Genomic DNA, 57,671 nt, shown 5'->3' with positions numbered 1-57,671 from the left:
TCCGCTTTCATGCGGTCGAGCGCCGACGGGGCGGCCGACGCGCTGGCACTGTCCGGTGACGCGGATCGCGCGGACCGCAGCGCATCGGCCACCTGCTGCGTCCATTCCGGAAAGATCATCCGCACGCTGCCGAACTGCTCGCCGCCTTCCGCCGCCGGATTCCATCGATAGACGATCGTGCCGCCGCGAATGAATGGCGAATACAGGTGCTCGGGCGTTTGCGGCAGCGGCCGCCGGTTGATCGGCAGCCAGGCGAGCGTCAGCCAGTCGTAGCGGCCGGTGGCGGGCACGGACGGGCTCGAACTTGCGACGACCTGCCACGTGCCGCGATTCGCATAGCGGCGCCGCGCGTCGGGCACCGCGACGGTCTGGCCTTTCGCGGTGTCGAAGTACGTCGTGCCGGTCACGTTCGTGCCGCTGTCCGCGGCCGGCGTGAGGGTGGAGATGACCCACGACGCGCCGTCCGCCGAACGGTAGTCGGACGGCTTCAGCGTCGCGACGTCGTGCACCATGCGCGTTTCCGCCGCGACGGGGCTCGGCGGGACATCGGCGGGCGTGGCGAGGATGCTTGCCATGGGATTTCCTCGGATTCGGGTGCGCATCGTCGAGCGGGGACGACGTGCGGCGCGCGGTTTGTTTTATGTCACTGTAGAACGTTGCCGCCGGAAACGGAACCGGCGAAGCGGTGCAACCCGCTCACGGGTTCCGCCGCTTCGGCTTACCATGCGCATCCTGAGCCAACGACGCACACCGGGTGGGAGCGCACATGACCGACACGACAGCCATCACCGAACACTGGACACAGGTCGCCGACCAATGGATCGGCTGGGCCGGCAAGCCGGGGCACGATGCGTTCTGGAAGTATCGCGCGGGGCTCGCGGCGTATCTCGGCCGCGACACCGGCCGCGCGCTGGAGATCGGCTGCGGCGAAGGCCGTGTGAGCCGCGAGCTGAAGGCGCTCGGCTACGATGTGACCGCGAGCGACGTGGTGCCCGCGATGCTCGACGCCGCGCGTCACGCGGATTCCGCGCATCGCTACGAGCTGGCCGACGCGGCGTCGCTGCCGTTCGACGCGGCCAGCTTCGATCTGGTGATGGCGTACAACGTGCTGATGGATCTCGACGACATGCAGCGCGTGTTGATCGAGGCGCGTCGCGTGCTGAAGCCAGGCGGGACGCTGTTCATCTCGCTCGTGCATCCGTTCCGCGATCGCGGCGGCTTCGCGGGGCCGCAACCCGATGCGCCGTTCGTGCTGACGGGCAGCTATTTCGGGCGCGAGCACTTCGATGGCGTGGAAACGCGCGACGGGCTGTCGATGCACTTCGCGGGGTGGTCGCTGCCGTTGCAGGCGTACATGGAAGCGCTGGAAGCGGCCGGGTTCGCGATCGTGTCGCTGCGCGAGCCGCCGCCCGATCACGCGGATACGGACCAGTTGAAGCAGTGGGCGCGCGTGCCGCTGTTTCTGTGGATCAAGGCGCGGCCGGTGGGTTGAACGTGTCGCCCCGAGGATCCAAAGATCGAGCGAAAGGATGATCTTGTATCCCGGGGGCGACCAGGTTTGCCGAGGCGGCTGTTCCCGGGAGGGGCATGGCGTCCAATCGGGCGGGGCAATCCGTGAGACGGCGCTTGCCCACGTTTCTTCGTGCACCTCAGCGCGACAGCTCCTTCCGGTAGAGCACGGCTCCCGGCTTTGCCGCGACGGTGTCATAGAGCCGCATTGCCGTGTGATTCGTCTCGTGTGTCTGCCAGTACACGCGTTCGGCGCGGTGGGCGCGCGCGGCGTCGTACACGGCTTCGATCAGTGCGCGGCCGACGCCCTTGCCACGCTCGCTGTCGAGCGTGAACAGGTCCTGCAGGTAGCAGGTCGGCCCGATGTGCGTCGTGCTGCGGTGATAGAGGAAATGCACGAGCCCGACGAGCCGGCCGTCGCGCTCGGCGACGCGCGCATGCACGGGTTCGTAGCCGTCGAAGAAGCGCGACCAGGTGAGCTGCGTGACGGCCAGCGGCAGCGCGGTACTGTCGAAGCGGCCGTAGAAGCGGTTATAGCCGTCCCACAGGGGCAGCCACTGGTCGTAGTCGTCTTCCGTGACCGCGCGTACGGTCAGTCCGGTGTCGTTGGCGTTCATGTTGGCGGACCTGTCGATGAGAAGGGCGCGCGCCGCCGATCCGGCCGGCGCGTCGCAGGGCTCTACGATAGGAAGTTCGCGGCCCCATGGGTAGGCCCATGACGACGGCATTTCCTGGTGCCACGATCCGCACAATTCTCACGACGCCGGCCGTCAGCCAGAACCTGCGGTGATCACGCCGGCTGCGCCTGGGGCTGTCGGGTTCAGCCCGCGCGCATCCCTGGCTGTGGGCTTTCTTTTGCGCGCCACCGCCGCCACGGCATTTCTTTCATTCTGTTAGACTTTTTCGCCCATCGCTGCCATCCGGGCTGCGCCGTGCCCGGTTCATCCCGCCATGAACGAAACCCGTGCGTCGCATCCGATCACCGAGGTCCTGCAGGCCTACTGGAAGGCCGATCGCCTGATGTTGCTGACGGTCGTCGCGGTCGTCGTCCTGTCGAGCGCGAGCGCGGTTGCCGCGCCCTATCTGTTCTCGCGCCTGATCGACGCGCTGTCGCACCGCGGCGTGCTCCACGCGCTGATCCCGGGCTTCGTGCTCTACGCGGTGCTGCTGGGCCTCTCCAGCGCGCTGCAACGCGTGGTGCAGTACCTGGCGTTCATGAGCTCGGAGAATCTGGGCTTCATCACCAGCACGCGTTTTTTCGAGCGCATCCTGAAGAAGACCACGGCGTTCTTCGTCGAGCACAATCCCGCGGAAATCCAGAACGCCAACGAGCGTGGCAGCCGGGCGCTGTCGGTGCTCGTGCAACTGGGGCTGATGGATCTGATCCCCGGCACGCTGCAGATCGTGCTGACGCTCGTCACGCTCGGCGCACTGATCAATCTCGAGGTCGTGGCCATTACCGCCGCTTACGGTGCGGCCGCGGTGACGATCGCGATCGTTGCCGCGCGGCGCTCGCGCGCGTTCCTCGACCGCGCGATCGAGGCCGGGCAGGAGAACGCGCGTTTCGTCGGCGGCGCGATCAACGCGATGGAGACGCTCCGGCATTTCGGCAGCCATCGCTGGATGAGCGAACGTTTCTCGGAGAAAGCGCGCGTCGAGCGCGACAGCTGGCGCGCGTACGTGCTGCAGCACGTCGGCTATCTCGCGCTGCTGGGCCTCGGCCTCGCGATCCAGTTCTCGGTGACGTTCTGGCTGCTGCTGCCGCGCCATGCGGCGGGTGAGTTGTCGATCGGCGACATCGTGCTGTTCAACACGTTGCTGTTGCAGTTGAACCTGCCGTTCGAAATGATCGCGCGCGCCGTCGACGAGTGCGCCCGCTCCCGCGCAGCGCTCGTACCGTTCGCCGCGCTGTGGACGGCGCCCGAGGAGCGGCAGGTGTCGCACGCGTCGGCGTTCGCGCCGCAGGACGGGCGCATCGTGTTCGATCGCGTCGCCTATGCGTACGACAACGGTCGCGGCGTGACCGATGTCGACTTCGTCGCCGAACGTGGTGCGATCACGTTCCTCGTCGGCGAAACCGGCGCGGGGAAATCCACCGTCTTCAAGCTCGCGCTGAAGTCGATCGAGCCGACCGGCGGGCGCATTCTGGTCGACGGCGTCGATCTCGCGGCGATCGATCGCGCCGACTGGTACGGTGCGGTCGCCGTCGTGCCGCAGGATGTAGTGCTGTTGAACGAAAGCCTGGAAGACAACATCCTGCTCGGCCGGCCGCGCGATGCGCAGCGCCTGCGCGAAGCGGCAGCGAAGGCGACGATCCTGACGTTCATCGAGCGTTTGCCGGACGGCTTCCGCACCACGGTGGGCGAGCGCGGGTTGAAGCTGTCCGGCGGCGAGCGCCAGCGCATCGCGATTGCCCGCGCGCTGTACGGCGATCCGACCGTGCTGTTTCTCGATGAAGCGAGTTCCGCGCTCGACGAAGCCACCGAGCGCGACATCATGGAGCACGTGCGACTGCTGGCCCGCGACGTCACGGTCGTCGCGATCACGCACCGGCGCTCGGTCATCGGGCCGGACGACAAGGTCGTGCGGCTCGGCGATACGCGCGTGCCGGCGTAGGGCCGCACGGCCACGTTCGCAGGTTTTGCAGGCCGCCGCCCTTACCCGCGCAGCGGCGGATTGAGTTGCGCGAACGCCTGCTGGCGGCGATACGGGAAGTACGGATAAGGCGCTTCCACCGCGCTTGCCGCGTCGAGCTTCGCGACCTGCGCATCGGTCAGTGCCCAGCCGACCGCACCGAGGTTCTGCCGCAGTTGCTCCTCGTTGCGCGCGCCGATGATCACCGACGACACGGTCGGGCGCTGCAGCAGCCAGTTCAGCGCGATCTGCGGCACGGTCTTGCCGGTTTCCTCGGCGATCGCGTCGAGTGCGTCGACCACGTCGTACAGGCGCGCGTCGTCGACCGGCGGCCCGTAGCTGGCCGTTTCATGCAGGCGGCTGCCTTCGGGCAGCGGCGCGTTGCGCCGGATCTTGCCGGTGAGCCGGCCCCAGCCGAGCGGGCTCCAGACGAGCGCGCCGAGCCCCTGGTCGGCGCCGAGCGGCATCAGGTCCCACTCGTAGTCGCGACCGACGAGCGAGTAGTAGACCTGGTTCGCCACGTAACGCGACCAACCATGCTGATCGGCCACGGCCAGCGATTTCATGATCTGCCACCCCGCGAAGTTCGACACGCCGATGTAGCGCAGCTTGCCCGCGCGCACGAGATCGTCGAGCGTCGACATCACTTCCTCGACCGGCGTGCCCGCATCGAACGCGTGGAGTTGCAGCAGGTCGATGTAGTCGGTGTCGAGGCGGCGCAGTGCGTCGTCGACGGCGCGGACCAGCCGCGCGCGCGACGTGCCCGCGTCGTTCGGGCCGCTGCCGGTCGGCAGGCCCGTCTTCGTCGAGATCAGCACCTGGTCGCGACGCCCCTTGAGCGCGGCGCCGAGCACGCGCTCGGATTCGCCGTCCGAATACACGTCGGCCGTGTCGAACAGGTTCACCCCCGCTTCGACGCAGATGTCGATCAGGCGGCGCGCTTCGTCGACGCCCGTGTTGCCCCATGCGCTGAACAGCGGGCCGGTGCCGCCGAACGTGCCGGCGCCGAAGCTCAGGACGGGAACCTTGAGGCCGGAGCGGCCGAGGGTGCGGTATTCCATGGCGGGTTTCCTTTGGATGTTCGAGGTGCCGAGTGGGGCCGCGAGGCCAGTGTTGGCACACTGTATCGCTTGCGGATATTTCGGATAATTGGGCAGACTTCGAAAATATCGTTCGGAAGAGGCGAATAATGCTGCTCGACAATCTCGCGCTGTTCCTGCGCATCGTGGAGAAGGGCGGACTGGCCGCAGCGGGCCGTGAGTTCGGGCTGTCGCCGGCCACCGTGTCCGAGCGTCTGACGGCGCTCGAGCGCCACTACGGCGCGGCGCTGCTCACGCGCACGACGCGCGCGATCAGCCTGACCGACGAAGGCCGCACGCTCGTCGACGGCGCGCGGCGCCTGCTGGCCGAGGCCGACGAACTGGAAAGCCGCGTGCGGCTCGGCGTGCAGACCCTGTCGGGGCCGGTGCGCCTGAGCGCGCCGGCCGATCTCGGCCGCGAGCGCGTGGTGCCGGTCGTCGACGCGTTCCTGGCCGAGCATCCGGGCGTCACGGTCGACCTGCATCTCGGCGACGGTTACGTCGATGTCGTCGGGCAAGGGCTCGATTTCGCGATCCGCCGAGGGGTGCTCGCCGACAGTTCGCTGCGCAGCCGCTCGCTCGGCCGTGCGCGGCGCGTGGTGTGCGCGTCGCCCGCGTATCTCGCGGCGCACGGCACGCCGCAGCATCCGGACGATCTCGCCGCGCACGACTGCATCGTGATGCGCTTCGGGTCGGACCTGTATGCCGAATGGCCGTTCAGCATCGATGGCGAACCCCGGCGCGTGACGGTGCGCGGCCGGCGTGTGGCCAACGACGGCGCGCTCGTACGCGCGTGGTGCGTCGCGGGGCACGGCGTCGCGCTGAAGTCGCTGGTCGACGTCGAGCAGGATCTGGCGTCCGGCGCGCTCGTCGAAGTCCTGCGCGCGTTCTCGCCGGGCGACGTCGACTTGCAGATCGTCTATCCGGGCAACGCCGTGCAGCCACGGCGCGTGCGTGCGCTGATCGACAGGTTGGCGCAGGTGCTGGGAGGCGCGTAAAGGAACTGGCGGGGTTCATGCGATCCGGCGAGCGTTGCGGCAGTGTGTCTTGCCACGATCGCATCGAAGGCCGACGTGACGATCGGGCGTGCGACGTCGTGGGTTGAAACCCGTGTTCGATCGATTGCACACATTTCGTCATTTAGCTAATATTCGAAACGTTAATCGAGCTCCGCATTCTCATGGACGACGTCACCCGCATCAGCGCACTGGCCAACGAAAGCCGCCTGGCCGTGATGCGCTGGCTCAAACAGCCGCGCAAGCATTTCCCGCCGCAGCCACACGGCGATTTCGACGAACTCGGCGTGTGCTGCACGTACATCACCGAGAAGCTCGGCATCGCGCCGGCCACGACCACGCGCCACATGCGCATCCTCGCGGATGCCGGGCTCGTGTGCGCGACCCGCGTCGGCAAGTTCACGTACTACAAGCGGATCGACGGCGCGCTGCAGCAGCTCGGCCACGATCTCTCGCAACTCTGACTCCTACCGAGGCAACCGACATGGACGAACTTGCATTGCTGGCCGACGCCGACCGGCGCGCGCACGCGTATCTGGCCGCGACGAACGAGCGGCGCGCGTTTCCCGATGCGGCCGCATTGGCCGGTCTTGCGGCGTTCGACGAGCCGCTGCCCGATACGGGCCATCCGGCCGACGACGTGCTGCGCCTGCTCGACGAACGCGGTACGCCCGCAACCGTCGCGTCGAACGGCCCGAACTACTTCGGCTTCGTGATCGGCGCCGCGCTACCGGCCGCGGCGGCGGCCGAGCGGCTGATGCTCGCGTGGGACCAGTGCGCGTCGTCGTATGCGAATTCGCCGGTGGCCGCGACGATCGAGCGCCAGGCCGCGCGCTGGGTCGTCGACGTGCTCGGGTTGCCCGAAGGCAGCGCGGTCGGTTTCGGCACGAGTGCGACGGCGTGCACGCTCGTCGCGCTGGTGGCCGCGCGGCGCGCGCTGCTCGCGCGCAAGGGCTGGGACGTCGACGAGGACGGCCTGATCGGCGCGCCCGAAGTGAAGGTCGTGATCTCCGAGCTTGCCCACATCACGGTGAAGAAGGCGCTGCGCGTGCTCGGTTTCGGGATGAAGCGCCTCGTCGTCGCGCCGGTCGACGCGCACGGCCGCATCGATCCGGCGGAGCTGCCGCCGCTCGACGACATGACGATCCTCTGTGTGCAGGCCGGTGAAGTGAACACCGGCGAGTTCGATCCGTTCGCGGCGCTGATTCCGCCCGCGAAGGCGGCCGGCGCGTGGGTGCACGTCGACGGCGCGTTCGGCCTGTGGGCCCGCGCATCGTCGAAGCGCGCGCTGACGGACGGCATCGAAGGCGCGGACAGCTGGACGACCGACGGCCACAAGTGGCTCAACACGCCGTACGACGGCGCGATGGTGATCTGCCGCGATGCGGACGCGCTCGCGACCGCGATGAACAGCGACGCCGTCTACCTGAGCGGCGCGCAGGACGCGCAGAAGAACCTGAACCTCGAATTCTCGCGGCGCGCGCGCGGCATTCCCGTGTGGGCCGCGCTGCGTTCGCTCGGCCGTGCCGGCGTGGCGACGATGGTCGAGCGGCATTGTGCGCAGGCGGCGCGGGTCGCGGACGGCCTGCGTGCCGCCGGCTACGACGTGCTGAACCGCGTCGTGTTGAACCAGGTACTGGTGCGCGCCGGCACCGACGATGAAACGGCGGCGATCCGCGAGGCCGCGCAGGCGTCGGGAGAAGTATGGTTCGGCGCGACGGTGTGGCAGGGGCGGCCGGCGTTCCGGATCAGCGTGTCGTCGTGGCGTACCGAAGACGCGCACATCGATCGTCTCGTGGCATTGCTGACGCAACTGCGCGGCGTGCACGTGCGCTGAGCGGCGGCGGTGCGGCGCACGGAGATTCACTCACGCGCGCCGCGCTCCCCGCAAAAGCGCCGCATCCCTCGCCTCGTCAGCGCACCGCGTCGGGAAACGCGTGCATCGAGAACTCGAACGCGGCTTCCGCCAGTGCCTCGATCTCCGTCTCGCCACCTTCCAGATGACCGTCGATCCACAGCATCGCGAAGCCGTGCACGAAGCTGCGCACGCCGACGCTGAACGCGCGGATCTGCTGCTCGTCGATGGTGGATCCCACCATCCTGCGGATCGCCTGCGTCGTCACCTCGCTGTTCTCGCGCCGGGCCTGGACGAGTTCGGCATCGTCCCGGTGCTGGACCGCAAAGCCGCCGTACATGAGCCGGAACAACTCGGCATGCGTGTGCGCGAACTTCACGTGGGCCAGCCCGCCGGCCCGAAACGCGTCGCGCGCCGACGTACCGCGTGAAATTTCCGCGGCAAACGCGTCGATCTGCACTTGGGTCAGGCGCCGGAAGCCTTCGACCACCAGCGCGACCAGCAACGCCTCCTTGTTGACGAAGTGGCGATAGACGGCCGAATCCGACACGCCCAGCTGCGTCGCCAGATGACGCACGCTCAACTCCCGCCCGTTCGCGTGCTCGAGCGCGGCAAAGGCCAGATCCAGCACGGCCTGCCGCAGGTTGCCGTGGTGGTAGCCCGCTTTCTGATTCCCGGGGTTTCTACTCATTTGACAGTGTTCAATGTCACGTTCGACAATGTTTGCAACTCAAACATTGTCGGTTCTGGCGATGCCCGCCCTTGATTCGTTGACGAAGGATATCTGGACTGCATCGGTCCCTCATTCTTTCATGGGGCTGCATGTCGGTACGCGCATGACGGTCGTCCGGCTATCGTCGGGCAGCCTGCTGCTGCATTCGCCGGTGCCGCTGGATGGCGGGTTGCGCGCGGAAATCGATGCGCTCGGCGAGGTCGGCCACATCGTCTGCCCGAACCTGTTTCATCACCTCTACGCGGCCGGCGCGGTCGCCGCGTATCCGCGCGCGCTGCTGCACGGCCCGGCCGCGCTGCAGCGCAAGCGCAAGGATCTGCGCTTCGACGCGGTGCTGACGGACGTGCCGCATCCGGCGTGGCAGGGCGACTTCGAACTGCTGACGATCGAAGGCTGCCTGCTGCGCGAGACGGTCTTCTATCACCCGGCCAGCCGGACGCTGATTGCCTGCGATCTCGTCGAGAACTTTCACGCGTCGCCGCACTGGTTGACGCGGCACTACCTGCGCCTGGGCGGCGTGCTCGGGCAGGTCGGCTGGCATCCGTTGCTGCGCGTGGTCTATCGGGACCGGCGCGTGGCCCGCGCATGCGTCGACCGGCTGCTGGAATGGCCGTTCGAACGCGTGGCGCTCGCGCACGGCGACCCGCTGACCGAGCATGCGCACGACGCGGTGCGGCAGGGCATGGCGTGGCTTTGAATCCACCGATAACGACGCAGGATCAGGGAGAGACGGGATGGCAGGATCGAATGACATCGGGCACCCGGCGGCGCAGGCTGCCGCCGTCGCGGCGCGTGCCGGCGACGTGCCGGGCGGCCGCCTGCGCACGTGGGCCATCGTGGTGTTCGTGGCGTTTGCCATCGTCACCGTCCTCTACGCGCTGACGGCCATCGCGACCGGGCAAGCGAATGTCGGCGCGGTATCGGGCGATGCGCTGCTGCATGCGCGCGAACAGCTTCGCGCGATGTCGATCGCCGGCGCCGATCCCGGCTGGGGGCAGGTGTTCGGCACCGACGATCCGTTCATCTGGATCGCGGCCAGGCTGACGTCGGCGCGGCTCATGTTCGGCGAGAACGGCTTCTACGACACCGTGCTGTATTACGCGCGGATGCCGAAGGCGAACATCGTCATCCTGTCGCTGCACAACATCATGGGCGGCACGTGCATGCTGCTGGGCGCGCTGCAGTTCTGGCCGGCGCTGCGCCGCAACTATCCGCGCTGGCATCGCACGGCCGGCGTGGTCTACATGGTCTCGTCGCAGCTCGCGATGATCGGCGCGATGACCTACATGGTGCGCACGCCGGTCGCGATGATGTACGACACGCTGACGTTCGCGACCGGCCTCTGGTTTCTCGCGCTGGGCGTCACGGGCTCGCTGTGGATGTCGATCCATCACCTGATCCGCCGCGAGATCGCCCAGCATCAGGCCTATATGGCGATCAACTACGGTTTCCTGCTCACGGCGCCGTTTACGCGCATCGACTGGATCTGGGCCGCGATGGTCTATCCGGACGTCAACCAGAACACGTCCAATTTCTCGGCGGTCGCCGTGCTGATCGCGCAATGCATGCTCTTCGGCTACCTGCTGCTGTGCATGAATCGCTGGTTCCAGAAGACTCGCCCGGCCACGGGCCGCACCGGCCCGGTGTTCCCGGCCGCGTTGACGGAGGCCGTTGCCAACGCGGGGGTCGCGGTGCTGTCGGTGCTGAGCATCGCCGCGCTGGCCGCCGTCGTGGATCACTACCTGGTGACGCCGGGCCTCGACCAATTCCAGGGCGGCAAGGACTGGATTCCGGCCGGCCTCGCCGCGTTCCAGGGCAGCGTGCTGCGGGCGGCGCCCGGTTCTCGCTGGCTCTATGCCGTCAGTGCGATCGGTGTGTGCGCGCTCGCGCCGTTCCTGCTGCGCGCCGCGTTCATCGGGAAGCCGCAGCCCGCGCGGATGATGCGGCACGCGGCCGCGACCGGCGTGCTGACTGCCGCAAACGGCGCCGTGTTGCTGTACTGGGGGCAATTGCTGGGCGGCCCGACCGCGATCACGTCGTCCGGCGGGACGCCGTTCCAGATGAACGGTGCATTCGAACTGTTCTTCGCGGTGCTGCTGCTGTGGGGTGTGATGCGTGAGCGCCATGCACTCGTCAAGGAGTGGAGCCTGTTCGCCATTCTCTGTGTGCTGGCGCTACCGAGTTTCTATGCGCTCGTGCCGCTGGTCGGGTGGATCTATCTTCAGATCGGCATGCCGGATCTGCAGCACTACGTCGAGATCACCAGCGTCTATCGCGTGGCGATCAGCGTCGGCCTGATCCTCGCGATGCTGGCGGGCTCGCTTTACGCCGTCTACGGCAGCGCGACGCAGGAGAAATTCGCGCGCTAGTTGCGCTCGCTTGTTCGCGCGGAGCAGAGGCGATGGGCGGGCAACGGGGCGGTGCGTGCGGATGACGACGGACCGCCTGTCGTTTTTCCGTCGAACCGCGCCCCTTGCCCACAGGAAAATATCGGACAATGGCCGGCACGCGCGCCGTGCCGGCCTGGGTGGCTCGCTCGATCGAAGCATGACGCCAACGAGAGAACCCCCATGTCGACCCATTCCCCCCGTGAACTGTTGAAGGCCGCCGATATCGCGAAGATGGAACCGACGCGCGCGGTGCATTCGCTGAATCCCAATGCCGTTCGTCTCAAGCGACAACTCAGCGATCTGACCGGCCTGACGCAATTCGGTGTTCACCTGCTCACGCTGATGCCCGGTCACGAATCGGCCGAGTATCACCGTCACCTGTACGAAGAAGAGTTCGTGTACGTGCTGTCCGGTACGGGCGCGGTCACGATCGGCGAACGCACCGATGCAATCGGGCCCGGCGATTTTCTGGGCTTTCCGCGCGGCGGTGAAGCCCATACGGTGCAGAACACCGGCGATACGCCGCTGGAGCTGCTCGTTGGCGGGCAACGTCTCGAACACGACGTCTGCGAATACCCGCGAGTCGGCAAGCGGCTCTATGTCGCGGGCGAGCTCGAGGATTATGTCGATCTGCCGAAGCAGGCCTGACCCGGCCCGCTTGCGCTCGCTCGACGACTCGCCCCGGACGGGGCCTGCGGCAGAAATGTCCGAAACGGGTCGATTTTTCTCGGAGCGGTGCCTGGTGGCAAGAGCCCGTTCATCGCACGGCTCGACCGCACGTTCGATCCGGCCAACCGGCCGACCTTCCTCAACAACCAGGGCATTTCAGGCCTGACCGGCCGCAGCGCCCCGTTCTTCGCGGGGAGCGAGCCGGCGAACCATTTGCCGTATCTGCACGACGTAGCGGGCATGCCGTCGAAGACGCAGGACCGCGTGTGCACGGTGATGGACGACATGGATGCGCTGACGCCGACTGCCGGCCACTCCAGCTTCACCGATGCAATCCCGGCGGCGGTTGCCGCCCCGTTCGTGTCAACGGGGTTCGTCGCGCTTATGATGCGGGAACGCCACCGACAGGGTTCCCCGATATGGACGCGCCGCTCCCGCCGATCTCTGCCCCGATTCCCGAAACGGAACCTGAAACCGAAGCCGTTGCCGAGCCGCGCGCGTCGCGCCTGCATCGGCCGGTCGCGCTCGTCACCGGATCGACGTCGGGGATCGGCGCGGCGATCGCGCGCCGCCTGGCGGCGGACGGCTATGCGGTGATCCTGCATTCGCGCAGCTCGGCCGACGTAGGGCGCGCGATGGCGCGCGAACTTGGCGCGGTCTATGTGCAGGCCGATCTCGCCGACGATGCCGAACGCGTGCGGCTGATCCGCGACGCACTGGCCGTGCACGGGCGGCTCGACGTGCTGGTCAACAACGCGGGCGTCAGCCGCGTGATTCCGCACGACGATCTCGCCGCGGCGACCCCTGACGTGTGGCAAGAGATGCACGAGATCAACGTGATCGCGCCGTTCCGGCTCGTCGCCGAGGCGGAGGCCGCGCTGCGCGAGGCGGCGTCGCACGGGCGGGCCGGGTGCGTGGTGAACGTCAGCTCGCATGCGGGCGTGCGGCCGAAGGGCGCATCGATCCCGTATGCGGCGGCGAAAGCCGCGCTCAATCACACGACGCGGCTGCTCGCGCGCACGCTCGCGCCGGCGATTCGCGTCAATGCGGTCGCGCCGGGGCTCGTCGATACGCCGCTCACGGCCGACTGGACAGACGCGCAGCAGCTCTGGCGCGAGCGTGCGCCGATGCGCCGTGCGGCGACGCCGGACGACATCGCGCAGACGGTCGCGATGCTCGTCGCGTCCGATTACGTGACGGGCGAGATCGTGATGCTCGACGGGGGAATGAACCTGACGTGATGCAGCGATTCAATGATGCGGTGATGCGGTGAAGCGGTGAAGCGGTGAAGCGGTGAAGCGGTGAAGCGGTGAAGCGGTGAAGCGGTGCAGCGGTGCAGCGGTGAAGCAGTGAAGCGGCCGCGCACCCGCGCGCAGTTGTCACGCGTAATTACCGCGACCGCTTGCTTGCCGGACTGCGCGATCAGCCGAGGCGCGATCGCAGTTGCGCGAGCGCCTGATCGTGCGTGCGCTCGAACTTCAGCGGCGTGACCGCGACATACCCTTCGCCGAGCGCGACCGTTTCCGAATCCGCATCGTCGTCGCGCGGCGCGCGCGAGAGCTTCAGCCAGTGGTATTCGAAGTCGCGCGGGTCGCGCCCCGACACGATCTCGACGCCCTGCAGCGTGCCGGCACCCTGGTTCGTCACCTTCAGCCCTCGCACTTCGTCGGCGGGCCGCGGCGGGAAATTCACGTTCAGGCACGCGTCGCTGTCCCAGCCGGCGGCAACGAGCCGGCGAATGACGTCCGGTGCATGCGCGAGTGCGGTAGCCCACGGCACCGCGTTGCGATCGATGAAGGCCTGGCTCAGCGCGATGGCCGGGACGCCGACCAGCATGCTCGTCATCGCGGCACCCACCGTGCCGGAAAACACCGTTTCGGTGCCGAGGTTCCCGCCGCGATTCACGCCGGACAGCACGATGTCGGGCCGCGCGTCCTTCATCAGATGGCTGATCGCGATCGCGACGCAATCGCCGGGCGTGCCACGCACCGCGAAGCGGCGTTCGCCCTTGCGATGCACGCGCAGCGGGTCGTGCAGGCTCAGCGAATGCGACGTGCCGCTCTGGTCTTCCGCCGGCGCGACGATCCACACTTCGCGTGCCAGTTGAGTGGCGACCTGTTCGAGCACGTCAAGGCCGGGGGCGTCGAATCCGTCGTCGTTGGTGAGCAGGACACGGTCGAACAGCGGGCGGGTTTCTTGCATCGGGACGATCCTCGCGGAGATGGGTAATGAGCGGGAAGTACAGCGTGGCGCAAGCCACAAGGCTAGCATTCCCGCGTGAGGATCGTCGTGTCGCGCGCTCGGCGCGGAGGTGAAAACGGGCGCATCGCGCGCCCGTTGATCGGTGTTCGTGCCGCGGCGTGCGCGGCGGGTCGGAACCGCTCAGCCGAGCAGGTGCCGCAACAGGCCGGCCGATACGACGCCGACGATGACGGTCGGCAGGATCGACAGGCGCGTCGCGGCAATCAGCGTGACGGCGAGCGCGAGCAGGTCGGCCGGGCGCGTCGACACGAAGGCCGGCGCGATCACCGAGATCAGCACGCAGCCCGGCACGTTCTCCATCACCGACGCCATCCGCGGGCTCAGCGTGCGGTTGCGCAGCAGCACGTAGCCGAGGATGCGCGACAGATAGGTGGTCGACGCCATCAGCACGATCGTCGCGACCGTGCTGAAATCCGGGAAATCAGGCATCGCGCGGCTCCCACAGCAGCGCGGCGATCAGCCCCGCGCAGGCGCCGGCCGCGACGTACCACGCGCCGGGCACGGCCAGGTGCGTGGCCGCCGCGACGACGAGGCTCACGAACCACGGGCGGCTCGCACGCATCCCTTTCCACATCCCGCGCAGCAGCACCAGGAACACGGCGGTGAATGCCATGTCGAAGCCGTACTGCTCGACGTTGCCGATCGTCGGGCCGACTGCCGCGCCGAGCGTGGTCATCGAGATCCACGTCAGGTAGAGCCCCACGCAGATGCCCGCGTAATAGGGCACGCTGATGTGCGTGGCCGAGCGCGCCCGGGCGTCGGCGAGCGACATCGCCCAGCTTTCGTCGCACATGAAGAACAGTGCGAACAACGCGCGGCGGCGCGGCAGGCGGCGGATATACGGCTCGAATGCGGCGCCCATCAGGATGTGGCGCGAATTCACGAGGAACGACATCGCGACGATCAGCGCGATGTGCGGCGGCGACGTCCACAGATGAATCGCCGCGAATTCGGAGCCGCCGCCGAAGTTCATGCCGGTCATCATCGGCACTTCGAACAGGCTCAGCCCTTTCTGCGCGGCCTGCGCGCCCAGCACGAGCGCGAACGGCACGAAACCCAGCATGACGGGCAGCGCCGCGCGCAAACCGCGACCCATCTCGGCGACATAGGCGGGCTTGTCGCGAAGCCCTGACGACGTTGAAACGCTACTGCTCATTACTCCTCCTTCGGGGGAGGAATTGTCTGCTTTTTTGACTCGAATCGGGTTGCGTTGTGGCCAGATTTTTCTCAGAATTTGGCATTGAACGCGTGATACGCGATTTTTTTGGAATTGAATGCCAATGAAACTTGACGCCATCGACCGCCGGATCCTGAGCGCGCTCCAGCGCGACGGCCGCATGCAGAACGTGGAGCTCGCGCACGAGGTCGGGCTGTCGCCGTCGCCGTGCCTGCGGCGCGTGCGGCTCCTCGAGGAAGCCGGCGTGATCGAGAAATACGTGGCCGTGCTGAATCCCGCGAAAGTCGGCAAGGGGCTGACGATCTTCACGCGCGTGTGGCTGAAGGGGCAGGACGCGGAATCGGTGAACCGCTTCGCCGAGGCCGTCCAGCAGATGCCGGAAGTCGTCGAATGCCACCTGATGGCCGGCGACTGCGATTTCCTGCTGCGTGTCGTCGCGGCCGACATCGACGACTACCGGCGCTTCCAGATGGAATACCTCACGCGCATTCCGGGCGTGCTGAGCGTGAAGACCGACATTCCGATGCAGAAGGTCAAGCTCACGTCGGCGCTGCCGACCTAGCGTGACGCGGGTGCATGGCCACGCGACGACGGGTCGACGAACGGTCACGGCGCGGTGACAATCGTCCGATAGACTGACGAATCACGCCGCTTCGAACCGGTTGCCTGCATTGTTGTGCGACGTTCGATGCGCAAGCAACTAACGGTCAATGTCGCCGCGATCGGGCGGGCGGCGCTGCGCGCCGGGTCATGCGCGGATGCGTTTCTTCTTGTCGGGCCATTCATGCAGCCAATCAACACTCCGTGGAATTCGCTGGAAATCGTCAAGCTCGTGCTGGGCGTGCTGACGCCGTTGTCGGTCGCGTGTCTCGGCTGGCTCGTCGCGCGCCGGCTGAAGCGGCTCGAACTCGTGCAGTGGACCAACCAGCGATTGATCGAAAAGCGGCTCGCGCTGTACGACGCGGTTGCGCCGCAGCTCAATGCGCTGCTGTGCTTCTACACGTGGATCGGTTACTGGAAGGACATCTCGCCGGACGACGTGATCCGCGCGAAGCGCGACCTCGACCGCACGTTCCACATCTACCGCTACCTGTTCGACGACGACGTGTATGACGCGTATCACACGTACATCCACGCGCTGTTCGACATGCATACGGGCCCGGGCCGCGATGCACGGATCCGCTCGCTGATCCAGGCACCCGACGGCGATCGCAGCGTACACGGCTCGTATGAGTGGAAACCGGTGTGGTCCGACCGTTTCGCGACCGCGAATGTCGTGCCGAAGGACGACGTGCTGCGGCACTACACGCAGTTGATGGAGCGGCTGCGCGTGGCGCTGGGCGCGACGCGCTGAAGGCAGCGCGGCCGCCGCGCACCGGTATCGAAATCCGCTACCCGGCGGCGCGGATCCCCGCCCTCGCGCAACAAGCGGATGCTGCGCGCGGCTGCTGCTGACATGCTCGCGCCATATCCACTCGCGCGAGGTCAATATGGTTGTCGATACCGGCTGCCAGCCGCTCATGATCCGCTCGCCCGAAGCGGGCCGGCGGCATCTCTTCTCCGTGGGTTCTCACGGTCCGCATCACATGCCGCTGCCGGTCGAGCCGGAGATCGGCGACATCGTCTTCATCCGCGTGACCGTGCGGCCGTTTCTCGAAGTGGCGAGCGCGACGCGCTCGTGGACGAATCACGTCGGGATCGTGGTCGGCGAGCGCGGCGGCGAGCCGCTGATCGCGGAGAGCACGTTTCCGCTATCGCGCGTCACGACGATGTCGCGGTTTCTCGCGCGCTCCGATCGCGGCGCGTGCGTGATCGCGCGGCTGAAGCAGCCGCTCGATGCCGCGCAGCGGCGCCGGCTCGTGGACGCGGCAATGCGCCGGATCGGCGTGGTCTACGACACGGGGTTCAATCTCGCGTCGCGCCGGCAGTTCTGCTCGCGGTTCGTGCGTGAAGTCGTGCGCGATGCGACGCGGATCGTGCTCGGCGACGTCGAGACCTTCGACATGCTGCTGCGCCGGAATCCCGACCATCCGCTCGGCTTCTGGAAGATCTGGTACTTCGGCCGGATTCCGTGGCGCCGCCGCACGGTGACGCCGGCGAGTTTGCTCGATAGCGGGGCGTTGCGGGTGGTGGCGGATACGCGCGCTTGTGACGCAGGGGATGACGGAGTGGGAATCGGTGACGCCTCTGCCTGCCGACGCGGTGGAATGTAGCGCTTCGATGCGTCGGCTTACGGGAGGTTCAGGCGAACGAGATCACGAGCTTTTTACCGCAAGCCGCCGCATATTTGCGCAACGTATCGATGGACGGTGAATGCTGGCCCGTTGCGAGCGCACGCTCAAGTCGTGTTATGGCCGGTGCCTTCGTGCCCATCCGCTCCGCCACATCGGCTTGAGACAGCCCGGCCTCTCGTCGGGCAGCCAGCATTGCGTCGAGCAGTGCGAATTCCTCGCGGTTCAGTCGTTCGTATTCAGCGCGCACCTCGGGGTCGGTCAATGCACGCTCGCGCAGTTCCTTATACGTTGCCATCACGAACCTCCTTCAGTCGACGGCGCGCCGTTTCCAGTTCCTTCTGTGGCGTCTTTTGCGTCTTCTTCACAAAACAATGAAGCATGACGATACGCCTCTCGACGATTGCGCAATAAAACACTCGGGCAATACCTTCCGCGCCCTTCAATCGCATTTCGTACAGTCCGTTTCCCATCGATTGCGTGTGGGGTTCGCCCAGGTTCGGGCCGTACTGTTCCATGCGGTCAACGAGCGCATAGAACCGGGCGATGAGTGTCTTGGGTAACGCGGCCACTCCCTCCTCGACACGCTCATTGAAGAACCGTATTTCGTACGCATTGGTCAGCATAGTAACAAATATGTTATGTTGATGCAAGAACCGTGGCCAGCCGCGACTGCAGATGAGGGCGGCTGGTCAGACGTGCAGGAGGGTTGGAGTCGCCGTTACGTAGGCTGGGGGCTTCGGCGAGGATGTGCGAGCCCGACTGTTCTCAGGCAATCCGGAGTCGGCAAGGTGCGCAATTCGTTGCCGGCGCGCGCGACGCGCGATGGAAGAGTGGTGGTGTTAGCTCCGTCCCGCCACCGCCAACCGCGCCGCCAGCCCCACGAACACCGACCCGAGCAGATACTGCGGCAGCTTCGACGGGCGGCGGCGCGCGCCGATCCGCTGGCTCAGCCGGCTCGCGGACAGGATGACCGCGCCGTTCACGACGATACCGATCAGGTTCAGCACCGTCGCGAGCACGAGAATCTGCACGGCGATCGAACCGTGCCCGGGCCGCACGAACTGAGGAAACAGCGCGAGCACGAATAGCGCCATCTTCGGATTCAGCAGGTTCGTCGTCAGCCCCTGGCGGAAGATCGTCGCGGTCGAGTGGCGACGCTGCGACGCGACGGGCGACAGTGCGGTCGCATCCGAACGGAACGTCTTCCACGCGAGATACAGCAGATAGGCGGCGCCCGCGAAGCGCACGGCGTCATAGGCGAGCGGCACCGCGACGAAGAGCTGCGACAGCCCGAGCGCGGCCGCCAGCGCGTGGCAGTAGGTGCCGGCCTGGATGCCCGCGAGCGTCGCGAAACCTGCGCGCCGGCCCTGGCTCACGCTGCGGGACGCGATCAGCAGCATGTCGGGGCCCGGCGTGGCGGTCAGCGCGAGACACGCGCCGGAAAACAGCGCGAGCGTGGAGAGGTCGATCATGGGAGTCCCTTTCGTGGATGCAGCGTAAAAGGGAGGTCAGTTTAGGAGGGCGCGCGAGGCCGGTCAATCGAACGAACGGACGATGATCTGGCAGGCCGTCGAGGCCGATCGCCAACGCACGTGCGCTGCCCTTGGCACCTCGACAATGCTCGATATCGCGTCAACGGTACACACCGATGCAGCGCCTTGTGCGGACGATCGCCGCACGGCTCAAGGCTTGCGGCAGGCCACCTGATAATCGATCACGGTGTTCGCCGACGGCTTGTCCGGCTCGCCGCCGACCGTCGTCACGCCGAGCACGCCGGCCGCGCTCCGGTAGCGCAGCGCGCAATAGCCCATGCCGGTACCCGAACACGCTTCGGCTTCGATGATGCCGTGCTTCGCGAGCGTCGCCGCGCCGTCCGTCGCATCCGGTTTCTCGCGCGGACGCAGCGGTTGCCAGCCTTTCGCGATCAGGATCCGGCGCGCGACGTCGAGCGGTTTGCCGTACACGTTCGGCACGACCGCGCGGCCCTGGCAGTAAGCGCTTTCAGCCGCTACCCGGGTCAGGCGCAGGCCGCCGTTCTCTTCGTGCAACTCGCCGACGGGCGCCGCCGGGCCGTCGCCGCCCCAGATCAGCAGCGCGCCGTTTTCCAGCCGGTCGGCCATGCCGAACTGCCAGCCCGCCTTGCGCGCCGTGTAGCCGAGCGCGACGAGCGTCGTGCCGTCGAACACGCCGACGTTGCCGTTGCGCGCGAAACAGATCGCGCTCGTGCCGGCACTGAATCCGCTCGCGAACGTGACGACCGTGTAGCGGCCGAGCGGCGCCTCGGACGTCACGATCCAGTCGCGCTTCGCGACTTCGCGGCCGGCCGCGGTGGTGGTCTTCGCGCGGTATTGCGTGCAGAACGAGTCGAGCGAGCCGTTCTCCGGCGAGTGCGGCAGCACGCCGAGCGGTACCAGCGACGCACCGGCGATATTGGAGGCCGTCCGCAGCGGATCGGCCGAGGCCGTGCCGCCGAGCGCGGCACACGCAACGGCCGCGATCGACACGATCGAAGCCAGACGGCGGGCAAACGGCAACGCAATGAAACGGGACACGCAGGCTGTCTCCGGGGAAAGGGATACGGGCGCGATGATCGCGGGTTTTCGCCCGCGTGTCACGGTCGCGCGCACTGGCCGGCAGCGCGCCTGTGTGCCGCCGGCGATTCAGCCCTTCGCGACGACGTCGATTCGCAGCGCTTCGCCGCCGTCGACGATCGCCAGCAGGCGATCGACGTTCGGATGCGCGCCCGGGCGGTTGCGTGCGTCGGCCGTATGTTCGGCGAACACCGCGAGGCCGTGCTCGGCGGCTTTCGCGTCGAGCGTGCCGAATGCCTGCTTCAGGTAGTGGTACACCGCGAGCGAGCCTTGCTTGCCCGGCTGATTCTCGATGGTCGCGACCACGTCGCCGTTCGCGCCGACGAGATCGATGCGCGCGACGCCGTCGATGGCCGGCAGTTGAGCGAGGTTGTCCTTGAATACTGGGGTCGGTTGAATCACTGAAAACACTCCGTCGGTTCGGTCAGGGGCCAATGAGCATGGCCGGCCGTATCTTATCCGATCGGCCTCTGCGCACCGGCCGGTACGCCCGCGTCACGCGAGCGCTCGATGTCGGGGCTGCGATAGGCACGCTCGGGAATCTCGGCGAGCCGCGACGCGTGCACCTGATGCGGCGCGAGGCCGTAGAACTTCTGAAAACTCATGATCAGCGGCGACCACTTGTCCGGATCGATGCGGTCCGGCTCACCGTCCATCAGCAGGTCGGGATGCACGTGCACGCGCTGGATGCGCACCTCGAACACGCGGATAAGACCGCGCACGTCAGGCGCTTCTTCACCGATCCCGTGCGTGGCCGCGACGACCGCTTCCATGTGCACCGGGCATTCGAGCGCACGTGGCGGCGCAACGGTTTGCGAGGCAACTTCGGTGAGCCCGGCCGTGCCGAACTTGTCGGGTTCGTACACGTAGCCCCGTGTGAGCTTCCTTTCGGGTACCGGATACGTGCCGGTCGTGCGCGCGATGCGGTCGACCGCGTGCGCCTGCGCCGACGATGGCAGGTTCAGCACGCATTCACCGGTGCGCAGCAGGTTGCGGGTGGTCTGCGAACCGGTGCCAATGCCGATCACGCCGCGCCAGCCGAGCCAGAACGCGGACGAGATCGGCGCGAGATTGGCGGTGCCGTCCTCGTTCAGCGTGCTGACCAGCACGACGGGCGTGCCGAAATAGAGGATGTTCGGTTCGGTGACGCAATGCGGAGCGTTCATGATCGGTGCCTTCGTTGAGGGATCAGTCCGCATGCTGATCCTGTCGCGGTGGCGCGGCGCTCCGAATCTTGTCGTGTCATTCCGGACGGTGTGCGGAGACGGCATTTGCGCCGGGCAGGACCGCCCGGCACCGCGCGCGCTTTTCCGCTACAGTAGGAGATCGCAGGCCGCACCTGCCGCATCGCAAGGGCGCGCGCAGCCCTGCTCCGCCAACACACACGAGGGCCCGATGGATACCGAGCAACGCTACACCGCCAGCGCGCCGACGCGCGCGGAAGTCGACGCACTGGGCGGCGCAACCGTCATCGAATTCGGCGCGAACTGGTGCGGGATCTGCGCGGGTGCGCAGCCGGCGATCGTGGCGTCGTTTTCCGCGCATCCCGCCGTGCGCCACCTGAAGATCGAGGATGGCCCGGGCCGCCCGCTCGGCCGCTCGTTCGGCGTGAAGCTGTGGCCGACGCTGGTGTTCTTGCGCGACGGTGTCGAAGTCGCGCGCGTCGTGCGCCCCGCCGACGCGAAGCAGATCGAAGCCGACGGCTTCGCCGCGCTGGCCTGAGGTCACGGCGATGCAACAGGCGATCACGCACATCGGCATCGACACGCGCGGCAGCGGCCTCGTCGAATTCACGTCGCAGGTGCGCGCATTCGTCGACCAGCAGGCGATCGGCACCGGCCTGCTCACCGTGTTCTGCCGCCATACGTCGGCGTCGCTGCTGATCCAGGAGAATGCGGATCCGTCGGTGCAGCGCGATCTCGAACGCTACTTCGCGACGCTCGCGCCCGAGGATGCCACGCGCTACGAGCACGACACGGAAGGCACCGACGACATGCCGGCGCACCTGCGCACGGCGCTCACGCAGGTGCAACTGTCGATCCCGGTCGAGCACGGGCGCATGGTGCTCGGCACATGGCAGGGGATTTACCTGTTCGAGCATCGCCGCGCGCCGCACCGGCGCGATATCGTGCTGCACCTGATCGGCGAGTAAGCGGGCGTACGCGGCGCATCGCCGCGCACCGGCTCAGGCGAGCAGTTTCTCGACGAGCGCGCCGAGTTCGCGCAGGTGGACGGGCTTCGGCAGGAATGCGTCGAATACCTGCTTGTTCTCGCGCAACGCGGCCGATTCATACGCACTGACGCCGAGGATCGCCGGATGCCGGCCGTCGTCATTGGGTACCGCGACCGTACGCATGCGCCGTGCAACCTCGAAGCCGCTCAAGTCCGGCAGCTCGAGATCGAGCACGACGATGTCGTAATGGCGCGTACCGAAGCGCGCGACGCCTTCCTGCCCCGTGCCGCACAGATCGGCTTCGATGCCGAGCGCCGACAGCATCGCGCCGAGCGTTTCGCGCGCGTTGTCGTCGTCGTCGATCACCAGCGCGCGCCGGTCGCGGTGCGCGGCCGCGTGCGGCAGCGCGGGCGCATCGCCGGCCGCGTTGCCGGCGGTGTCGCTGCCGGGCACTTCGGCCGGCAGCGTCACGACGAACTCGCTGCCTTCGCCCACCGCGCTGCGCACGTCCACATGCCCGCGCAGCGTCGTCACGATTTCGCGCACGACGGCGAGCCCCATGCCGATTCCGTCCACATGCAGCCCGACCGCGTCGTTCGCGCGATAGAACGGCTCGAAGATCTTCGACAGGTGCTGCTTCGCGATGCCGGCGCCCGTATCGCGCACGGCGATCTTCAATTGCTGGCCGGCCGGCGCGTCGGCGAGCGTGATCGACACGTCGATCGATCCGCCGAGCGTGTACTTGACCGAGTTCTCGATCAGGTTCGACAGCACCTGGCGCAACAGCTTGCGATCGGAACGGATCGCGAGGTCGTGCGGCTCGACCCGCTGCACGATCGCGATCCGCTTGGCCGCGATCTTCTCGCGCAGCGGGTCGAGCACCTCGGCGAGCAGCGACGCCATGCTGACGGTTTCCCGTTCGGCAAGGCGCTTCGTCGAGCGCAGCTTGATGTAGTCGGTCAGGTCCTTGACGAGCGCTTCGAGCGACGACGCGGAATTCTGCAGCCGCCGGATCGTCTTCAGGTTCGCGTCCGACTGCGGGCGCGCGAGCAGGATCTCGATCGATCCGCAGATCGCCTGCAGCGGCGTGCGCAATTCATGGCTGACCATCCCGAGGAACGCGTTTTTCGCCTCGATCATTTCGAACGCGCGGTCGGACGCCTTGCGTTCGGCGTCGAGCGCCGCGTCCTGCCGTTCGAGCAGATCGTCGCGCGTGCGCATCGTATAGAACAGCAGCAGGAACAGCGCGCACAGGATCACGCCGAGCACGATGCCGAGGATCAGGATCGCGCGCTGCTTTTCCTTCAGCTGATGGAACGTGAAGTCGCGCTGCGCCATCTCGATCGCGCGGAAATAGTTCGCGAGGCCGTTGACCTTCGGCCAGTACGCATTGACTTCGTCGATCACCTGCTGCGCGTGCTTCGGCGAGTCGCGCAGCAACGGCACGTCGCGTTTCAGGCGCGTCATGAATTCGCCGAGCGTGTCGATCTCGTTGCGCGCGCGCGGGATGCGCAGCCAGTATTCGGACACTTCCGACGGCCGCTGCAGAAAGCCGAACGACACCGACAGGCTGTCGAGCTGCATCTGCACGTGATCGAAGTCGTCGTCCTCGCGCGTCGCGTAGAGGATCAGTTGCCGGTCGAACCGCGTATAGACGTTCCGGTATTGCGCGGCGGTCCAGAACACGCCTTCGCGCGGCCCTTCGAGCACGCCCTCGTTGACCGACGTGGCGAGGAGGTCCCACAGCAGGAACGCCCACGCGGCGAACCCCATGATCCACAGCGAGCCGAGGATCAGGATGATCTTTCTGTTCTTCCGCCGCCGGCGTTTCATTTCACCGTCAGGCCGATGATCTGCCACGCGAACTTGGCTTCGCCGAGCGGCGTCTTCAGTTCGTCGGGATACTGGTCGCGCGGGTACATGATCCACAGCGGGCCGTAGTTGTCGTTGCCGAGCACCTTGCCGTTCATCGTCCGCGCGAGGATTACGCCGTAACGATCGGCGTCGGACACGGGAATCGTGAACGTGTACTCGTCGATGCAGCGGAACTCGATCTGCGTGCCGTGCGCGCCGACGACCTTCAGGATGTCGGACAGGCGCGGGCCGGTGAAGGTCGCCTTCGGCGTCCAGCTGGTCGACGTGACGATCGTATGCTGCGGCAGCGCCATCAGCGCCTGCTCGGAAAACACGTACGCCGTCTTGCCCTGCTGGTTGTGCTTGTCGATCTTGCCGTCGACGGTGAACGTGAAGGACGAAGCCGCCCAGGTCGCGGCGGCCATGCCGAGCAGGCAGGCCGTCAGCAGGCTCTTGGTCCAGATGGTCGAAATTCGCATGTCTTGCCCTCGGTCGTGCGGGAGTGGTGTGTCGCTGTGGCCTCAGTTCGCGGCGGCCACGGCCGGTAGCGTGATCTTCAGTTCGCGCGCCACTTCGGCGAACAGGATCGGCAGGCGCACCGGTTTTTCCTCGCAGCGCGCGTTGTAGTGCGACACGATGTGCGCGATCTCGTCCTCGCTGGCTTCGCCGGTCGAGATCTTGCCGGTCAGCAGGAAGATCGGCGCGCCGCTGTTCTCGCTCGAGCGGATGCCGCGCACGAGTTCGGCGGCCGTCTGGTCGCCAAGCATCCAGTCGAGGATGTAGCCGTCAAAATCCTCGACCTCCAGCGCCTTGCGGAACGTCGCGCCGTCGAAGTACGGAATCGCGTTCACGCCTTTTTCGATGAAATATTCACACACCGTTTCGGCGACGTCCTGCGAATCGTCGACCACGGCGATCCGCGCCGCATACACGTTCGGCTGCGTCGAGCGCAGCTCGATGACGTCGACCGGATACGTGCGGCCCTCACGTGCGTGCTGACGCTCGGTGATGAGCCATTCGCCCTGCCACTGCAGCGCGACGAAATCCGTCTCGATCTGGCTGCTGGCCTTGGTCGAGATCGCGGCGCGGCAGCGGAAGCGCCGCGTCTCGATCACGAGCGTCGCGTCGATCATCTCGGGGGCGGCCGGCTGCGTGCCCTTGTCGTCGAGCAGGATCGCGGGCGGCACGCCGAAGTGGGTCGCGATGTCCTGCAACTGCGACAGGTTCCACGGGATCAGGCCTTTCATCTTGCGCGTGACGACCGAGAAGCTGAGGCCGAGCACATTCGCGATCGTCGTGTTGTGACTTCGCGGCGGAATGCCGTTCCGGTTCAGTAGGTCGCGTACCTTGTTGGCGGTGATGAGATCGACGTTGGCCTGCTCGCTGTTGGACATCTCGATGGGGTCTCCAGGGGTTTTTGGCGAGGGAGAGCATATCAAAACTGACGTGACACGCAAACTTCGAAAACGCGAATCACCTTGACATGCCATTTTTCTCCATTATTATTGCTCACCACGTCACTATTGTTTGTCGCGTCATGTTTGGAGATCGATGCCGGCAACAGTCGGTACAGCGAAAAGCGACAACAAAGAAGCAGTGACTGAACGATTCGAAGCGAGAACCTGAGAGAGCCTAGGCGTGCGTGTCGGCGTTGGCGGATTGTATCCGCCGCGCCGCGCGCCACCGGGTGCGCGCTCGCGGGGGTGGGATAGCGCGAAGAATTGCGGCGCCAATAAAACATGAGGAAGGTAACAATGTACCGCCGTTTACTCGCACCGGGGCTGCTGTTGCTATTGGCCGCGTGCGCGCAGGATCCGTCCATCACCAGCAACACGGTGCGGATCTGCGACGACACAGGTTGCTCTGACCGTCCTAAAGATCAGGTGTCCTATCAAAAAAGGGACGATTCGGAAGACCGTGAAGATCCGCGCATCGCTGCGTTGAAGCAGACCGCGAAGACCCAGCCGAAGGCCGCCTACGACCTCGGCCTGCGTTATTTCCGCGGCGACGGCGTGCGCCAGGACAGCTACCAGGCACTCAAGTGGATGCGCGAGGCCGCCGAACGCGGCGACCTGCAGGCGCAGAAGGCGCTCGGCAGTTTCTACCTGTTCGGCCTCGAGGAAATGGGCTCCGATCCGCGCGAAGCGGAGAAGTGGCTGTCGATCGCGGCCGGCCGCGGCGACAAGGAGTCGAAGAAGCTGCTCGAGCTCGCCCGCCAGGCCAAGAAGGAAGACGAAGAAGACTGGAAATGGCGCACGGAATGGCGTGACCGCTATTACGGCTACTGGTACTCGGGCTATCCGTACTACGGCGTCTGGCAGCAGACGTACTGGTACTACTGACCGGGCCTGAAGCAACGGGGGCAGCCGCGGGGAGACCACCATCGCGCGCCAGCCGGGGGGCTTATCGAAGTTCGCACGAACACATAAGCCGAACAACGACTCTATCGATCGATAACGACATGAAGACCATCCTTTCCCAACGTCTCACTCAAGGTGCGCTGGTCGCAGCGCTTTGTGCATCCGTCGCGGGCTGCGGCGGCATCGTCAACGCGGGCGGGCAGAACGCCGGCGTGACCGGCGCGGCGGCCGGCGGCGCGAGCGCCGGCGCCGATTCGGGGCTGCAGCGCTGCGCGTCGCCGCTCGGCACGATCGCCGTCGACGACGGCCGCAACGCCGACTGGTGGGGCCCGTTCGGCAGCGCCACCAAGATGACGACGATCGACCCGCTGCTGCGCCTGGCGGTCCAGCAGTCGAACTGCTTCGTGATCACGTCGATCGGCAACCAGAAGAGCGACGCGCGCCTGTCGCGCATCACGCAGCTGCAGCGCAACTCGGGCGAGTACCGCACGGGCTCGAAGCAGCAGAAGGGCCAGCGTGTCGCGGCCGACTACTACATGGAACCGCAGATCGTCATCAACGATTCGCCGGTCGGCGGCATCGGCAGCATGATCGGCGGGCTGATCGGCAACAGCGCGGTGGCGGCGGTGGCCGGCCATCTGCAGACGAAGGCGTCGGTCGTCACGCTGACGCTGTTCGACGTGCGCTCGGCCGTGCAGATCGCGGCGTCGGAAGGCAGCTCGACGGCGACCAACTACGGCGCGGCGCTGGGTGGCTTCGGCGGTGGCGTGGGCGGTGCGCTCGGCGGCTTCTCCGCGACGCCGGAAGGCAAGGCGACGGTCGTCGCGTTCATCGACGCGTACAACAAGATGGTCGTCGCGCTGCGCAGCTACAAGGCGCAGGACGTCAAGGGCGGCCTCGGCCGCGGCGGCCAGCTCCAGGTCAACTGATGCTCCCGGGCCGGCGGTGCGCCGCCGGCTGACTTCTGATTCGAGACTGTCCGTGCGCGCGGCACGATTCGCGCGTACCGGCTTCGTTCGTCCTTCTTGCACTGAGGTGATCCCGATGAAAGCCGTTGCATTGATCGCACTGACCTGTCTGGCGCTGACCGCTTGCGGCGGCGACGATTCCTCGCCCGCGGCGTCCGGCGCCGGATCGGGGACGAGCAACAACGGCGGTAGTGGTGGAGCCGGCGGCACGGGTTCGGGCGGGACCGGAAGCGGCGCTTCGGGTGGCACGGGTGGCACGGGTGGCACGGGTGGTTCTGGCGGCTCGGGCGGCTCGGGCGGCAGCACGCTGACGCTGCGCTACGACGCACAGCCGCCGGCGACGGATCAGGCGAGCTTCCTGACGCTGCTCAACAGCGAAGGCGCGAAGGGTTATCGCTATCTGGGCGACTACTACTACAGCGCGAGCAACGGCGGTTCGCAGTCGATCTTCGTGAGCGACGGCACCGTGCAGACCTACACGTACGTGCTGCAGTCGGCGCCGGCCAACATGACGGGCTTCGTCAGCCAGGCGAACGCGCAGGGCGCGAGCGGCTACCGCTACGAAGGGCCGCTCACTTACGGCTATCTGTATCGCAAGGACGGCGGTTCGTCTGCCACCTATACGTACACGACGACCGGGCTGCCGGCCGACACCAATGCATTCCTCACGCAGGCGAACGGCCAGGGCCAGTCGGGCTACTGGTTCCTCGGGCCGATGATGGTGGGATCGGTGCAGGCGAACGTGTACATGAAGAACAACGCGTCGAACGCGACCTATACGTACGATGCGCTGGTGCCGACGACGACCGTCGCCGATTTCATCGCACAGGCCAACAGCGAGGGCGCGAAGGGCTATCGTGCGAAGGGCGGGATGCTGTTCGGCAGCACGATCTCGTGGGTCTATGTGAAGGACCAGACGCAGTCGCCGACCTTTACATATCAGTCGGCCGCGATCCAGACGACCGGCGCCAGCTTCGTCCAGCAGTCGAACACGCTCGGCGCGCAGGGCAACGCGTATCTCGGCGATCTTGCGCTCGGCACGTCGTCGCCGGTGATGGCGTCGTTCTATTTCAAGCCGGCGAACTGCACGGGCTTCCTGTGCACGACGCTGAATCCGCTCACGCAGAACTGAGCGAGCGAGGCGGCTGCGTCGCGCGGCCGCTTGTCCGTTTTTTACGAAGTGGGGCGGGCACCGGGCAGACGGTGTCCGCCCCGTTTTCTTTCGTCCGGCGCCGATCCGGCAATCATGCACGCATCCTGCCCCCCAACGACTGGATGGGGCGCTCAAGTTTCGTACAAGTTCAAATATTATTTCCAATCATATTGGACATGTACTAAACCGTTCATATCGGACTGATTTTCGGCAAGTCGTTTGGCATGATCGTGGCACTCCAATCGTCCTGAGCCACCTCCCTGCACGAAGCCGGAGCCGGAGACGTACGCATGCCGGCATCCGGCATCGTCGCGTAGCGACATGCCTTACAGCCCGCTCCAGTCCATTCGTCGTTATCAGAACATCTCGGTGTTCGGCGGCGGGATCGTCGTCACGATCCTGATCCTGATCGCCTGCGCGCTCGGGATGGGTTCGATCGTGTACGGCTACCTCGACGGCGAGCGGCACAATTTCCTGACGGGCATGGTGCAGACGCTCAACGAGATCAAGGTGAGCGAGACGTCGTTCCGCAACGGCGTGACCAATGCGCAGCTGATCTGGCGGGAAACGGAGCCGGCGCCCGATCGCGTGATCGATGCGTTCTACGCAGACGGTGAGCGTGCTGCGATCAAGCCTTATCCGTCGGTCGTGTTCGGCGTATCGACGCAGCCCGCAGATCGCACCGAGGTGGCCCGCTACCTGTCGCTGTCCGTGCTGCTGGCGCGCATCTGCGCGGCGAGCTCGATCAATCGCGGGCAGACGCTCGTCGGCTATCACTACAGCACGCGCACGAGCCTGCTCGGGCTCGTGCCGGATTCGGGGGCCGGCGGCGGCGCGCTTGCTACATCGGACGGCCGCGCGCGCGTGATGGACGCACTGCGGATCGATTTCGGCACTAGCCCGGCGCAGGTGGCCGATACCACCGGTCGCCCGCACGTGCACTGGCTGCCGCCGTTCATCGATCCGATTTCGGGCGCCGCGCGCATCCGGATCGCCGCACCGGCGCAGGTCGACGGCGAGCCGTTCGCGGTGCTCGTCACCGAATATGACCCTGAGTATCTGCTGTCGTGGCTGCCCGAGCATCGGGTCGACGGCGTGTTTTTCGTGACGACCGACGACAACCACCTCGTCGTGGCGAGCCCGGGCGTGGCCGCCGACGAAGCGCATGTCGGCCGCCTGCTGGCGCTCGACGTGTCGCGCGATCGCTCGAAGCCCGAGCAGGCCGCGTTCCGCGACGGCTTCGTGATCTTCCACGGCAAGCTCGATGCGACGGGCTGGACGCTCGCGTATGCGCTGCGGTGGACGGACGTCATCGCAAACGTCGCGTGGCGCGCGAGCCTGCTGCTCGTTGCGTCGCTGCTGACCATCGCGATCATGTGGATCCTGCTCGTACGCTTCCATCGCCGCGTGTTCGCGTCCGTCTATGCCCGGTCGCAGCGCGTGTTCGACAGCGAAGCGCTGTGCCGCAGCGTGATCGAGACGGCGCCGATCGGCCTCGGCCTGATTTCGCGCGCCGACGGACACTTCATGCTCGTCAGCCCTGCATTGGCCGAGATGCTCGCCCGGCTCGGCAGCGACTATCGCACGCTGTCCGCGCAGGCGGTGGCGCGCTACGACGCGTTCATCGCGGGCGGCGCGGGCGGCGGCACGCTGCAGACCGATGTCGTGCTGGCCGATGCGGATGCCGGCGCGGTGCCGTTGCATCTCGAGGTGAGCGCCTGTGGCGCGCGGTATCAGGAGATCGACGTGCTGATCGTCGCGGTCGCCGACGTCACGGCACGGCGGCAGCTCGTTCAGCAGCTCGAGGAAGCGGTGCGCGCGGCCGATTCGGCGAACGCGGCCAAGTCGTCGTTCCTGGCGGCGATCACGCACGAGATCCGCACGCCGCTCAACGTGATCCTCGGCAATCTCGAACTGCTCGACCGTTCCGCGCTGGATGCGTCACAGCACGGCCGCGTGCAAACGCTGCGCGAAGCCGCGTCGGGGCTGCTCGGCCTCGTCAGCGACATCCTCGATTTCTCGAAGATCGAAGCAGGCGCGATGACGGTCGAAGCGATCGAGTTCGACGTGGTCAGCGTGATCGAGCGCACGCTCGGTGCGTTCGCGCCGGTCGCGAAGGCGAAGGGGCTGTCGTTGTTCTGCGAATTCGACGCGAGCGACGCGCAGCGGATGCGCGGTGATCCGACCCGGCTCGGGCAGGTGCTCGGCAACCTGCTGAGCAACGCGATCAAGTTCACTGCCAGCGGGCATGTGCTCGTGAGCGTGTCGGTCGCGTCGGCCGGATGCGGCGATGCCGAGCTGTCGATCGCGGTCGAGGATACCGGCATCGGCATCGCGGGCGCCGATCGGCACAAGTTGTTCAAGGCGTTCTCGCAGGTCGACGCGTCGATCACGCGCCGCTACGGCGGCACCGGGCTCGGGCTCGCGCTGTGCGATCGCCTCGCGGTCGCGATGGGCGGACGGATCGACGTGACGAGCATGCCGGGCACCGGCAGCCGTTTCACGTTGACGGTGCCGCTCGGGATGGCTGTCGTGCCGCTCGATACGCGTTCCGCGCGCGACGCGCGCGCGCCGCTGGTTGTCGTCGCGCGTACGGAATGGCAGCGTTTCGCGCTGCCGCATTTGCATGCATGGGGCTTCGACGTCGACGCATACGAACGCCCCGCGCGGATCCCGGCCGACCGTCGTGCGCGGGCCGCCGCGATCGTCCTGTTCGGCGATTCGGATGCCTGGTCGCGCGCGGAGCTCGACAGCCTGGGCGGCGACTGTGCTGTCGTGCTCGCTACGCCGGACGGCCCGCCGCAAGCGTATCGGGCGGGCAGGACGATACGCGTGTCGAGCTATGCCCTTGGTGGCTTCAAGACTGCACTCGCGCAGGCGATGCCCGACACCCGCGACCTTGCCGCGCGACTGCCGGCGAGCACGCACGTGGAAGCCGTTCGCCCGTGCGCATGGCGTGTGGCACTTGCCGGCATCGATTCCGTCAGCAGCACGCTGTTGCGTGAGCAACTCCACGTGCTGGGTTGCGAGGTCCGGACGGTGAGGTCGGCCGAAGCGGCGCTCGACCTGCTGGCCACCGGTGCATGGCGGGTGCTGCTGGTGGATGCCGAGCTGCCGGACATGTCGGCCTGCGCGCTGGCGAGCGCCGTGCGCGATGTCGGAGCAGGCTGTGACGTGGTGGTCGTGACGTCGCATCTCGCGCCCGTCGACAGGCGTCGGTATGCGGACGCGGGAATCGGCTGCGTGCTGACCAGACCGGTAACGCTCGCGCATTTGCGTGGCGCGTTGGCCGGCATCGCTCGACGGCGTGGTGCGTCGGAGCATGGAGCGGGAATACAAGAACAGGACGTCGCGCGTTTCGCACACGGTGGCACGACATGAATGCGTGTCGATTGTCGTGGGCGGTGACGACGCGGTCCGAAGAATGGAAGGCGGCGCGACGCATCGGCAACGGCGGAGCGGATCAATCAGGTGAGAGGAGGGGAAGATCGTGCGCTACATGGTGAAAGTCTTCGTAATGTTGCTCGATTTCTCTACGCTTCCCGAGAAATCCAGAAAGGACTTTCTAGGCAGGATGAACGAATTCCTGATCATGTCGCCGATGCAGAAGCGGCGCGCGATCAGCGAATGGAAGCAGGCAGTCGAGGAGCGCGGCGAATCGGGCGAGGGTGTCCACCGACCATAACGACGATCCGGATACTGGCAAGCGGTCGATGCGCGGCAGGCTCGCTACTGCGCGAGCGACTGCGGTGGCAAGGGGGCGGGACGGGGCGAGGTGCGATGCGGTGTGCCGGCCCGGGAAGCCGCCGCGTGCGTTGGCGCGTGTCTCGCTCCCATGCGTGGCGCAGGCCCGGAAGTGCATGCCGATTGGCAACGCCCGTACGCGTTCGGCCGGCGCGGTCACGCCAGGCATGCGGCAGCGCGACGCGACATGCAGTCTGCTTCGGCCTGTCGGCCAATGCTCATGGTCTTGCCCGCGTTTTATCTTAAAATCGAGTCGCACTTGCATTCTCCGATGTGTCGAATGCGACGGGTCGAATCGACGGCCTGTCGGCTGGATGGAACGGAGCCGGAACGGTTGCCCGCATCCTGCGGCTGTCGGCGGATGCGCGATCAAAAGCTTCGGGGAGAAATGGGACGATGGATGAATTCTTTGTGCGTGTGATGGTGGCCGATGACCACCCGTCATCCGCGATCGGGATGTCGCAGGCGCTCGCCGATAGCAGCACGATCCGGTTCATCGGCTCCGTGTCCAATTCGACCGATCTCGTGGCAGCGCTCGACGAGAAACCGAGCGACGTGCTGGTGGTCGACTACGTGATGCCCGGCGGCAAGTTCGGCGACGGCCTCGTGCTGCTGTCGTTCCTGCAGCGCCGCTATCCGGCGCTGAAGCTCGTGACGATCACGATGATCGATAAACCCAGTGTGCTGCATGCGATCCGCAAGCAGGGTGTCGGCTGCATCCTGAGCAAGTCGGATGCGATCTCGCATCTCGTCGGCGCGGTGCACGCGGCGTACGTCGGCGCCAACTACCTGTCGCCGCATATCAAGCAGTTGCTGGAGTCGAGCGGCACGCCGGATTCGGCCCGCCCGCTGACGACACGCGAGATCGAGGTGGTGCGGCTGTTCAGCGCCGGCTATACGGTTGGCGAAATCGCCGCGCAACTGCATCGCAGCAAGCAGACCATCAGTTCGCAGAAAACGAGCGCGATGAAGAAGCTCGGAATCGTTCGCGACGCCGATCTGATCCGGTATGCGGACGAAGGCGAGCTGCCCGACACGCCGCCGGAAAGTCCGTAGCCCGCTGTCAGCGCGCACGCAACGCCAGTCGCGCGGCGGGGCAACTTGGCCACCAGCCGGTGCACGCGTCACCGGCAAACCCGCGGCGCGAGCCGTTTGACAGGGGAAAAGGCGGCGCTTCGGCATCGAGCGCTGCCGATAACGATCCATGCCAGCAAAACTGAGAAGATTCGCGTCGCACGCGGCCAGGCCCGTGAGCGGCCACAAGGCGTTCGATCCGTATCGGATCCGGCGTCAGCAGGAGCTTTTGCTGTACGGCGGCGGCACGGCGGTCACGCTGTTCATGCTCGTCTGCGCGGCGCTCTTCCTGCGGCTCGACGTGCAGGACTACTACTCGCGGGCGCGTTCGACGTTTCTGCAGCGCGAAGCCGTGTTTTATGCGACACAGCAGAGTGCGGACCGGATGTTGTTGAACCTCGGGAACCGGGTGGAACAGGCCTGGAATCGGGACTTGCGACCGTCGCCGGAAGCGATGCGGGCATTGTCGGCGCAGCAGGGCTGGCTGCCCCTGCGGACCGACGGCGGCGGGGAGCCGATCCTTTTGGTGGCCGGGATCGGGGCGGACCATCCCGCCGAATCGTATGCACGGTATCTCGGGACCGCGCTCGGGTTAATGCGCGCGAATACGCGATATCGGCCACAGCCGGCCGATGCCGAGCCCTTCGGCGGCTATGTGATCGGGCTCGACGCCCCGTTCCTCGCCGTGCAGGGCGAAGGGCTCGTCGCGCGCGCACGTGCGCTTCCGCCCGATACCGACGTGAAGGCGCTGATTGCCGCGCTGATGCCCACCGGTGCGGCGAAGCAGAAGCCCGACATGGAGGACGTCACGTTCATGCTCGATCGCCGCTTCGATCCGATCGTCGGGCGCACGGTCGTGCGGTTCGCCCGGCGGCTGGACGACGCGGCCGGGCGGCCGTTCGGCTGGATCGTGTTCAACGGCACGTTCAACCTCGGCAACGTCATGTCGCCGGACTCGGACGACGAGGATGTCGCCGTGGTCGATGCGCGCCGGAATATCGTGTTCGGGAACCTGCGCGATCCGGCGATGATCGGGCATGCGCTGGCCGGCGCACGCGATCCGTTCGGCGAGCACGTGATCGTACGCCGGGTCGACACGCGGTTCGTCGTCAGCGACCGCCTGCCCAATTCGAGCCTCGTCATGGTGACGAGCTTCTCGTGGCGCAGTGTGGTGAAAGCGATCCGGATCCGCGCGAGCGTGACGCTCGGCATCGCGCTGTTCGGCATTGCGCTGATCTGGGCCACGATCGTGCTGTTCGATCGTCGCGCGCTGCGCCCGGCAAACCGGCGCGCGATCCGCCTGATCGAAAGCGAGGCGTTCAACCGGACGCTGATCCGCACCGCGCCGGCCGGACTGCTGCTGCTGTCGGCCGCCGATGGCGAAACGATGGTGCGCAACGACGCCGCGCTCGCGTACGACGATGGCGTATCGGGGCTCCCGCTCGGCAAACGTATCTGGCAGGCCTGTCGCGAGCGACAACGGGCCGGCGCGGACGAGCGGCGTTTCGTCATGCAGCAGGAACTGGCGGTCGAGCGCACCGGTCACGACACGACGTATCTCGCGGCGTACATCGTCCGCACCAGATTCCGCGGCGTCGACGTGCTGCTCTGCACGCTGACCGACGTCACGGCCCGCAAGCTGACCGAGGACAAGCTGCGCGAAGCTCGCGTAGCCGCGGACGACGCCAACAAGGCGAAATCGACGTTCCTCGCGACGATGAGTCACGAGATCCGCACGCCGCTCAATGCGATCGTCGGCAACCTGGAACTGATGGAGCGGGCCGAATTGCCGGCGGTCGAGCGGCGCCGCCTGAAGACGATCGTCTCGTCGTCGGATGCGTTGCTGCGCGTGATCAACGACGTGCTCGACTTGTCGAAGGCGGAATCCAACCAGATGGCGCTGGAGCACATTCCGTTCGATCTGAAGCGTGTGCTGCGGGAGGTCGCGGCGATCTTCCGGCCGCTCGCGGAAGCGAAGGGACTCACGCTCGAATGCCATATCGCGACGGAACTGGCTGACGGATACATGGGGGATCCGACGCGGCTGCGTCAGCTCGTGTCGAATCTCGTCGGCAATGCGATCAAGTTCACGGAGGAGGGCGTTGTTGCGATCGACGCGCGGCTGGCGCGCGACGACTCAGGCACCGGTCGCATCGAGATCGCCGTGCGCGACTCGGGCGTCGGCATTCCCGACGAAGCGCTGCCGACGCTGTTCGACGTCTACATGCAAGCCGATCCGTCGATCTATCGGCGATTCGGTGGCACCGGGCTCGGCTTGCCGCTGTGCCGCCGCATCGCGCGGCTGATGCAGGGCGAATTGACGGTCGAGAGCAGGGTCGGCGAAGGCTCGACGTTCGTGGTGCGGCTGTCGCTGCCCGACGCGTCAGCCGGCTGGCCGGATGAGCGCCGGGAAGCGGACGCGGCCGGCGACGCGGAGCGTGCGCTGGCACGGCGCGACGAGATGCCGGCGCTGCGCGTGCTGGTGGCCGAGGATCATCCGGCGAGCCGCGCGCTGCTGAGGGATCAGCTCGACGCGCTCGGATACGATGCGACGATCGTCGAGAACGGTGTCGAGGCGATGCGTGCGTTCTTCGAGAATCCGTTCGACGTCGTCCTGACGGATCTGAACATGCCGCAGCTCGACGGCTTCGCGCTGACGAATTTCCTGCGCGAGCAGGGGGCGAAGGTGCCGGTGATTGCGATGACCGCGCATGCGACCGACGAGGATCGTCGCCGCTGTGCGCAGGTGGGGGCGGTGGAAGTCGTGCTCAAGCCGTTGTCGATCGACGTGCTCGACGCGGTGTTGCGGCGGAATGGCAGCGCTGCTGTCGCACGAGACGAGGCGGGGACCGAGTCGGGCGGGCGCCCGGGGGCGTTGGCGGTGTCGGTCATGACTGACGAGATCCGGCGAACATTGCACGCGACGACGCTCAAATCGATGTCGGTGCTTGCCGTGGCGCGATCGAACGGCGACACCGATTCGATGAGGCTCGAACTGCATTCGATGCACGGCGGGTTTGCGCTGGCCGGAGACGCGGAAATGCGCGATGCCTGTGCGAAGGCGGAGGCTGCGGTCGTCGAGGGCGGCGCGGTGGCGCTGAACGGTCTCTGGCCGGCGTTCCAGGGCGCGGTCGATCGTGCGCTGGCACGGCTTCAGGATTGATGTGTTGAGCGGGTCACACGTGCGCCCGCGCGGGCCTGAGAATGGTCGCCGCCCCTGATCGGGAGCGGCGACGCCTGCATGAAAGGCGTGCCACCGGTAACGCGCCATAGGCGGCGCGCCGGTGTTTGCCACGCTTCTCCCGACGCACGGGGCGCTTGCACGGAGGTGAGCCGCCGCGGAGCGACGTTACTGGCAGCTCATCGTGGACGTCGCAGAGTCGTCGGGCCAGCGCGATGGCCGGATTCCCGGCCGCAATCAGGATCGATCAAGCAAACGCGTATCGACCGGGGGCGCATCAGTACATGCGGCGTCGCCGCCCGGTCGATCAGCGAGGGACCGCTAACGAGCAACGGCCGCTTCCACGATCGTCATCGCTTAGCGATTGGCCGACGCGATGGGATAGCCGACGAGCGGCACCGACGCATCGCGCAGGTAGGCGGTGTCGCCGACCAGTTCGCCTTCGTTGACGCCCGCCAGCGCACCGTAACGCTGGCCCGCATTCCCCGTGAATGCGACGCGGCTCGTGGTCGACGATTGGCCGACATAGTCGTAGTTCGCGCCGACGAGCCCGCCGAGCGTCGCGAGCAAGCCGCCGGAAACCGTACCGCTCGACGACGAGCGCTTGACGGTGCCGTGATTCTTGCCGACGAGACCGCCCACGTAGCTGAAATCGCCGCCATGGACGTAGCCCGTAGAGGCGGATGCATATACGGCCCCGGTCGACTGACCGGCGAGCCCGCCGACCCGGCTGCCGGCACCCGCGACGACGCTGCCCGTCGCACGCGATTGCGCGATCTCCCCGATGTTCTGGCCGATCAGCCCGCCGGCGACCGATTGGTCGTCTGCCCGTACGTCGCCCGTCGCGGAAGATTCGGCAACGGTTTCCGTATTGCGGCCGACGAGCCCGCCGATTTCGGCGTAGCGCGCGGCCGATACGTTGCCGGATGCATGCGACTGCCGGATGCGCCCGAGGTTGTCGCCCACCAGCCCGCCGACGCGGCTCACGTTGCCGCCCGTCACGTCGCCGTAGGCGCGGGATGCGTCGATGGCGCCACGGTTGGTTCCCGCGAGACCGCCCGCCGTACTGTCGCGCCCGACGCGCACGTTGCCGGACGCGCGCGATGAATCGATCTTGCCGAAGTTGCTGCCGACGAGGCCGCCCGCGGCGCTTTCGTCGCCGGTGACGACGGCGCCTTCGGCCGATGCCGTGACGATGTCGCCGTCGTTTGCACCGACGAGGCCGCCGGCCGATGAACCCCGGCCGGCGCTCACGTTGCCGTGAGCGGTGGACGCGTGAATGCGGGTCGAGTTGGCGCCGACCAGGCCGCCGGCCTGGCTGTTGCTGCCGGCGTGCACGTTGCCCGTGGCGACGGCCGCTTCGATCGTGCCGCCGTTGTAGCCGGCGAAGCCGCCGACGGCGCTGGCGTCGCCGGCTGTCACGTTGCCGTTTGCCCGCGACGCGTCGACCGTGCCAAGGTTCGAGCCGACGAGCCCACCGGCCTGGCTGAAGTGGCCGGCCACGACGTCACCGTCGGCGGTCGATGCTTCGAGCTTGCCGAAGTTGAAGCCGGCGATGCCGCCCGCGATGCCGCCGTCGCCCACCTTGACCGCGCCGGTTGCGCGCGATGCGTGGATGGCACCGGTGTTGATGCCGACCAGGCCACCCGCGATCGCGTTGTTGTGTGCCGTCACGGTGGAACTCGACGAGGAGGCCGCGATGTCACCGCTGCCGTCGTTGATCCCGACGAGGCCGCCTGCCACACTCGCGTCGCCCGATGCGACGACGCTGCCCGCGCTGGACGATGCGTCGATCCGGCCCGCGTTGATCCCGACGAGCCCGCCCGCCGCGCCGTCGCCGGCCACGGAAACGTGCACGTCCGTCCGGCTGCCGCGGATGGCTGCGGTCTTGCCTGCCCGATCGACGTTTTCGCCGGCGAGACCGCCGATCGCGAGCGTCTCGCTGTCACCGTCGACCTGCCCCGAGACGCTGGCGCGATCGATGCTGCCGCCCCGGTTCGAGCCGACCAGCCCACCCACCGTCGATCGGCCGCGGGAATGGACGGAGACGTCCTGCGCGACGATGTCCGAAATGGTGCCGCTGTTGTAGCCGGCCAGCGTGCCGACGGACCCGGGCGCGCCGGATGCCGTCGTCGTGATGTTGCGCAGCGCGAGATTGGCGATCCGCCCGGCGTTGGCCGCAAACAGGCCGACGTTCGACGCGGTGTTGTAGAGCGACAGTTTGCCGATCGAATTGCCGAACCCGTCGAACACGCCGGCGAATTCGGCATTGCCGCCGATGCTGCGGAAACGGGCGCCGTTGCCGTCGATCGCGTTGCCGAGCACGTAGCGGCCGTTCAGGTTCGCGTCGATGTCGCGCAGATCGTCGAGTGTGTGCAGCACGGTGTAGTCCTCGCCGTTCGACCGGTAGGACGCGTTCTTGCCGGACAGCGTCACGACGGCCTTGTCGCCCGCGAGCACGTGGCCGTTCTTCGCATTCAGCTCGAGATGCGCGTTCTCGCCGGTGAGTCTGACGGCGTCGTCGATGCGGACCTGGTTCGTGGCGTTGACGCGCAGTTGCGCCGCGTTCCCCGATGCCGACACGGCGTGGCGCAGGTTCACGTTGCCCGTGGCCGACGTCAGCGTGAGCGTGTTGTCGCTCGTCCACGCGACGGGGCCGCCGACCGTCAGATCCTGTTTCGTATTCGTCAGTGCGACGTTCGTCGTGCCGAGATTGCGCGACAGCGTGTCTGCGGCGATCGACGGATTCGATGCGCTTGTATTACCGCTTCCGCCATTCCCGTTCCCGCCGCCGTTGCCGACGCCTTCGTTGCCGGTGATGTTCGAATTGTTGTTGAAGCCGCGCGTTTTCGGCGTCGTGTCGATGCCGGTGACACCCGCATTGGCGGCCTCGATCGTCCACGTGCTGGCGCCGTTGCCCGTGCGTGTGTCGACAAGTGTATTGCTGGCGACATCCACGCGTTCGCCGCGGGTCGTGACCGAACCGGCCGGCGCGCCGGCCTCGGCGGCGCTTGCATCGAGCACGCCGCCGACTTTCACGGTGCCGCCGTCGAGCGTGATCTTGCCGCCGCGCGTGGCGAGGCCGCGCGCCTCGATCGTGCCGGTGTTGTTGACCACGGCGTCGAGCAGGTTGCCGGCCGCACGCGCGGTCATCAGCACTTCGCCGCCGTCGGCCTTCAGCAGGCCGCCGTTGGATGCCTGCGCATCGACCGCGCCGCCGTCGACCTGCAGGTTCAGCAGGCCGTTGCCGTCGAAGTTCACGGTGAATGCGTTGCCCGCGCCGAGTGCGACGCGGCCGAGCTTTGCCTGGATCGTGCCGTTGTTGGCCACGCGCGCGCCGAGCAGCGCGACGCTGCCGCCGTCGGCGGCGGTGATGGTGCCGTTGTTGGTGACGGATTGCGTCGACGTGCCGGAGAAACGGTAGTTGCCGGCAAGGAAATCGGCATCCGACAGGTTCTGGGTGGACGCGACGAGCCCGCCGACGTTGACTTGTGCACCGGCGCCGAACAGTACGCCGTTCGGGTTGACGAGGAATACGCGGCCGTTGGCGCTGACCTGGCCGTCGATACGGCTGCCGGTCGCGCCGATCACGCGGTTGAGCGCGAGCGACTGGCTGTTCGGCTGATTGAACGACAGGCGCTCGCCACCGGCGACCGAGAAGTCCTGCCAGTTGGTGATGAGCTTGTCGGTATGCTGGTTGATGTTCATCGTGCGGCCGTCGTCGGAGCGCACGATGTCGGCCTTGCCGGAGGTGATGGCTTCGCCGGACGGCAGTGCGAAGGCGGGCAGGGCGGCAAAGCCGAGCAGCGAGACGGCGGCGACGGCGGCACGCTTGCCGCTGGCGGACTTGCCGCGGCGGCGTGCGGTTTCCCCGACCGCGGTCCAGCATCGCTGCGAGCCGTTCCATACCAATGCGTAGGTCTTGTTCATCGTTGTCGTTTCCTCATGGTTGATTCGATGTGCATGAAAAATGATTTGCATGCCTGATCGACGTGTTACGCGGGATTGAAAGACGGGTTTCGGGCTACCGGGCTTCGCCGAGGTGGATCGCGCCTGGCTTGAGCACGTCCCGGATGCCTGGGCGAGCGGGTAGCCCGGCGCGCCGCGGAGCGACAGCCTTCTCCGCCACGCGCCGGTGCTGCGGTTACTTCACGGCGAGCATGGCGGTTGCGTCGTCGATCTGGCCGATGTTCGTGCCGACCGTCGGGTAATTGACCGCCGGGCCGGCCGTCGAACTCGACTGGATGAGGCCCTGGTTCAGCCAGACAAGGCCGCCGGAGAAGAGTGGGTTGCCGTTGAGCGTGGCGCGTGAGATCGACGCACGGATCGTGCCCCGGTTGATGGCGACGAGACCGCCCATGCGCGAGAGGACGCCGCCTATCGTGGCCGACGACGACGCTTGCTCGATTAGGCCGCCCTGCTCGTTGACGCCGACGAGCCCGCCAATGGTCGAACGAGGCGCCGTGACCGTGTTGTCGGTCGACGCATGCCGGATGACGCCTCGAGCGCCGTTCGTACCGACGAGTCCACCCGCGATCGCTTCCGTGGCGGCTGTGACGTTGCCGCTTGCCGTCGCCGATTCGATCGTGCCGTTGTTGAACCCGACGAGGCCGCCGAGATGGCTGCCCTTGCTGGCCAGGACCGTGGCGCTCGACGAAACGTCACGAAGCGTGCCGAAGTCGTGCTGGCCAACGAGGCCGCCGACACTCATGTATTCGCCGCCGGCGACACGACCGCTGCTGGACGAATTCGCGATGGTTCCGCCATTCCGGCCGACCAGTCCGCCGATGCTTTGGGCATTCGGCGTGATGTGGCTGGCATGCGTCAGCGAAACGTCCGCGTTGGCGCGGCTGTTGGTAATCACCGCGCGTTCGCCGCTGTTTTCGCCGACGAGGCCACCGACAGAGATGCTGTCCGGGCGTCCGGAAACCCGTCCGGCGAAGCGGACGTTGTCGATTGTGCCGTTGAGGTTGCGGCCGACCAGCCCGCCCACGATCCCGTATTCCCCGCCGGTGCCGGTGACGGTGATGTTCGTCGCATCGACATTCGAGATCCGGCCGCCCGCGTTGATGCCGACGAGGCTGCCAAGCGCCGGCGTGTAGCTTGCCCCCGTCGTGCTCGCCACGAGCGAAGCGAGCCTGAGGTTGCTGATCTGCCCTGCGTTCATCGCGAACAGGCCGACCGCGTTGTAGCCGGGATTGGTGATGCTCAGGCGGCTGAGCGTGTTGCCAAGACCGTCGAACACGCCGGTGAAGAATCGGTTGCCGCCGATGCTGCGGAAGCCCGCGTTCATGCCGTCGATCGCGTTGCCGACCACGTAGCGGCCGTTCAGATTCGAATCGACGTTGCGCAGGTCGGCGAGCGTGTGCAGCACGGTGTAGTCTTCGCCGTTCGAACGATAGGACGCGTTGGCGCCCGACAGCGTGACGACGGCCTTGTCGTTGGCCAACGTATGGCCGTTCGTCGAATTCAGCTCGAGATGCGCGTTGCGGCCCGTGAGCTTCACGGTGTCGCTTACGTTGATCCGGTTTGCAGCGTTGACGAGCAGGCGCGCGTCGTTGCCTGTGGCCGACAGCGTCTTGTTCAGGTTCACGCTGCCGTTGTTCGACGTCAGCGTGAGCGTGTTGTCACTCGTCCACGCGACGGGGCCGCCGACCGTCAGATCCTGTTTCGTATTCGTCAGTGCGATGTTCGTCGTACCGAGATTGCGCGACAGCGTGTCCGCGCCGATCGAGCCGCCATCGCCGCCGACACCGGCGTTGGCCGCTTCGATCGCCCACGTGCCGGCGCCGTTGCCCGCGCGGGTATCCACGGTCGCATTGCCCGCGACGTTCACGCGCTCGCCGCGCGTGATAACCGAACCGGCCGGTGCATCGGCGGTGCCCGCACTCGCGTCGAGCTTGCCGCCAACCTGCACGGTGCCGCCGTCGAGCGTGATCTTGCCGCTGCGCGTGTTGAGGCCGCGTGCCTCGATCGTGCCGGTGTTGTTGACCACGGCGTCGAGCAGGCTGCCTGCCGCACGCGCGGTCATCAGCACTTCGCCGCCGTCGGCTTTCAGCAGGCCGCCGTTGGATGCCTGCGCATCGACTGCACCGCCGTCGACCTGCAGGTTCAGCAGGCCGTTGCCGTCGAAGTTCACGGTGAACGCGTTGCCCGCACCGAGCGCGACGCGGCCGAGCTTCGCCTGGATCGTGCCGTTGTTGGCCACGCGCGCGCCGAGCAGCGCGACGCTGCCGCCTTCGGCGGCGGTGATGGCGCCGTTATTGGTGACGGATTGCGTCGACGTGCCGGAGAACCGGTAGTTGCCGGCGAGGAAATCCGCATCCGACAGGTTCTGGGTGGAGGCGACGAGCCCGCCGACGTTGACCTGCGCGCCTGCGCCGAACATCACGCCGTTGGGGTTGACGAGGAATACGCGGCCGTTGGCGCTGACCTGGCCGTCGATGCGGCTGCCGGTCGCGCCGATCACGCGGTTGAGCGCGAGCGACTGGCTGTTCGGCTGATTGAACGACAGGCGCTCGCCGCCGGCGACCGAGAAGTCCTGCCAGTTCGTGATGAGCTTGTCGGTATGCTGGTTGATGTTCATCGTGCGGCCGTCGTCGGAGCGCACGATGTCGGCCTTGCCGGAGGTGATGGCCTCGCCGGACGGCAGTGCGAAGGCGGGCAGGGCGGCAAAGCCGAGCAGCGAGGCGGCGGCGACGGCCGCGCGCTTGCCGCCGACGGACTTGCCGCGGCGGCGTGCGGTTTCCCCGACCGCGGTCCAGCATCGCTGCGAGCCGTTCCATACCAATGCGTAGGTCTTGTTCATCGTAGCTGTTTCCTCGTGGTTGATTCGAAGTACGTGAAAAAAATGAGATGCGTGCGTGATCGATGCATGAATTCGATGCGGAACCCGTTGTTCCGCATGGCGGCGTACAGCTCGTCTGTCCGCCGGGCCGTCCGGCTTCACTTGCGTACTGCGCCGTGTCTTGTCGAGCATTCCTTCGTGCATCGATCGTTCATCGACGGGATCGGTCGATACGTTTTCGAGTCGCGCGCAGGCCAATATTTCGAGCGTGTCGTCGTTGGGTCGCTCATCCATGGGGCTGTCACAGCGCGTGATTGGCGAAGACGGTAACCACGCCAAACATCCCCACGGACGCTTCTCTTCGTTATGCTTACCGGATCTTCGGCACGGAATTCGTTGAGCAATGTTCGTTGCCGAAGAGCAGCAAGCACAGGGACGCGCAGACTTCAACGCGTCGGCTAAGTGGCATGACCGATGCATGGTCCAGAGGCCGGCTGACCGTGATATACGACGCCGGCCTCCGTTCAGCTTGCCGTTTAGTCCTTCAGCATGCCGAGGTTGTTGCCGACCAGCGCGATACTGTTGTTGCTTGCGAGATTGCCGCTCAACGTCCCGAAGTTGACACCGGCAAGCGCGCCGTACGTCTGCTCATAGCCGCTCGTGAACGCGATGCGGCTATCCGTCGATGAGCGCTCGATATGGCCGAGGTTGACACCGGCCAATCCACCGAGGTTCGAATAACGGCCGCCGGAGACCGCGCCGCTCGATGAAGATCCGGTGATCGTTCCGGCGTTGAGACCGGCGAGCCCGCCGACCTGGCTCTGTGCACCGGCACGAACCGAACCGGTGGCGCGGGACGTGTCGACGGTGCCGCCGAGACGGCCGATCAGGCCGCCTGCCGCACTGCCGTCGCCGGCTTCCACCTCTCCCGACGCAAGCGATTCCGCCACGCGGCCGGTGTCGCTGCGACCGATCAGGCCACCGGCATCGGATTGCGCACCGGTTTTCACGTTACCTGCCGCGTTCGATGCCAGTACGGTTCCGGTGTTGCGGCCGACCAGCCCGCCCACGTGGCCTCGCACGCCGGCCGTGATGTTGCCGGATGCGTTCGAACGATCGACGCTCCCCTCGTTGGCGCCCACGAGGCCACCTGCAGCGCTGTCGGTGCCGGCCAGCACGTGACCCGTGGCCGTCGCTTGCGCGATCGCGCCTTCGTTCAAGCCGACCAGACCGCCTGCTTGGCTCGATGCGCCGGTCTTCACATTGCTGTTCGCGTGCGAATCCGTGATGCGGCCGCGGTTCTGGCCGACGAGGCCACCGGCAGATCCGGCATTACCCGCCACGACGTCGCCGTCGGTGCGCGACGAGTCGATGTCGCCGTCGTTGAGGCCGACGAGGCCGCCCGCGTTGCTGTTGTGACCGGCGGTGACGATGATGGACGACGACGAACCGGTGATGACGCCGCCTTTCTGGTTGACGCCGACCAGCCCGCCGAGGTTGCTTCGCACGCCGGCCGTGATGTTGCCGGATGCGTTCGAACGATCGACGCTCCCCTTGTTGGCGCCCACGAGGCCACCTGCAGCGCCGTCGGTGCCTGCCAGCACGTGACCCGTGGCCGTCGCTTGCGCGATGGCGCCTTCGTTCAAGCCGACCAGACCGCCTGCTTGGCTCGATGCGCCGGTCTTCACATTGCTGTTCGCGTGCGAATCCGCGATGCGGCCGCGGTTCTGGCCGACGAGTCCACCGGCAGATCCGGCATTGCCCGCGACGACGTCGCCGTCGGTGCGTGACGAGTCGATGTCGCCGTCGTTGAGGCCGACGAGGCCGCCCGCGTTGGTGTTGTGACCGGCGGTGACGATGACGGACGACGACGAACCGGTGACGGCGCCGCCTTTCTGGTTCACGCCGACCAGCCCGCCGGCATTGCCGAAATTGCCGTTGGCGACGATGCTGCCGGCGCTCGACGATTGCTCGATCACACCGTTGTTGATGCCGACGAGGCCGCCCGTCGCGGCGGCGCGTGCGGCGACGACGCGGACGTCAGCGCGGCTGTTGCTGATTCTGGCCGCCTGCGACTGCGACCACATCACCGTGACGTTTTCACCGACCAGGCCGCCAATCGCCGCGGCGTCGCGATCCGCGTTGATGCGTCCGGTTACGCTCGCACGATCGATCGTGCCGCTGTAGTTCGAGCCGACCAGACCGCCGACGTAGGCAACGCCGTTGGCCGCGACGGTGACGTTCTGCGCGGTCACGTTCGAGATCTCGCCGAAGTTCCAGCCGGCCAGCGTGCCGATGGAGACCGGCATCCCGTAGCGCGGCGTCAGCGCCGTCGTCGTGATGTTCTGCAACGCCAGGTTGGCGATGCGCCCGGTGTTGACCGCGAACAGGCCGACCGTGCCAGCGTAGGGATTGGTGATGTTGAGGCGGCTGATCGCGTTGCCGAGGCCGTCGAACTTGCCCGTGAACGACGCGTCGCCGCCGATGCTGCGGAAACCGGCGTTGTTGCCGTCGATCGCGTTGCCGACCACGTAGCGGCCGTCCAGGTTCGCGTCGACGTTGCGCAGGTCGGCGAGCGTGTGCAGCACGGTGTAGTCTTCGCCGTTCGAACGATAGGACGCGTTGACGCCCGACAGCGTGACGACGGCCTTGTCGTTGGCCAACGCATGGCCGTTCGTCGAATTCAGCTCGAGATGCGCGTTGCGGCCCGTGAGCTTCACGGCGTCGCTTACGTTGATCCGGTTTGCAGCGTTGACGAGCAGGTGCGCGCCGCTGCCCGAGGCCGACAGCGTCTTGTTCAGGTTCACGCTGCCGTTGTTCGACGTGAGCGTCAGTGCGTTGTCGCTGGTCCACGCGACCGGGCCGTCGACCGTCAGGTCGTGGTGGGTGTTGGTCAGCGCGACGTTGGTCGTACCGAGATTGCGCGACAGCGTGTCCGCGCCGATCGAGCCGCCATCGCCGCCGACACCGGCGTTGGCCGCTTCGATCGCCCACGTACCGGCGCCGTTGCCCGCGCGGGTATCCACGGTCGCATTGCTCGCGACGTTCACGCGCTCGCCGCGCGTAACAACCGAACCGGCCGGTGCATCGGCGGTGCCCGCACTCGCGTCGAGCTTGCCGCCAACCTGCACGGTGCCGCCGTCGAGCGTGATCTTGCCGCCGCGCGTGGCGAGGCCGCGTGCCTCGATCGTGCCGGTGTTGTTGACCACGGCGTCGAGCAGGCTGCCTGCCGCACGCGCGGTCATCAGCACTTCGCCGCCGTCGGCCTTCAGCAGGCCGCCGTTGGATGCCTGCGCATCGACCGCGCCGCCGTCGACCTGCAGGTTCAGCAGGCCGTTGCCGTCGAAGTTCACGGTGAACGCATTGCCCGCGCCGAGTGCGACGCGACCGAGCTTCGCCTGGATCGTGCCGTTGTTGGCCACGCGCGCGCCGAGCAGCGCGACGCTGCCGCCTTCGGCGGCGGTGATGGTGCCGTTGTTGGTGACGGCTTGCGTCGACGTGCCGGAGAAACGGTAGTTGCCGGCGAGGAAGTCCGCATCCGAGAGGTTCTGGGTGGAGGCGACGAGGCCGCCGACGTTGACCTGCGCGCCGGCGCCGAACATCACGCCGTTGGGGTTGACGAGGAACACGCGGCCGTTGGCGCTGATCTGCCCGTCGATGCGGCTACCGGTCGCGCCGATCACGCGGTTGAGCGCGAGCGACTGGCTGTTCGGCTGGTAGAACGACAGGCGCTCGCCACCGGCGACCGAGAAATCCTGCCAGTTGGTGATGAGCTTGTCGGTATGCTGGTTGATGTTCATCGTGCGGCCGTCGTCGGAGCGCACGATGTCGGCCTTGCCGGAGGTGATGGCTTCGCCGGTGGGCAGCGCAAAGGTGGGCAGGGCGGCAAAGCCGAGCAGCGAGGCGGCGGCGACGGCGGCACGCTTGCCGCTGGCGGACTTGCCGCGGCGGCGTGCGGTTTCCCCGACCGCGGTCCAGCATCGCTGCGAGCTGTTCCATACCAATGCGTAGGTCTTGTTCATCGTTGTTGTTTCCTCGTGGTTGAGCTGACTCACCGGCATGAAATCGGTACGCATGCCTGATGAATCGACGCAGGAGAGTGGAGAGATCCGCTCTTCCCGACACGGACGGCCTCTCGATCGCCGTCCGTCGTTGCTGTCCGACCTGGTTCCCGCACCAGGTCGGACATGTCCTGAAGACCGCTCAGAAATACTGCGCGGCCTGCAACCAGACGCTCGGCGAACGCGTGACCGTCGGCACGTCGTCGGCCGAGCCCAGCGGCCACGCGGCGGTGACGCTGATTTGCCGGTTCGTGCCGTACCAGCTCACGCCGACCCCGGCCGCCGAAAGCTGGAGCGTGTTGAGTTCGTTGCGCCACCGCTGTTTGTTGATCTGCATCCGGCCGGTATCGACGAAGGTGCTCACCTGCCATCCCGGCGCGGCGAGGTAGCGAAGCTCGGCGCTGGCTTGCCAGCCCTGGTCGCCGCTGCCCGCGCCGAGCGCATACGCGCGCACGCCGTAAGGGCCGCCGAGGCTGAATTTCTCGGATGCGTCGAGATTGCGCGACGCAAGTTGCGCGCCGAATTGCGTATAGAGCTGGAGCCGTGTGCCGAGCGATTGCAGTCGCAGCGCATTCAGGTTCAGCTTCGTGAAACGGCCGAACGTCTTCGCGTAGGTGTTCGTGTCGAGCGCGTCGTTGCCGCGTGCCCGCCCGATGCCGAGCGTGGCGGAGAACGCCGTGCGGCCGCCGCCGAGGGCATCGTCGTTGCTGTTGCCGTTGACGGTGAACGACCACAGGCCGATGTTCTTGCTGTTGACCGACTCGAACACGCCGTAGTCGTCGTGCAGGTTCTTGTTTTCGTAGAGCACCTGCGCCGTGAGGCTGGCGCGGCGGCCGCGCAGCAGCGGCTGCGCGACGAACGCGCTCTGCACGCTCGCGCGGCCGTGGAGGCCGAGCGGGCGAAACTCGCGGCCCAGCCGGTAGTTCATCTCGGAATAGCCGACGCCGATCCGGGTCGAAGCAGGGCCGATCGGCACCTGGTAGCCCGCGCGGTAGTAGCGCTGGTTCGTGTTGCTGGTGAGGCCGCGCAGCGTGAGCTGATCGCCGAGCCGCAGCGGTGAGTTCACGGCAATGCCGCCGGTCGCGCGATAGCGGCCCGTGAGCGGATCGCCGAAGTTGTCGAGTTCGAGCGAGCCGGTGGCGAACGGGCCGGGCTCCGCATCGATCAGCAAGTCGGTCGTACCGGGTTGCTGACCGGCGCGCAGCGTGCCCTTCGCGGCGACGCCTGGCAGCTCGTCCAGCAAGGTCAGCGAGCGTTCGAGATCCGCGCCGCGCACGATATCGCCGGCCTGTACCGCACCGAGCGGCTGGTGCAGCACGCCGTCGAGCACGCGCGAGCGGTTGCGCAGTTCGACTTGCCCGTATCGTCCTTCGACGACTGCAATGCGGACGACGCCGTTCTCGATGTCCTGATGCGGCAGGTAGGCGCGAGCGAGTACGTAGCCGTGCTCGCGATAATAGGTGGTGATCCGGCTGGCGGCTTCGTTCAGTGCGACGAAGTCGAGCTCACGGCCGACGAGATCGGCAAGCAACGCGTGCAGCGGCGCGGCGTCGATCGCCTGGTTGCCTTCGATGTCGAATGCGCTGACTGGAATACGGGGGCCGCCAACTGCGGCAGGTGCGGGTTCGTTGCCTGGCGCGGGCATGGCCAGATCGGGCGCGGCGGGAGCGGGCAATGCAGGGCGAAGCGTCTCGACGTCGCGTAGCGACTGGCCTGCATTGGGGACCTGGACTTGCGCATGCGCGAAACCGTGAAGCGACAGCGCAAGACCGGTCAGGCACGCGATGCGGAACGGGCCGGATCGCTTTCCGACGACAGGTTCGGGGCGGCAGGATGGCCAGGCACCGGGCACGGCCGCCAGCGTGGCGGGAGGGGGAGCGGGTAGTTGAGCCGGCATCGGGGGTGTCCCGGGCACGGCGTCGAGAGAACGGATGAAGCGGATTTTCGACCTCGAGCGGTTGTGCCTTTGGGCCGATGCGTGGTCTTCCGCGCCAGCCGTTTGGAATGCCGACGATGTTACGAAATGGTTCCGTGGATGAATATGGAACAAGTACGAGTGACTTGCTCCCATCATTCATTTTTGTCAGATTCTTCGATTCAATCGCATCCGGGCTCAAGACGCCGATGCACGGCGCTGCCGCGACAATCGGTGCTTCAACACAGCAAGCATCGGCCGCTCGATCCACGCATGACAGGCAAAGCCGCATAGGCAGACGGCGGCCAGCGTGACGAGCACGGCTGCCATGCCCGACCACGTGCCGGCATCGAGGCGCACACCGACGATCTTGTTCGCTGCGCCGATCACGTACGGATGCAGCAAATAGATCGAATAGCTCGCATCGCCGAGCCGGGCGAGCATCGCGTTCCCGATTGTCCAGCCGCGCAGGTCGAGCGCGACCGCGGCGACGATCAACATGCAGGCCGGCACGCCCCACCAGAAGACCCGTTCAAAGCCGGCCGGCGTGCCGAGCAGGGTGGCGGCGAGCGGTATCGCCGCGAGCGCCGCCGCGGCCGCGGCGAGCCACGCAAAGCGCGGAAGACATCCCGCGATGCCGGTTTCGAGCACCCGGCAGGCGAGCACGCCGAGCCCGAATTCGAGCACGAACGGCTGGCCGAGATGAGCGACGACTTCGCCTGCCGGGCCGCCGGCGGCCACGTACGCACAGAACAGCGCAAGTGCGAGCGCCGCGAACGTCGTTGCATGGCGAGCGCGGACGAACCACATCGATCCGGCGATGACGAGGTAGAACAGCATCTCGTATTCGAGCGTCCAGCCGTTGAGGTTCAGCGGCCCCCAATGGCCGTTCTCCTTCACGTATGGCACGAACAGCAGCGACTTGACGAGATAGTCGATGCCGGCCGTCGTCGAATTCAGCCAGTGAGGCTTCACGACCGCGATCGCGAACACGCCGAGCGTGGTCAGCCAGTAGAGCGGCACGATCCGGACCAGGCGCTTGCGCAGGAACGCGCGCCCCTCGCGTGGCGCGACGACGGACATGATGAAGCCGCTGATGACGAAAAAGATATCGACGCCGGCCTGCCCGAACGGAAGCACGCCCATGTGATAGCCGACGACGGCGAGCGCAGCCAACGCGCGTGCGCACTGGAGGTTCTGGAAGATGCCGGAATGGAGGGGGACGGTCTGCATGTCGGGTTCAGCGGGTGATGTCCATGTGTGGCAGGCGATCGAGCGCGGGCCTGGCGAGCGCGTTCGGTTGCCGCGTGCGGTGCGTCGCGGCCTCGCGCGTCGGCCGGCGTCGACCGGCACGCGGATCGAATCCCGCGAACTGAAGTGCGCACAGGAAGGCGACACTGGAAAGGTGGCGCGTATAGCTGCCGAGATCGGGTTCGAACAGCATCGATACGGCGACGTGACCGATGACGACGCAGGCGAGCAGATCGCGGGCCGGATGCGGACGTTGCCGCGCACGACGCCACACGGCGGCCAGCGCGATCCACACGAACAGCTGCATTGCGCATTCCTTGAGGCCCACGTCGAACAGCAGCGGCAGATTCAGCCGCAGCACCGCGTACGCATAGTTCGCGCAAAAGGCGATGAACGAATCCGGCGCGACCGGGTTGTAGAAACTCGTGCGCGCGCCGAATGGCGAGCCGTAGGCGAGATAGTCGGCTGCCATGTCGCGAGGATGCTGGAGCAGGTAGTACAGGTCCGGCGGCAGCAGGAACAGCACGATCGCGGCAGCGCCGATCAGCAACGTCCTGCCGCGCCATGACAGGTGCCGGAACAGGAACGCGGCCAGCGCGATCGCGAGAATCAACGCGAAGTAGCCGCGCACGACAGCTGCATAGCCGGCGTAGAGCGCCACGATGGCCGCGAAGGTCCACACGGTCGAGCGACGTCGCGCGATGCTGGCCAGCACGAGCGCGATCAGCACGACGAGCGTGTCCTTGCTCGCGACGAACAGGTTGAAGAACACGCAAGGCGCGAGCAGCACGATGGTCGCGGCCAGCGACCCGAGGCGACGGCCTTCGCCGACGATCCGCCAGATGAAGGCCGTGCCGATCGCGGCAACGAACAGCGACGTGCCGGCCGGGCCGAGCAGCGCATAGAACTTCGCGACCGCATCGAACGACGTGCCCTCGTAGGTGCTGCCGCCGCCGATCTGGCTCTGGATCTTCTCCGCGTCACGGAACACGAACTCGGGCAGGAACGTGCCGGCCTTCGCGTAGACTATCCAGTAGACGAACACGATCATCGCGCCGACGGCGCGCGTCACGCCGCGGCTCAGTGCGGGGCCGCCGGTAATCAGGTTACGCAGCATGGTGGGCAACCTCCGTGCTGAAGGTCGCGCGGGAACGGCCGGCGCGCGCGACGATCAGCGCCAGCGCGGCGACGATGCCGGCGCTTGCCGTCAGATGGGCGATTGCCGCCCCCATCGCGCCTGCATGAACGATCAGGCTCCACGCAAGCGGCAGGTACGACAGCGCGAGCGCGATCGTCGACACCATCACGGCGCGGCCGGCACGCAGCGCGATCGCGGCCGTCCACAGCACGTCCGCCGCGCCGCGCAGCACGAACGACACGAGCAGGATCGCGAGCAGCGTGAACTGGCCCGCGTTCGCCGGTTCGTGCGCGAGCGCGAACAGGTCGCGATGCAGCGCAAGGACCGCGGCCGCCGCGATCGACGTGACGATCACGCTGGCCACCGTCGCGCGAACGGCAAGCCGGGAGAATGTGTGCGGCGCGTCGGACAGCACGCGCACGAAACGCGGGCCGGCTGTCACGACGACGGTCGAGAACGCGAGTGCCTGGATCGCGTTGGCGATCGACCACGCGAACACGTACCGGCCGAGCGCATCGGCGCTCAGGTGGCCGCCGCCGATGAACCGCTCCGCGTATTGCAACGATGCGAGGACCACGCCGGCCACATAGAACGGCAACCCGTGCCGCCAGACCGACAGGACACCGCGCTCGCGCACGGCGAGTGTGCGCGCCGCCTGAGGGCGGCCGTGCACCTGGCGCGCAACCGCGCCGATACGCCACTGCGACAGCGCGACGACGCACGCATTGGCCGTGAACCACAGCGCGAAAACCGCTTCGATCGAATGCAGGGCGCCGACGAGCAACCCGGCTCCCGCGACGCCGGCCCATGCGCCGGTGCGGACGAACAGCAGCAGCGAGCCGGCGCGCGGCCGATGCAGCGAGAACAGCCAGCCGTTCGCCTCGAATGCCGCATGCTCGGACAGCGCGACGAGCAGCACGCACCACGCAAGCCGCGTCGGCATGCCGACGCGGGCGAGCAGAGCTGCGTCGCCGTTGGCGGTCGCGATGGCGAGCGTCGCGACAAGCAGCAGGTAGAGCCCGCCGTATGCGACGCAGAGGGTGCGCATTGCGCCGAACGCGGGCAGCGGATCGGGTTCGCTGAGCCGCCGGTTGAGTTCGGGACTGAAGCCGAGGCCGAGCAGTTTCGAGGTAATCACAGCGGCGGCGACTGCGAGCCCGTATGCGGCGACCGCGTCGAAGCCGAGCGTGCGCGCGACGATGATCGCGAGCGCGAATTTCAGGGCGAGCGCCAGGCTACGCAGGAGCAGGCGCATCAGCATGGCACGACCTCGTCGGCTTCGGCTTGCGTGCCGACGTCGGAGCCGGAATCGGCACGACGGGCCGCGCGCAGCGCGTCGATCACGCGCGCGCGTGCGGCTCGGATGCGCGCAAACCCGCCATGTGCGGCATGCCAGAACGCCGCAGTCGCGCCGGGGCCGAGGATGGTCCGGCAGACGCGTGCCGGATCGAAATCCGCGCCGTTGACGACCCAGTCGCCGAGCTTCATGTCCGCATAGGCCCCGAAGCCCTTGCGCTCGTAGCTGACGTGGAAGGCGGGTACGCCATGCAGGATCGATTCGAGCGCGCCGTGCAGGCGAACCGATACCGTGACGTCCGGCCGGTCGGTTTCGAGGAGCGTCTTGAGCGGCGTCAGCGGCTCTTGAATGCCGAGGCCGCGGTAGTACGCGGGATCGTCGTTGCCGCGCCCCGTGCTTTGCACGGCAAAGCTGACTCGGCACGTCGCACGTACCTGCTCGACCAGCCGCGCGATCGATGCGTCATAGCGCGCGCGTCGTTGCGCGCTCCAGGCGGGGGCGCGGCGCAGCACGAATGCGACATGGCGGGCGGTGTCGCCTGTCGGCGGAGCATGCCGAAGGATGGCGTCGCTGCGATGCCCGAAGTCGAGCACTGCGAGATCGGGCACGCGCCGCGTATTCGGATTCGCGGCGAGGAGTGCGGCGGAACGGTCGTCGCGCACGAACACCGTATCGAATGCGCGGAGCAGCGACTGAAGATGCGTGCCGACGGCGCGCGACGACAGCACCGGGCCGATGCTTTGCGGCAGATAGACGGCGGGCTTGCCGGAAGCGAGTGCGGCCCGCATTTGCAGCAGGTGGCCGGCTTCGAGCTTGAGCGCTTCGATCGCCGTGCGTGCGCGCAGATAGCCGCCGCCGACACCGACGATCAGGTCGACTTCGTCGAGCAGGCCGCGCAGTGTGTTCAGTCTGCCGTTGATTCGAACGGGCAGCGCGGCAGCGGCGGCACCGACCAGCCGGTCCTTGCCGCGTTCCGCGAGCACGGGCGCTGCGCGCACGTCGTCGTACGCCGGAAACGAAGCCGGATCGGCCGCGACGATCGACACGCGGACGGCATCGCCGAAGGCTTCCCGGAGCAGGCCGACGGACAGGTCGACCAGCAGGCCGTCACCGGAGTTGCGGGCGCTGTACGCGTGCAGCAGCGCGACGTGGGTAGGGGGCGTCATGCCGGGCCTCGTCTGGAAAGGGTGTGATAGAGGTCGAGCGTGTGCGCGACCATCGTGTCGGCCGAAAAGTGACCGAAGGCCGCCGTGCAGTTCGCGCGCAGCGCGTCGCGCGCGGCCGGATCGTTGGCAAGCGCGACGATCGCGCGCGCGAACCGCGTCGTGTCGTCTTCGTTGGGCACCACGACGCCAATGTCGTACGTGGCGATCAGCTCGGTCGCACCGGACACCTGCGTGGCGACGATCGGCACGCCGGCCGCCATCGCTTCGAGGCACACGTACGGAAAGCCTTCGTAGCGGCTCGGCAACGCGAACAGGTCGAACGCGGAGAAATAGCGGCTCGCGTGGTTCACGCGGCCGACGACGTGAAGATTCGGCGGCAGATCGTCGGCCTCGTTGCCGGCCGCCGTGATGAAGTCGCCGGAGCCGATCGCGGCGATCTGCACGGTGCGGCCACATTGGCGATACACGCCGCGCGCAATCCGCACGAGGCGGTCGATGCCTTTTTGATGGTCGAAGCGCCCGACGAAACCGACGACGCAGGCGTCGCGCGCGATGCCGAGTGCACGTCGTGCCGCCTCGCGCGGTATCGGTGCGGGCGGCCGGACCCCGTTGACGATCGTCTTGATGCGCGCGGCCGGAATGCCGAGCGTTTCGTTCAGGTGTTGGGCCTCGTCGTGCGAGACGGCGACGATCCGGTGCGTGCACCGGCGGCCGAGCAGCCGCTCGATCGCTCCGTAGAAACGGCGCTGGCGGGTGCCCAGCGTCGGGTTCAGCGTATAGACCGCATGCGGCGTGTACACCTGTCGCCACGGCCCGACGCACAGGCGCGCGATCGCACCGGCTTTCGAGCTGTGGCTGTGCACGATGTCGGGGCGGATGCGCAGCAGGTGGCGATAGACGTGGGCGACCGCGAGCGCGTCGCGCCAGCCGACCGCGCGCTGCATCGGCACCGCATGCACGCTTGCGCAGCGCGACAGCACGCGCGCATCGAGGATCGCTTCATCAAAACGCGGGCCGTGCGGCACGATCAGGTGCAGCTCGATGCCGTCGGTTGCGCTCAGCCCGTCGATCAGGTCGGCGAGATGGACGGCCACGCCGCCGCCGGCGGCTTCGACGACGAGCGCGATCCGCAGGCGTGCCGCACGCGCCGGCGCTTGCCGGGCGCGCAATGCGGTCGTGGCGGAAGCGCCCGCCTGCGCGGCATCGCGTACCGTGGCGCGTTCGAGGTGACGGGTATCGCTCATCGCGGGCCTCCCCGGCGGCGCGATACGAGCGCGCGCAGCGTGCGGCCGATCGACGATGCCAGACTGCAAAGCGATGGCGCGTAACGGTACTGCGTATAGCGATAAGCACCGTAGCGCGAGCCGTACCGGCCGATGTGCGGATCGACGCCGTTGAGCAGTACGCCGCTCGCGGCGACACCGTTGTGCGCGAGGCGCCGCACGGCTTCGCCCAGTTCGGCGACGCGTGTCGACGCGGCGCGCGCCGTGAGCAGCACGGTGCCGGCGTGGCGGCCGAGCATGACCGCGTCGGTCACGGCGAGAATCGGCGCCGCGTCGATCACGACCACGTCGTAGCGGGCCGACAGCGTGTCGAGCAGCGCGGCGACGCGTGCGTCGGCGAGCAGCTCGGACGGATGCGCGGGCACCGCGCCGGTCGGGATGAAATCGAGATGCGGCACCACGTCGCGGTGGGTCACGTCGGCCGGTGCGACCGTACCCGACAGCAGCTCGGCGAAGCCGCGCTCGCGCGGGACACCGAATGAATCGTGCAGATGACCTTTGCGCAGGTCGCCGTCGACGAGCAGCACGCGCTCGCCGTTGGCCGCGAGCAGCGCCGCGAAGTTCGCCGCGACGAACGACTTGCCCGCGCCCGGCGCGGGGCCGCTCAGCAGCAGCACGTTGTTGCGCGCGCCCTGCATCGCGAAGCGCAGCGCCGTGCGCAGGCTCCGCAGGCTTTCCACGGCCGGATCGTGCGGGTGCCGCGCGCTCAGCAGGTTGGGCCCGGGGGCGTGCTGCGCGATGCGCCGCACCATCTGCCGCTGGGCCGCCGAATCGGGAATCGTCGCGTAGACGTCGATGTCGAGATGCCGCTCGATATCGTCCGCGTGGCGGACGCCGCCGAACAGGAAGTCGCGTGCAAAGGCGAGCGCGATGCCGAATGCGAGCCCGATCAGCGCGGCCGCCGCGATGACGAAGGGGCGCTTCGGACGCACGGGATCCTCGGGCACGATCGCCGTATCGACGAGCCGCACGCTGCCGGTCTTGCCGGCCTTGACCAGTTCGAGCTGCTGCGTGTTCGCGAGCAGCGCCGTATAGAGATCGGTGTCGACCTTCACGTCGAGCATCAGCCGCACGGCCTCCTGCTGCAGGTCGGGCAGCCGTCGCACCTGATGTTCGAAGCCGCGTTGCTCGCGGCCGAGCGTGGCGATCTGCGCGTCGAGCGCGACCATGTCGGGGTGGCCCGGCGCAAAGCGCGCGGCCATCTCGTCGCGCTTCTGCTGCAGTTCGAGGCGGCGCGTGGTCGCGTCGGCCGTCTGCTGCAGGATCAGCTTCGCTTCCTCGGTCAGATCGATCGTGCCGTTCGCATTGCGCATGTCGGTGTAGCGCTGCTCGGCGTCCTGCAACTGACGCTTGAGCACCGGCAGCTGCGCGTTGAGGAACGCGAGCGACTGCGCGGCGTCGGCGGACTTGCGCTCGATGTGCTGGCGCACGTAGTGGTTCGCCACCGCCTGGAGCTGCGCCTGGATCCGTTGCGGATCGGCGCCGCGCAGCGTCGCGACGATCACGCCCGACTGCTTGATCTTTTCCTGGACGTCGAGCCCGTGCCGCAGCGTGTCGATCGTCTCGGCGCGCGATTCGCGCACGAGCGTGAAGCGGGTGGCCGGGTTCGCGTCGATGCGCGCGATGTCGATCGCGATCGGGCCGCTCGCGGTCGGGAAGGTTTCGAGGTGCCCGATGCGGCCGGTGATAGCCGACGGCAGCGCCGGCCCGGTCAGCCGGTAGCGCTGGCCGTCGAGCAGCGTCAGGTCGAAGCGCTCGCCTTCGAGCGGCCTGGGCACGTCGAAGCGCGTGACGCCGATCGCTTCCTCGCCCCATGCATAACCGCCGAACCCGAGGAGGCCGGGGTGCGCGAGGCCGGTGTTGAAGCGCGACACGAAATCGCCGACCAGCGGAAAGCGCTTCGGCTGCGCGACGATGTAGCTGCGCAGCTCGTCGACGGCACGCGTGACGACGAGCCGCGACGCGAGAATCTGCGCCTCGGCCGCGGCGCTCGACTTGATGTCGAACAGCGACGACACGTCGCCGAGCATGCTTTTCGCGGCGGTCGTGTCGCCGCTGTCCTCGACCTGGAGCAGGATGTCGGCCTGGTATTGCGGCGCGGCGAGAAACGCGTACAA

48 protein-coding genes (2 of these 48 only partly in view) are annotated in these 57,671 nt (G+C 67.2%); 22 read left to right on the top strand and 26 right to left on the bottom strand.

Going from position 1 to position 57,671, the window contains the following annotated elements:
- Positions 1–575, bottom strand: partial view of a hypothetical protein gene (locus LGN19_RS33590; protein WP_226219542.1) — the 5' portion only. 433 nt of this gene lie to the left of the window's left edge; the window shows 575 of its 1,008 coding nt (coding positions 1–575); it begins with the start codon at positions 573–575; its stop codon lies off the left edge, out of view.
- 191 nt (positions 576–766) lie between these two features.
- On the opposite strand from LGN19_RS33590, the gene LGN19_RS33585 reads away from it, so the two are divergent.
- Positions 767–1,492: a class I SAM-dependent methyltransferase gene (locus LGN19_RS33585; RefSeq protein WP_226219540.1), complete on the top strand. Its 726-nt coding sequence runs from the start codon at positions 767–769 to the stop codon at positions 1,490–1,492.
- A gap of 157 nt (positions 1,493–1,649) precedes the next feature.
- Here LGN19_RS33585 and LGN19_RS33580 read toward each other — a convergent pair whose 3' ends face one another.
- Positions 1,650–2,126, bottom strand: coding sequence for a GNAT family N-acetyltransferase (locus LGN19_RS33580; RefSeq protein ID WP_174956718.1), 477 nt, complete (start codon positions 2,124–2,126; stop codon positions 1,650–1,652).
- Positions 2,127–2,460: 334 nt separating this feature from the next.
- Between LGN19_RS33580 and LGN19_RS33575 the strand changes: the two genes are divergently transcribed.
- Positions 2,461–4,125, top strand: coding sequence for an ABC transporter ATP-binding protein (locus LGN19_RS33575; RefSeq protein WP_226219538.1), 1,665 nt, complete (start codon positions 2,461–2,463; stop codon positions 4,123–4,125).
- A 41-nt stretch (positions 4,126–4,166) separates the two neighbouring features.
- On the opposite strand, the gene LGN19_RS33570 is transcribed toward LGN19_RS33575, so the two are convergent.
- Positions 4,167–5,204: an aldo/keto reductase gene (locus LGN19_RS33570; RefSeq protein WP_174956720.1), complete on the bottom strand. Its 1,038-nt coding sequence runs from the start codon at positions 5,202–5,204 to the stop codon at positions 4,167–4,169.
- 128 nt (positions 5,205–5,332) lie between these two features.
- On the opposite strand from LGN19_RS33570, the gene LGN19_RS33565 reads away from it, so the two are divergent.
- From LGN19_RS33565 to LGN19_RS33555, 3 genes are all read left to right on the top strand, one after another.
- Positions 5,333–6,220, top strand: a complete 888-nt coding sequence (locus tag LGN19_RS33565) for a LysR family transcriptional regulator (protein ID WP_175222209.1) — start codon at positions 5,333–5,335, stop codon at positions 6,218–6,220.
- A gap of 182 nt (positions 6,221–6,402) precedes the next feature.
- A complete protein-coding gene (locus LGN19_RS33560) occupies positions 6,403–6,702 on the top strand; it encodes an ArsR/SmtB family transcription factor (RefSeq protein ID WP_226219537.1) in 300 nt (99 codons plus the stop codon).
- Positions 6,703–6,722: 20 nt separating this feature from the next.
- Complete coding sequence (locus LGN19_RS33555) at positions 6,723–8,075, top strand: pyridoxal phosphate-dependent decarboxylase family protein (protein ID WP_226219535.1); 1,353 nt, start codon at positions 6,723–6,725, stop codon at positions 8,073–8,075.
- A gap of 76 nt (positions 8,076–8,151) precedes the next feature.
- Here LGN19_RS33555 and LGN19_RS33550 read toward each other — a convergent pair whose 3' ends face one another.
- A complete protein-coding gene (locus LGN19_RS33550) occupies positions 8,152–8,784 on the bottom strand; it encodes a TetR/AcrR family transcriptional regulator (RefSeq protein WP_226219533.1) in 633 nt (210 codons plus the stop codon).
- A 13-nt stretch (positions 8,785–8,797) separates the two neighbouring features.
- On the opposite strand from LGN19_RS33550, the gene LGN19_RS33545 reads away from it, so the two are divergent.
- The 5 genes from LGN19_RS33545 (at position 8,798) to LGN19_RS33525 (ending at position 13,126) form a co-directional block, all read left to right on the top strand.
- A complete protein-coding gene (locus tag LGN19_RS33545) occupies positions 8,798–9,523 on the top strand; it encodes a DUF4336 domain-containing protein (RefSeq protein WP_319000676.1) in 726 nt (241 codons plus the stop codon).
- Positions 9,524–9,560: 37 nt separating this feature from the next.
- Positions 9,561–11,195 (top strand): DUF2306 domain-containing protein, encoded by a 1,635-nt coding sequence (locus LGN19_RS33540; RefSeq protein ID WP_226219531.1) that lies wholly within the window; start codon positions 9,561–9,563, stop codon positions 11,193–11,195.
- A 201-nt stretch (positions 11,196–11,396) separates the two neighbouring features.
- Positions 11,397–11,864 carry a cupin domain-containing protein gene (locus LGN19_RS33535; RefSeq protein WP_089453894.1) on the top strand — a complete coding sequence of 156 codons (468 nt, stop codon included), beginning with the start codon at positions 11,397–11,399 and terminating at the stop codon, positions 11,862–11,864.
- Positions 11,865–11,951: 87 nt separating this feature from the next.
- Positions 11,952–12,482 carry a glycoside hydrolase domain-containing protein gene (locus LGN19_RS33530; RefSeq protein WP_226219530.1) on the top strand — a complete coding sequence of 177 codons (531 nt, stop codon included), beginning with the start codon at positions 11,952–11,954 and terminating at the stop codon, positions 12,480–12,482.
- Positions 12,392–13,126, top strand: a complete 735-nt coding sequence (locus LGN19_RS33525) for an SDR family NAD(P)-dependent oxidoreductase (RefSeq protein ID WP_226219580.1) — start codon at positions 12,392–12,394, stop codon at positions 13,124–13,126. The genes LGN19_RS33530 and LGN19_RS33525 overlap by 91 nt, the downstream gene beginning before the upstream one ends.
- 181 nt (positions 13,127–13,307) lie before the next feature.
- Here the strand turns inward: LGN19_RS33525 and surE are convergent, their stop codons facing one another.
- From surE to LGN19_RS33510, 3 genes are all read right to left on the bottom strand, one after another.
- Positions 13,308–14,087: a 5'/3'-nucleotidase SurE gene (gene surE / locus LGN19_RS33520; RefSeq protein ID WP_122948596.1), complete on the bottom strand. Its 780-nt coding sequence runs from the start codon at positions 14,085–14,087 to the stop codon at positions 13,308–13,310.
- A gap of 180 nt (positions 14,088–14,267) precedes the next feature.
- On the bottom strand, positions 14,268–14,576 hold the full coding sequence (locus tag LGN19_RS33515; RefSeq protein ID WP_069250570.1) for an AzlD family protein: 309 nt from the start codon (positions 14,574–14,576) through the stop codon (positions 14,268–14,270).
- Positions 14,569–15,303, bottom strand: coding sequence for an AzlC family ABC transporter permease (locus tag LGN19_RS33510; RefSeq protein ID WP_174939530.1), 735 nt, complete (start codon positions 15,301–15,303; stop codon positions 14,569–14,571). Before LGN19_RS33510 ends, LGN19_RS33515 begins: the two co-directional genes overlap by 8 nt.
- A 124-nt stretch (positions 15,304–15,427) precedes the next feature.
- Here LGN19_RS33510 and LGN19_RS33505 point away from each other — a divergent pair, with 124 nt between their 5' ends.
- The 3 genes from LGN19_RS33505 (at position 15,428) to LGN19_RS33495 (ending at position 17,537) form a co-directional block, all read left to right on the top strand.
- Complete coding sequence (locus tag LGN19_RS33505; protein ID WP_006486309.1) at positions 15,428–15,886, top strand: Lrp/AsnC family transcriptional regulator; 459 nt, start codon at positions 15,428–15,430, stop codon at positions 15,884–15,886.
- Between the two features lie 222 nt (positions 15,887–16,108).
- Entirely contained in the window at positions 16,109–16,678 is a 570-nt protein-coding gene (locus LGN19_RS33500) for a hypothetical protein (protein ID WP_174950407.1), read from the top strand.
- 136 nt (positions 16,679–16,814) lie between these two features.
- Complete coding sequence (locus LGN19_RS33495; RefSeq protein ID WP_226219528.1) at positions 16,815–17,537, top strand: YebB family permuted papain-like enzyme; 723 nt, start codon at positions 16,815–16,817, stop codon at positions 17,535–17,537.
- A 28-nt stretch (positions 17,538–17,565) separates the two neighbouring features.
- On the opposite strand, the gene LGN19_RS33490 is transcribed toward LGN19_RS33495, so the two are convergent.
- From LGN19_RS33490 to LGN19_RS33465, 6 genes are all read right to left on the bottom strand, one after another.
- Entirely contained in the window at positions 17,566–17,853 is a 288-nt protein-coding gene (locus tag LGN19_RS33490; protein WP_175002412.1) for a helix-turn-helix domain-containing protein, read from the bottom strand.
- Positions 17,840–18,181, bottom strand: coding sequence for a type II toxin-antitoxin system RelE/ParE family toxin (locus LGN19_RS33485; RefSeq protein ID WP_226219527.1), 342 nt, complete (start codon positions 18,179–18,181; stop codon positions 17,840–17,842). The genes LGN19_RS33490 and LGN19_RS33485 overlap by 14 nt, the downstream gene beginning before the upstream one ends.
- A gap of 216 nt (positions 18,182–18,397) precedes the next feature.
- The gene (locus LGN19_RS33480; RefSeq protein ID WP_226219525.1) at positions 18,398–19,030 is read right to left on the bottom strand and encodes a LysE family translocator; all 633 of its coding nucleotides are present in this window, start codon (positions 19,028–19,030) and stop codon (positions 18,398–18,400) included.
- Positions 19,031–19,240: 210 nt separating this feature from the next.
- Complete coding sequence (locus LGN19_RS33475) at positions 19,241–20,110, bottom strand: hypothetical protein (protein WP_226219523.1); 870 nt, start codon at positions 20,108–20,110, stop codon at positions 19,241–19,243.
- Between the two features lie 108 nt (positions 20,111–20,218).
- Complete coding sequence (locus tag LGN19_RS33470; RefSeq protein WP_089463345.1) at positions 20,219–20,551, bottom strand: DUF2322 family protein; 333 nt, start codon at positions 20,549–20,551, stop codon at positions 20,219–20,221.
- Between the two features lie 53 nt (positions 20,552–20,604).
- Positions 20,605–21,315: a flavin reductase family protein gene (locus LGN19_RS33465; RefSeq protein WP_226219521.1), complete on the bottom strand. Its 711-nt coding sequence runs from the start codon at positions 21,313–21,315 to the stop codon at positions 20,605–20,607.
- A gap of 229 nt (positions 21,316–21,544) precedes the next feature.
- Here LGN19_RS33465 and LGN19_RS33460 point away from each other — a divergent pair, with 229 nt between their 5' ends.
- Together LGN19_RS33460 and LGN19_RS33455 are read left to right on the top strand one after the other, a co-directional pair.
- Entirely contained in the window at positions 21,545–21,871 is a 327-nt protein-coding gene (locus LGN19_RS33460) for a thioredoxin family protein (RefSeq protein WP_122948603.1), read from the top strand.
- 10 nt (positions 21,872–21,881) lie between these two features.
- A complete protein-coding gene (locus LGN19_RS33455; RefSeq protein WP_122948604.1) occupies positions 21,882–22,301 on the top strand; it encodes a secondary thiamine-phosphate synthase enzyme YjbQ in 420 nt (139 codons plus the stop codon).
- Between the two features lie 33 nt (positions 22,302–22,334).
- On the opposite strand, the gene atsR is transcribed toward LGN19_RS33455, so the two are convergent.
- From atsR to LGN19_RS33440, 3 genes are read right to left on the bottom strand one after another with little or no spacing between them, the layout of a single operon-like run.
- Positions 22,335–24,155 (bottom strand): hybrid sensor histidine kinase/response regulator AtsR, encoded by a 1,821-nt coding sequence (gene atsR, locus LGN19_RS33450; RefSeq protein WP_226219520.1) that lies wholly within the window; start codon positions 24,153–24,155, stop codon positions 22,335–22,337.
- On the bottom strand, positions 24,152–24,655 hold the full coding sequence (locus tag LGN19_RS33445; RefSeq protein ID WP_226219518.1) for a molybdopterin-dependent oxidoreductase: 504 nt from the start codon (positions 24,653–24,655) through the stop codon (positions 24,152–24,154). Before LGN19_RS33445 ends, atsR begins: the two co-directional genes overlap by 4 nt.
- Positions 24,656–24,697: 42 nt before the next feature.
- The gene (locus LGN19_RS33440) at positions 24,698–25,570 is read right to left on the bottom strand and encodes a response regulator (RefSeq protein ID WP_122948607.1); all 873 of its coding nucleotides are present in this window, start codon (positions 25,568–25,570) and stop codon (positions 24,698–24,700) included.
- A gap of 360 nt (positions 25,571–25,930) precedes the next feature.
- On the opposite strand from LGN19_RS33440, the gene LGN19_RS33435 reads away from it, so the two are divergent.
- The 7 genes from LGN19_RS33435 to LGN19_RS33405 all read left to right on the top strand — a co-directional run bounded on the left by LGN19_RS33435 (position 25,931) and on the right by LGN19_RS33405 (position 36,638).
- Entirely contained in the window at positions 25,931–26,518 is a 588-nt protein-coding gene (locus tag LGN19_RS33435) for a tetratricopeptide repeat protein (protein ID WP_122948609.1), read from the top strand.
- 119 nt (positions 26,519–26,637) lie between these two features.
- The gene (locus LGN19_RS33430; RefSeq protein ID WP_122948610.1) at positions 26,638–27,465 is read left to right on the top strand and encodes a hypothetical protein; all 828 of its coding nucleotides are present in this window, start codon (positions 26,638–26,640) and stop codon (positions 27,463–27,465) included.
- A 115-nt stretch (positions 27,466–27,580) separates the two neighbouring features.
- Positions 27,581–28,636 carry a hypothetical protein gene (locus tag LGN19_RS33425; protein ID WP_226219516.1) on the top strand — a complete coding sequence of 352 codons (1,056 nt, stop codon included), beginning with the start codon at positions 27,581–27,583 and terminating at the stop codon, positions 28,634–28,636.
- A 342-nt stretch (positions 28,637–28,978) separates the two neighbouring features.
- Positions 28,979–32,038 carry an ATP-binding protein gene (locus tag LGN19_RS33420; protein WP_226219515.1) on the top strand — a complete coding sequence of 1,020 codons (3,060 nt, stop codon included), beginning with the start codon at positions 28,979–28,981 and terminating at the stop codon, positions 32,036–32,038.
- 109 nt (positions 32,039–32,147) lie between these two features.
- Entirely contained in the window at positions 32,148–32,342 is a 195-nt protein-coding gene (locus tag LGN19_RS33415) for a hypothetical protein (RefSeq protein WP_122948613.1), read from the top strand.
- 455 nt (positions 32,343–32,797) lie between these two features.
- Positions 32,798–33,457, top strand: coding sequence for a response regulator (locus tag LGN19_RS33410; protein ID WP_122948614.1), 660 nt, complete (start codon positions 32,798–32,800; stop codon positions 33,455–33,457).
- A 148-nt stretch (positions 33,458–33,605) separates the two neighbouring features.
- A complete protein-coding gene (locus tag LGN19_RS33405; RefSeq protein ID WP_226219513.1) occupies positions 33,606–36,638 on the top strand; it encodes an ATP-binding protein in 3,033 nt (1,010 codons plus the stop codon).
- A gap of 375 nt (positions 36,639–37,013) precedes the next feature.
- Here LGN19_RS33405 and LGN19_RS33400 read toward each other — a convergent pair whose 3' ends face one another.
- From LGN19_RS33400 to LGN19_RS33355, 10 genes are all read right to left on the bottom strand, one after another.
- Positions 37,014–40,586, bottom strand: coding sequence for a GLUG motif-containing protein (locus LGN19_RS33400; RefSeq protein ID WP_226219511.1), 3,573 nt, complete (start codon positions 40,584–40,586; stop codon positions 37,014–37,016).
- A gap of 214 nt (positions 40,587–40,800) precedes the next feature.
- On the bottom strand, positions 40,801–43,923 hold the full coding sequence (locus LGN19_RS33395; RefSeq protein ID WP_319000675.1) for a GLUG motif-containing protein: 3,123 nt from the start codon (positions 43,921–43,923) through the stop codon (positions 40,801–40,803).
- Between the two features lie 56 nt (positions 43,924–43,979).
- Positions 43,980–47,465, bottom strand: a complete 3,486-nt coding sequence (locus tag LGN19_RS33390) for a GLUG motif-containing protein (protein WP_226219509.1) — start codon at positions 47,463–47,465, stop codon at positions 43,980–43,982.
- A gap of 181 nt (positions 47,466–47,646) precedes the next feature.
- Complete coding sequence (locus LGN19_RS33385) at positions 47,647–49,554, bottom strand: ShlB/FhaC/HecB family hemolysin secretion/activation protein (protein WP_319000674.1); 1,908 nt, start codon at positions 49,552–49,554, stop codon at positions 47,647–47,649.
- A gap of 63 nt (positions 49,555–49,617) precedes the next feature.
- The gene (locus LGN19_RS33380; RefSeq protein ID WP_226219508.1) at positions 49,618–50,652 is read right to left on the bottom strand and encodes an acyltransferase family protein; all 1,035 of its coding nucleotides are present in this window, start codon (positions 50,650–50,652) and stop codon (positions 49,618–49,620) included.
- Between the two features lie 7 nt (positions 50,653–50,659).
- Complete coding sequence (locus LGN19_RS33375) at positions 50,660–51,787, bottom strand: hypothetical protein (RefSeq protein WP_226219506.1); 1,128 nt, start codon at positions 51,785–51,787, stop codon at positions 50,660–50,662.
- Positions 51,777–53,069: a lipopolysaccharide biosynthesis protein gene (locus LGN19_RS33370; protein WP_226219504.1), complete on the bottom strand. Its 1,293-nt coding sequence runs from the start codon at positions 53,067–53,069 to the stop codon at positions 51,777–51,779. Before LGN19_RS33370 ends, LGN19_RS33375 begins: the two co-directional genes overlap by 11 nt.
- Positions 53,063–54,271 carry a polysaccharide pyruvyl transferase family protein gene (locus tag LGN19_RS33365; protein WP_226219503.1) on the bottom strand — a complete coding sequence of 403 codons (1,209 nt, stop codon included), beginning with the start codon at positions 54,269–54,271 and terminating at the stop codon, positions 53,063–53,065. Before LGN19_RS33365 ends, LGN19_RS33370 begins: the two co-directional genes overlap by 7 nt.
- On the bottom strand, positions 54,268–55,515 hold the full coding sequence (locus tag LGN19_RS33360; RefSeq protein ID WP_226219501.1) for a glycosyltransferase family 4 protein: 1,248 nt from the start codon (positions 55,513–55,515) through the stop codon (positions 54,268–54,270). Before LGN19_RS33360 ends, LGN19_RS33365 begins: the two co-directional genes overlap by 4 nt.
- Positions 55,512–57,671 carry the 3' portion of a polysaccharide biosynthesis tyrosine autokinase gene (locus LGN19_RS33355; RefSeq protein WP_226219499.1) on the bottom strand. 135 nt of this gene lie beyond the right edge of the window, so 2,160 of the gene's 2,295 nt are visible here — the last part of the coding sequence; the start codon falls outside the window, past its right edge — the gene reads right to left on this strand; its stop codon occupies positions 55,512–55,514. Before LGN19_RS33355 ends, LGN19_RS33360 begins: the two co-directional genes overlap by 4 nt.

This window comes from Burkholderia sp. AU30198 (assembly GCF_020419825.1).
In the GTDB taxonomy this organism is placed as follows: domain Bacteria; phylum Pseudomonadota; class Gammaproteobacteria; order Burkholderiales; family Burkholderiaceae; genus Burkholderia.
Note: the sequence above shows the minus strand (reverse complement) of the source record. Positions and strands in the feature narration are given on the sequence as shown.

Bases quoted from the DNA above. Each gene is read 5' to 3' on its own strand.
- LGN19_RS33585 (WP_226219540.1), top strand. From the start codon at position 767: ATGACCGACACGACAGCCATCACCGAACACTGGACACAGGTCGCCGAC.
- LGN19_RS33580 (WP_174956718.1), bottom strand. From the start codon at position 2,126: ATGAACGCCAACGACACCGGACTGACCGTACGCGCGGTCACGGAAGAC.
- LGN19_RS33575 (WP_226219538.1), top strand. From the start codon at position 2,461: ATGAACGAAACCCGTGCGTCGCATCCGATCACCGAGGTCCTGCAGGCC.
- LGN19_RS33570 (WP_174956720.1), bottom strand. From the start codon at position 5,204: ATGGAATACCGCACCCTCGGCCGCTCCGGCCTCAAGGTTCCCGTCCTG.
- LGN19_RS33565 (WP_175222209.1), top strand. From the start codon at position 5,333: ATGCTGCTCGACAATCTCGCGCTGTTCCTGCGCATCGTGGAGAAGGGC.
- LGN19_RS33560 (WP_226219537.1), top strand. From the start codon at position 6,403: ATGGACGACGTCACCCGCATCAGCGCACTGGCCAACGAAAGCCGCCTG.
- LGN19_RS33555 (WP_226219535.1), top strand. From the start codon at position 6,723: ATGGACGAACTTGCATTGCTGGCCGACGCCGACCGGCGCGCGCACGCG.
- LGN19_RS33550 (WP_226219533.1), bottom strand. From the start codon at position 8,784: ATGAGTAGAAACCCCGGGAATCAGAAAGCGGGCTACCACCACGGCAAC.
- LGN19_RS33545 (WP_319000676.1), top strand. From the start codon at position 8,798: ATGTCACGTTCGACAATGTTTGCAACTCAAACATTGTCGGTTCTGGCG.
- LGN19_RS33540 (WP_226219531.1), top strand. From the start codon at position 9,561: ATGGCAGGATCGAATGACATCGGGCACCCGGCGGCGCAGGCTGCCGCC.
- LGN19_RS33535 (WP_089453894.1), top strand. From the start codon at position 11,397: ATGTCGACCCATTCCCCCCGTGAACTGTTGAAGGCCGCCGATATCGCG.
- surE (WP_122948596.1), bottom strand. From the start codon at position 14,087: ATGCAAGAAACCCGCCCGCTGTTCGACCGTGTCCTGCTCACCAACGAC.
- LGN19_RS33515 (WP_069250570.1), bottom strand. From the start codon at position 14,576: ATGCCTGATTTCCCGGATTTCAGCACGGTCGCGACGATCGTGCTGATG.
- LGN19_RS33510 (WP_174939530.1), bottom strand. From the start codon at position 15,303: ATGAGCAGTAGCGTTTCAACGTCGTCAGGGCTTCGCGACAAGCCCGCC.
- LGN19_RS33505 (WP_006486309.1), top strand. From the start codon at position 15,428: ATGAAACTTGACGCCATCGACCGCCGGATCCTGAGCGCGCTCCAGCGC.
- LGN19_RS33500 (WP_174950407.1), top strand. From the start codon at position 16,109: ATGCAGCCAATCAACACTCCGTGGAATTCGCTGGAAATCGTCAAGCTC.
- LGN19_RS33495 (WP_226219528.1), top strand. From the start codon at position 16,815: ATGGTTGTCGATACCGGCTGCCAGCCGCTCATGATCCGCTCGCCCGAA.
- LGN19_RS33490 (WP_175002412.1), bottom strand. From the start codon at position 17,853: ATGGCAACGTATAAGGAACTGCGCGAGCGTGCATTGACCGACCCCGAG.
- LGN19_RS33485 (WP_226219527.1), bottom strand. From the start codon at position 18,181: ATGCTGACCAATGCGTACGAAATACGGTTCTTCAATGAGCGTGTCGAG.
- LGN19_RS33480 (WP_226219525.1), bottom strand. From the start codon at position 19,030: ATGATCGACCTCTCCACGCTCGCGCTGTTTTCCGGCGCGTGTCTCGCG.
- LGN19_RS33465 (WP_226219521.1), bottom strand. From the start codon at position 21,315: ATGAACGCTCCGCATTGCGTCACCGAACCGAACATCCTCTATTTCGGC.
- LGN19_RS33460 (WP_122948603.1), top strand. From the start codon at position 21,545: ATGGATACCGAGCAACGCTACACCGCCAGCGCGCCGACGCGCGCGGAA.
- LGN19_RS33455 (WP_122948604.1), top strand. From the start codon at position 21,882: ATGCAACAGGCGATCACGCACATCGGCATCGACACGCGCGGCAGCGGC.
- atsR (WP_226219520.1), bottom strand. From the start codon at position 24,155: ATGAAACGCCGGCGGCGGAAGAACAGAAAGATCATCCTGATCCTCGGC.
- LGN19_RS33445 (WP_226219518.1), bottom strand. From the start codon at position 24,655: ATGCGAATTTCGACCATCTGGACCAAGAGCCTGCTGACGGCCTGCCTG.
- LGN19_RS33440 (WP_122948607.1), bottom strand. From the start codon at position 25,570: ATGTCCAACAGCGAGCAGGCCAACGTCGATCTCATCACCGCCAACAAG.
- LGN19_RS33435 (WP_122948609.1), top strand. From the start codon at position 25,931: ATGTACCGCCGTTTACTCGCACCGGGGCTGCTGTTGCTATTGGCCGCG.
- LGN19_RS33430 (WP_122948610.1), top strand. From the start codon at position 26,638: ATGAAGACCATCCTTTCCCAACGTCTCACTCAAGGTGCGCTGGTCGCA.
- LGN19_RS33425 (WP_226219516.1), top strand. From the start codon at position 27,581: ATGAAAGCCGTTGCATTGATCGCACTGACCTGTCTGGCGCTGACCGCT.
- LGN19_RS33420 (WP_226219515.1), top strand. From the start codon at position 28,979: ATGCCTTACAGCCCGCTCCAGTCCATTCGTCGTTATCAGAACATCTCG.
- LGN19_RS33410 (WP_122948614.1), top strand. From the start codon at position 32,798: ATGGATGAATTCTTTGTGCGTGTGATGGTGGCCGATGACCACCCGTCA.
- LGN19_RS33405 (WP_226219513.1), top strand. From the start codon at position 33,606: ATGCCAGCAAAACTGAGAAGATTCGCGTCGCACGCGGCCAGGCCCGTG.
- LGN19_RS33400 (WP_226219511.1), bottom strand. From the start codon at position 40,586: ATGAACAAGACCTACGCATTGGTATGGAACGGCTCGCAGCGATGCTGG.
- LGN19_RS33395 (WP_319000675.1), bottom strand. From the start codon at position 43,923: ATGCATCGGTCATGCCACTTAGCCGACGCGTTGAAGTCTGCGCGTCCC.
- LGN19_RS33390 (WP_226219509.1), bottom strand. From the start codon at position 47,465: ATGAACAAGACCTACGCATTGGTATGGAACAGCTCGCAGCGATGCTGG.
- LGN19_RS33380 (WP_226219508.1), bottom strand. From the start codon at position 50,652: ATGCAGACCGTCCCCCTCCATTCCGGCATCTTCCAGAACCTCCAGTGC.
- LGN19_RS33375 (WP_226219506.1), bottom strand. From the start codon at position 51,787: ATGCTGCGTAACCTGATTACCGGCGGCCCCGCACTGAGCCGCGGCGTG.
- LGN19_RS33370 (WP_226219504.1), bottom strand. From the start codon at position 53,069: ATGCTGATGCGCCTGCTCCTGCGTAGCCTGGCGCTCGCCCTGAAATTC.
- LGN19_RS33365 (WP_226219503.1), bottom strand. From the start codon at position 54,271: ATGACGCCCCCTACCCACGTCGCGCTGCTGCACGCGTACAGCGCCCGC.
- LGN19_RS33360 (WP_226219501.1), bottom strand. From the start codon at position 55,515: ATGAGCGATACCCGTCACCTCGAACGCGCCACGGTACGCGATGCCGCG.